The organism is Streptomyces sp. NPDC001157 (genome assembly GCF_053598255.1).
The window spans coordinates 571,716-627,073 of sequence record NZ_JBSFJW010000001.1; the positions used below are offsets into that span (position 1 = coordinate 571,716).

Here is a 55,358-nt window from a genome sequence, read left to right on the forward strand (position 1 = left end):
ACGACGGGGCGTACGCGCTGGCCGGCGGTGTCTCGATGGTCGCGGCGGCGATCGCCCTGCTGCTGCGGCAGCCGGGGCGCAGCAGCTCGGATGTGCCGACTCCGCAGCCGCAGCCCGCAGGTTGACGGCACGCGCGCGTGAGGCGGCCCGCTCCGGGATTGCGGGGGGCCGCCTCAGGCTGAACGGTCCCCTTCGGCAGACGGCGGGTCAGTCAGCGGAGACTGCAGGGCTCAGAGCGCGCGCCTGGTGCATTGAGCCGATGTCCTCTGCTGTCGCGGCGAAGAGCTCGGCCGCGTGGGCAGCGAGCATGCGCTGTTCGCCGGCCTCTGCCAATGGATCATTCCTCAGCGCCTCGACCTGGCGGGCGAACTCCGTTCGGGCCGACAGGCCTTGCGGGGTCAGTGCCGTGCACAGGCAGGGTTGTGTACCAGAGCGAGCCTGCCCTGGTGATCCGATGTCCGCTGATGCGGTCGCGGCAGCTTCGACGTGGGCAGTACCACCGAGAGGCGCTGGAACACCGTCACCAGGTTCAGTTGGCGGGGCCCGTCGGGGATTCCCCGCTCGAACAGCCGCAGCAGACTGCCGGTGAAGCCCGTATGACGGTCCGTCATGTCGTGGAGAGCCAGTCGAGGACCACGACGGACTGCTTGGGCTTCAGATAGCGCAGCCGCCTGAATACGGCGCTGACGGGCAGCCCCGTGCGCACCGCCTCGAAGCCGTCGTCGACCGAGCCGCACAGGGCGAGGAACAGTTCTTTGCGGCCACTGTCGTCATTCACCGACATCTGCATGGCGTGACCCACGTAGTAGTGACAGGACAAAGGAAAGTTGCGCGCCGCAGCCATGACAGGCTCATACGATCTGGTCAGCGCGTTCCAGGGGGAACGCCTGATCGATCCAGGGGGAGTCATGAACAGCGCAGTGGAGCAGGAGTCGGGTCGGAGAGTCACGACTCTCGAACTCTTCTTCGACCTCGTCTTCGTCTTCACCCTCACCCAGCTCACCGTGCTGCTCGCCGGCGACCTCACCTTCGCCACTGCGGGCCGGGTCGCGCTGATCTTCGTGGTGCTGTTCTGGATGTACGGCGCCTATGCGTACCTCACCAACCAGGTCCCGCCGGACCGCCCCTCCCGCCGGCTGCTGCTGATCCTGGGCATGGGCGCGTTCCTGGTGTGCGCCCTCGCCATCCCGCGCGTCTTCGACGACACCGGCGTGGTCTTCGGGCTCGGCTTCCTCGCGGTCGTGATCGTGCACACCGCGCTCTACACGCGCAGCCACGGGCGGGACTCGATCTGGTACGGCGTCCCGAACTCGCTGGCCGCCCTCGCCGTCACCGCGGCCGGTTTCTTCGACGGCCTCGCGGCGGACGGACTGTGGCTGCTCGTCCTCGCCCTCCAGTTCATGACGCCGTTCTTCGCCGAGCACGGGCCGGGCAGGGCCGACGGACGGCGGTCGGCGGCCGCCATGCGCGTCCAGCTGGGCAACCTGGACCCGGCGCACTTCGTGGAGCGCCACGGCCTGCTGCTGATCGTCGCGTTCGGCGAGTCCGTCATCGCGATCGGCACCGGAATCGGCCGACTGCCGCTCACACCTGGCCTGGTCGGTGGCGCGTTCCTCTCGCTGGCCCTCGCGGTCGCGCTGTGGTGGACGTACTTCGTGCGGGACGAGGAGGAGGCCGAGGCGGCGTTCCGGGCCACGCCGGCGCCGAGCCGGTGGCGGCTGGCGATGAACGCGTACTACTACTCCTTCCTGCCGATGCTGCTCGGCATCGCCTACCTGGCCACGGGCGTGAAGAAGACGCTGGGCCATCTCACGGAACACCTGCACACAGGCCCGGCGCTGGCTCTCGCGGGTGGTGTGGCGCTCTTCCTCGCCGGGGACGTGGCGTTCCGCGCGGTCCTGCGCCTGCACCCCCTGCGCTTCCGCGCGACGGCCGCACTCGTCACCCTGGCGACCGCGCTCCTCGGCGTCCGTGCCTCGGCGGTCGCCGAACTCTTCGCCCTGGTCGCGGTGTTGGTGGCCATGCTGGCGGTCGAGGCGCGGTCCGCCCGGCGGCCGGCGGCCGCCGCCGTGTCCTGACCGGCGTACTCCCTTCCGCGCAAAGGGGGTTGAAACGGTCCGCGATTGGCTACCCTGTGCCTGCCACAGAAGTGCTTCGGGGGACACGAATGGCTGACGAACTCTCACCTGCCGAGCCCGCACCTGACGCCCTCCCACCCGACGAGCGGCGCCCCGGCTACGCGATGCGGGTGGCGGACGGGTCGTACGACTGGTACCGCGCCGCGGCGATCAAGGCCCGCCGCTACTTCCGGCTCAGCGAGACCCTGCTGCTGCTCATCTCCGCGGCGATCCCGGTCTCGGCCGTCATCTCACCCGAGAACGCGCAGATGCCCGCGGTGCTCGGCGGGGTCATCGTGGTGATCACCGGCCTGCGTTCGGTCTTCCACTGGCAGGACGACTACCTGCGCTTCAGCGAGGCCCGCGAGGCAGTGGAGGCGGAACGCCGTCTCTACCGCACCGGCGCCGAGCCATATCACGACCCGGACACCCGTGACAGAGTGCTCGCCGCCAGCGTCACCCGCATCGAGCAGCGGGAGATGGGCACTTGGGTACAGCTGGCCAGCCCGCGCACCGACGCCCCGGCGAAGTGACGGTCAGGCCATGAGCACGGTGCGTCGGATCCCCACCTACTTCAGCCACAGCTACCGGCGCGAGGACCGTGACGTCAACGAGTTCTTCTGGCGCACCTTCGACGCGCACCACTTCGGGTTCACCGTCGACCCGCAGTCCGGGCCGCTGTCGACGTGCCACCTGGAGATGGTGATGCGGCGCAGCGCCTGCTTCGTGGCCGTGGTGACCCTGCGCCGACAGCAACACACCTACAAGTGCTCGCCGTTCATCGTCTACGAGTACGGTCTCGCGGTCCGGGCGCGCAAGCCCCGTATCGTCTTCGCCGAGAAGGGGGTGCCCGCGCACCTCTTCCCGGAGGCCACCGAGCGGTTCGTCTTCGACCGGGACGACCTGGACACGTACGACGGCTTCGAGCAGCCGGTGCGCCGACTGCTGCTGCAGTCCCAGGGCTACTCCTCCGTGGGCGACCAGCTCATCGGCGAGGTGGGCCTGGCGCTTCCGGACACGGCCGCCTACCGCACGGCGGTACCGCTGGTGACCCAGGTTCTGCAGAGGTTCGGCTACGCCGTCAGCAGGGTGAACCTCGACTTCCGGGACCCCGGCATCCTTCCCTTCCAGCTGGACCGCTTCGACTTCGTGGTGGTCGACGTGGCCTCCGCGCGGCTCCCCAAGTGGCTCTACCCCTTGCTGTTCGGCCGCTTCATCCCCACCCTCAACCTCCTCCACCACGAAAGGGAGGAGCGGGCGGACCGGCGCGTGCCCGCCATGGTCGTCGGGGAGATCCTGCGCGATGCGACCGAGTCCCAGGATCCCGTCCTGTGGTGGCGAGACCCCGCTGAGCTTGTCGCCGCGCTGGAGCGGCAGCTGGACCGCTTCGACCTGCCCCGTCACCAGTTCCGCACCCTCGACGAGGGCATCGGGTACATCCGCAGCACCGGGAGGGCCCACGGCCGTATCTTCCTGAGCACGGCCGGGCCGGACAACGCGCTGTCGCGGGAGCTCGGGCGCGCCCTGAAGCTGCACAACTTCGACTTCTTCCACTACGTGTACAACAACACGATCCCGAAGGGGTCGAACTGGCAGGTCCGCCTCGAGGAGCAGCTCGCCGCCAGCCAGGTGTTCGTCCCGCTGGTGAGCGAGGCGTATTGGCGCAGCGAGTGGTGCAAGCGGGAGCTGGCGACGGCACGAGAGCTGAGCGACCAAGGGCGCCTGACGATCATCCCCTATTTCCTGGACGGCAGTTCGGGGGAGACGATTCCCGAACAAGGCACGGACATCGCCGACATGACGGAGGCTCAGCAGGTCTCCCAGATCGTGGGTGACATGGACGTCCACTTCGCCGACAGCCCCACTGCGGACGGTTCGGAGGGCTGAGGCATGCGGGAATCCGGTGGCTGGACACCCCGTCCGGTCGACACGGACGCGGCCGAACTCGGCCCGGATCTCCTCGCGTTGGTCGAGCTCCTCGCCGAGAACGCGCACGACCGCTGGGCCCTGCGTCGCATCGCCGAGGGCTGGCGGTACGGGCAGTCACGGGACGACGAGAAGCTCACGCACCCGCTGCTCGTGCCCTACGCCGACCTGCCGGAATCCGAGAAGGAGTACGACAGGGAACTCGCCGTGGAGACCCTCAAGGTGATCCTCGCCCTCGGGCACCGCATCCTGCCGCCGCCCCGCCCGGCCTAGGGTCTGCTCGGCCCGGCGGTCACTTCGCCCGCTCGTGGTACGAGCGTCGCGTGTGCTCCGTGTGCTCCCGCATCAGCTGCGTGGCCCGCTGCTCGTCACGGTCCGAGATCGCGGCGATCAGCTCCCGGTGCTCGATCCAGGACTGCTGTCCGCGCTGCCGGGCGATCGGCGTGTAGTACCAGCGCACCCGGCGGTCGACCTGGGCCGCCAGTTCGGCGAGGACCGCGTTGCCCGCCAGTTCCATGATCTTCGCGTGGAAGCGGGCGTTCATCGTGACGGCGCCGTCCACGTCGTCCGCGGCGACGGCCTTCTCGCCCTCCGTGCAGAGTTCCTCCAGCACCGAGATGCCGCCGCTGCCCGCGTTGGCGGCGGCGAGCCGGGCCGCCTCGGCCTCCAGCAGTGTGCGGACGGTGAGGAGCTGGTCGGCCTCCGCCTCCGTCGGCTCGTGCACGAACGCGCCCTGGGCGGGCCGCAGATCGACCCACCCCTCGGTGTTCAGCCGCTGCAGCGCCTCCCGCACGGGCTGCCGGGACACCCCGAGGTGGCCGGCGAGCTCGCTCTCGACGAGGTGCTGGCCGGGCTGCAGGGCGCGCGTGGTGATCAGTTCGAGGAGCGCCTCGTAGACGCGGTCGCGCAGTGGGCCGGGCCGTTCGAGCTTGGGTACCGCACCCTGCGGCAGTCCTGTCGACAACATCGGTCGGTCCCCCTCCTGAGCAGCGCGGAGCAACTGCAGCCGGAAAGCCAGTATGGATTGTCTTTCGTCTACAGTCTACGGCGCACCGTGGCCAGGGGTACGGGTGGTCGAGTGCGTCACATCGGGCCGTACGCGCAGGTCAGGGACAGCGGACGACCTGTCCGGCGTACGACAGGTTCCCGCCGAAGCCGAACAGCAGCACCGGGTCCCCGCTGGAGACGGCGCCCCGTTCGACGAGCTTGGAGAACGCGAGCGGGATGCTCGCCGCCGAGGTGTTCCCGGACTCGGCGACATCCCGCGCGACGACGGCGTTGACGGCGCCGATCTTCTCGGCGAGGGGCTCGATGATCCGCAGGTTCGCCTGGTGCAGGACGACTGCGGCGAGGTCCTCGGGGGCGAGCCCGGCGCGCTCGCAGGCCCTGCGTGCGATGGGTGGCAGCTGGGTGGTGGCCCAGCGGTAGACGCTCTGCCCCTCCTGTGCGAACCGCGCGGGTGTGCCCTCGATGCGTACCGCGTGCCCCATTTCGGGCACGGAGCCCCACAGCACGGGCCCGATGCCGGGCTCGTCGGCGGCTTCCACGACGGCGGCCCCCGCCCCGTCGCCGACGAGGACGCAGGTGGTTCGGTCGCTCCAGTCGGTCACATCGGACATCTTGTCGGCGCCGATGACCAGCGCACGCATCGAGGCACCCGCCCGGACCGCATGGTCGGCGGTGGCCAGGGCATGGGTGAACCCGGCGCACACGACGTTGACGTCCATCGCGGCGGGCGAGGGGATGCCGAGCCGGGCGGCGACCCGGGCGGCCATGTTGGGCGAGCGGTCCACGGCGGTGGAGGTGGCGACCAGTACGAGGTCGATGTCGCCCGGCGCGAGACCGGCCGCGGCGAGCGCCTTGGCGGCGGCATGGGCGGCGAGCTCGTCGACCGGCTCGTCGGGCCCGGCGATGTGCCGCGTACGGATGCCCACCCGGGACGTGATCCACTCGTCACTGGTGTCGACCAGGCCCGCCAGGTCCTCGTTGGTGAGCACCTTGGCGGGCTGGTAGTGGCCGACGGCGGCGATGCGCGAGCCGTTCATTGGGGTCCCCCTCGTTGCCTTGGGTAGCGGGATCCACCAGTCTGATCAGTGACTCACGGGTACGACGGCAGCCAAGACGACAGGATTCGGGCGCCAGGGTTGTCGGCTTCTGTCAGGCCTTCGGACGCCCGAACACTTCCCGAACAGTCACCCGGTGAACAGCTTGGTCGCCTTCTGTACGAGCTCGTACACCCCGTAGGCGAGCGGTGCCCCGACCCACAGCCAGGCGAAGGCGATCAGCGGGCGCCGGTCAGGCGGACTCTGACTGCTGTCGTTCGACATCGACGGTCTCCTCCCTGGGGGCGGGGATGTGGTGGCGGGCGTTGACGGGCCGGACGAGTTCGTTGGCGACGAAGCCCACGACGAGCAGGCCGATCATGATGATGAAGGAGAGGCTGTAGAGGGACGCGCCGCTCTTGCCGTCGGCCTTCTGGTGGTCGGCGATCCAGTTCACGATCAGCGGTCCGAGGACGCCGGCCGTGGACCAGGCGGTGAGCAACCGGCCGTGGATGGCGCCGACTTGATACGTGCCGAAGAGGTCCTTCAGATAGGCCGGGATGGTCGCGAAACCGCCGCCGTAGAAGGACAGGATCACCATCGCGCACAGGATGAACAGCGGCTTGGAGGAGTCGCCGAACAGGGCGATCAGCGCGTACATCAGCGCACCGAAGCCCAGGTAGACGCGGTAGATGTTCTTGCGTCCGATCAGGTCGGAGGTGGACGACCAGCCGATGCGGCCCGCCATGTTGGCGGCGGAGAGCAGCGCCACGAAACCGGCCGAGGCCGAGACCGACACGGGGGTCGACGTGTTCTTGAAGAAGTCCTGGATCATCGGCGCGGCCTTCTCCAGGATGCCGATGCCGGCGGTCACGTTCATACAGAGCACGACCCACAGACACCAGAACTGCGGGGTGCGGACGGCCGTGTTGGCGGAGACCTGCGGCCCCTGGAACGCACTCGGCGCACCCTCGACCGGCCGCTCGCTGCGCGGCACCCGCACCAGCAGCACGCCGAGCGACATGAAGACGGCGTACGACAGCCCGAGCACGAGGAACGCGAGCGCGATGCCGGAGCTGTCGGTGCCGAAGGACTCCAGCATCTGCGCGGACCACGGTGAGGCGATGAGCGCGCCGCCGCCGAAGCCCATGATCGCGATGCCCGTGGCCATGCCGGGCCTGTCGGGGAACCACTTGATCAGCGTGGAGACGGGCGAGATGTAGCCGATGCCGAGGCCGATGCCGCCGACGAAGCCGTAGCCGAGGACGATCAGCCAGTACTGCTCGGTGGCGGCGCCCAGCGCGGATATCAGGAAGCCGGACGAGAAGCAGACCAGGGCGACGGTCATCGCCCAGCGCGGCCCGTTGCGCTCCACCAGCGTGCCGCCGAACGCGGCCGACAGTCCCAGCATGACGATGGCGAGCTGGAAGGGCAGCGCGCTCTGGGTTCCGCTGAGGCCGAGCGAGGACTCCAGGGGCGGCTTGAAGACACTCCAGGCGTAGGCCTGGCCGATGGAGAGATGGACGGAGAGAGCGGCGGGGGGAACCAGCCAGCGGCTCCAGCCGGCCGGTGCGACAGGGGGACTCATGATCCCGAACGTAAGGGAGCGGCAAGGGAATTGAGAAGGCGGCACGTCGACCGTATGCGATGAACGGTATGCGGGACGCGCCGAACGGTCGGACCGACCGGTATTCCGAACCCTGCGCGAACCCTTGCTGGGTCCATCCCCATACTGTAGACAATATTCAGTCGACAGTGTTCGGCAGAGTTCGACTGTGCGGCACATCTCCGCGGTATTCCCTCGACCGAACGGAGCTCCCTCGTCATGAAAGTCGCAGTTCTCGGCGCCGGTGCGATCGGCGCCTACGTCGGTGCCGCGCTCCATCGCGCCGGCGCCGATGTGCATCTCGTCGCCCGTGGACCGCACTTGGCGGCCATGAGGCAGCACGGAGTACGGGTGCTCAGCCCGCGCGGCGACTTCACCGCGCACGCCCACGCCACCGACGACCCGGCCGAGATCGGCCCGGTCGACTTCGTCTTCCTGGGCCTGAAGGCCAACTCGTACGCGGCGTGCGGGCCGCTGATCGAGCCCCTTCTGCACGACGGCACGGCGGTGATCGCCGCCCAGAACGGCATCCCCTGGTGGTACTTCCACCGGCACGGCGGCCCCCACGACGGCCACCGCATCGAGAGCGTGGACCCGGACGGCGCGGTCAGTGCGGTGCTCGCGCCCGAACGGGCCGTCGGATGTGTCGTCTACGCGGCCACCGAGCTCGAAGGACCCGGCGTCGTACGGCACCTGGAAGGCACCCGGTTCTCCATCGGGGAGCCCGACCGCAGCGTGTCCAAGCGCTGTCTGGCCTTCAGCGAGGCCATGGTCGCCGGTGGCCTGAAGTGCCCGGTCGAGCCGGAGCTGCGGGGCGACATCTGGGTCAAGCTGCTCGGCAACATCTCCTTCAACCCGATCAGCGCGCTGTCCCGCGCCACCATGCGGCAGATGTGTCTGCACGGCGGCACCCGCAAGGTCATCGAGACCATGATGGCCGAGACCCTCGCCGTCGCCGAGGCGCTCGGCTGCGAGGTCGGCGTCTCCATCGAACGCCGGCTGGCCGGCGCCGAACGCGTCGGCGACCACCGCACCTCCACGCTCCAGGACCTGGAGCGCGGCAAGCCGCTCGAACTCGACGTCCTGCTCGCGGCCGTCGTCGAGTTGGCGGAGATCACCGGCGTCGAGGTGCCCACCCTGCGCACCGTGCACGCCATCTCGGACCTGCTCGCCCTGAGGAGCGCCGCATGAAATCTGGGGGCCTCACATGAGGAAACGGCAACCGAAGACCTACACCCGATTGACTCACCCCCTCGTCCGCGACTCCCGTGACGAGCCGTTGCGGCAGGCGAGCTGGGAGGAGGCCCTGGACCGCGCGGCCCGCGGCCTCGAACGAAACCGCGGTGCGTTCGGCATGTTCTCCTGTGCCCGCGCGACCAACGAGATGAACTACGTGGCCCAGAAGTTCGCGCGGGTCGTGATGGGCACCAACAACGTCGACTCCTGCAACCGGACGTGTCACGCCCCCAGCGTGGCCGGTCTGAGCGCCGCGTTCGGCTCGGGCGGCGGCACCTCCTCGTACGAGGAGATCGAGCACACCGACGTGATCGTGATGTGGGGCTCCAACGCCCGCTTCGCACACCCGATCTTCTTCCAGCACGTCCTGAAGGGCATCAGGAACGGCGCCCGGCTGTACGCCGTCGATCCGCGCCGTACGTCGACCGCCGAGTGGGCGGAGAGCTGGCTCGGCCTGAACGTCGGCACCGACATCCCGATGGCGCACGCGATCGGCCGCGAGATCATCCACGCGGGCCTGGCCAACGAGGCGTTCATCGAGCGGGCGACGACCGGCTTCGAGGAATACAAGGCGCTGGTCGAGCCGTGGACGGCGTCCCTCGCCGAGAAGGTGACGGGCGTACCGGCGCGTGCCATAAGGGAGTTGGCGCACGCCTACGCCCGCGCGGAGCGCGCCCAGCTGTGCTGGACCCTCGGCATCACGGAGCACCACAACGGCACCGACAACGTCCGGGCACTGATCAACCTCTCCCTGCTGACCGGTCAAGTGGGGCGCTACGGCGCCGGGTTGCAGCCCCTGCGCGGCCAGAACAACGTGCAGGGCGGCGGCGACATGGGCGCGATCCCGAACCGCCTGCCCGGCTTCCAGGACATCCTCGACCCGGACTCCCGGCTGAGGTTCGAGTCGGCCTGGGACACCGTCATCCAGCCGCACTACGGGCTGAACCTGACGGAGATGTTCGAGGCGATGGAGGAGGGCTCCCTCAGGGCCGTCTACTGCATCGGCGAGAACCCCGCACAGTCGGAGGCCGACAGCGAGCAGGCCGTACGCCGGATGCGGCAGCTCGACTTCCTCGTCGTCCAGGACATCTTCCTCACCAGGACCGCCGAGCTGGCGGACGTCGTCCTGCCCGCCACCGCCGGCTGGGCGGAGACCGACGGCACAACGACCAACAGCGAGCGGCGGGTTCAGCGCGTGCGCCGGGCGGTCACCCCGCCCGGCGAGGCGCGCGAGGACATCGTCATCATCTGCGAGCTGGCGACGCGCCTCGGCCACGACTGGAAGTACGCCGACGCCGAGGCCGTCTGGAACGAGCTGCGCTCGGTCTCTCCGGACCACTACGGGATGACGTACGAACGCCTGGAGGAGCACCAGGGCATCCAGTGGCCGTGCCCGAGCACCGAGGAGGTCGAACCGACCTATCTGCACGGCCGGTTGTGGGACAAGGACCCGGACCGGCGCGGGATGCCGGCGCCCTTCGGGATCGTCCAGCACGATCCGCCCGTGGACCTCACCGACGAGGACTACCCGATCCGGCTGACGACCGGGCGGCGCCTCGACTCGTACAACACCGGTGTCCAGAGCGGCGGTTTCGCCTCCCCGCTCCGGCGCGGAGAGTACATCGAGCTGTGCCCGGAGGACGCCGAGCGCTACGGGGTCGTGGTCGGCGAGGAGGTCCAGGTGTCCTCGCGACGGGGGTCGGTCGTGGCGCCGGTATGGGTCGACATGGCCCTTCGCCCCGGGCTCGCCTTCATGACCATGCACTTTCCCGACGAGGTGGACACCAACCAGCTGACGATCGAGGCGAACTGCCCGATCGCGGGGACGGCGGAGTTCAAGGCGTCGGCGATCCGGATCGAGAAGCTCCCCGTCGCGACCATCGTGAGGTGACCTGGTGGATCTGCACTTCGGCGACAGCAAGCCGACGGACGACGAACGGGCCGCCGTGGACGCCCTGTTGGGCCCTCCCGAGTCCTCCTGGGAGGGGGCCGACCGCTCCGACGCCGACCTGCGGTGGGCCCGCGGCGGCCGCGCGGCCCGGGAACGACGCGACCTGCTGCTGCCGGGGCTGCACGCGATCAACGACCGGGTCGGCTGGATCAGCGAGGGCGCCCTCGACCACCTGTGCCGGCGGCTGACCGTCCCGCCCGCGGAGGCGTACGGCGTCGCCACCTTCTACGCCATGTTCTCGGTGCGGCCCCGCCCCGCCACCGTGCTGCACGTGTGCACGGACCTGGCCTGCGCTGCCGCCGGGGCGCCCGAGCTGTGCGCCGGGATCGAGGCGCGGCTGGGCCCGGACAGCGGGGTGAGCGTCGAGCGCAGCCCCTGCCTCGGCCTGTGCGAGCGGGCCCCGGCGGCCCTCGCGATCAAGGCGGGGGACCCGGTGCGTACGGCGGTGTCGGCGCCCGCGACGGTCGAGGCGGCCGTACTCGCCGCGAGCGCACCCGACTCGGCGCCGGAGGAACCGCCGGCGGCGATGGCGGTGCCCCAAGCCGGACAGGACGGGCTTGTCCTGCTTGGGCGGGTCGGCGTGGTCGACCCGGAAAGTCTCGACGACTACCGGGCCCACGGCGGCTACACCGCCCTGCGCCGGGCCTTCGCGCTCGGCCCCGCCGGAGTCATCCGCGAGGTCACCGACTCCGGCCTGGTCGGGCGCGGCGGCGCCGCCTTCCCCACCGGCCGCAAATGGCAGGCCACGGCGTCGCAGCCCGACCACCCGCACTACCTCGTCTGCAACGCCGACGAATCGGAGCCTGGCACCTTCAAGGACCGCGTGCTCATGGAAGGGGACCCGTACGCGCTGGTCGAGGCGATGACCATCGCCGGGTACGCGACCGGCGCGCACCAGGGGTACGTGTATCTGCGCGGCGAGTACCCGCGGGCCCTGCGCCGACTGGAGCACGCGATCGCGCAGGCACGCGCGCGTGGCTTCCTCGGCGACGACGTCCTCGGCCAGGGCTACGCCTTCGACATCGAGATCCGGCGCGGTGCCGGCGCCTACATCTGCGGCGAGGAGACGGCCCTGTTCAACTCCATCGAGGGCTACCGCGGCGAGCCGCGCTCGAAGCCGCCCTTCCCGGTGGAGAAGGGCCTGTTCGGCAAGCCCACGGTCGAGAACAACGTGGAGACGCTGGTCAACGTCCTGCCGATCCTGACCATGGGCGCCCCGGCCTACGCGGCGATCGGCACCGGGAGGTCCACCGGGCCGAAGCTGTTCTGCGTCTCGGGCAGCGTGAACCGGCCGGGCATCTACGAGCTGCCGTTCGGGGCGACACTCGGCGACCTGCTCATCCGGGCCGGGGTGCGGGAGCGGCTGCGGGCGGTGCTCCTCGGCGGCGCGGCGGGCGGCTTCGTACGGCCGGACGAACTGGACATCCCGCTCACCTTCGAAGGCACCCGCGAGGCGGGCACCACGCTCGGCTCCGGTGTCGTCATGGCCTTCGACGACACCGTCCCGCTGCCTCGGCTGCTGCTGCGCATCGCCGAGTTCTTCCGCGACGAGTCGTGCGGCCAGTGCGTGCCCTGCCGGGTCGGAACCGTGCGCCAGGAGGAGGCGCTGCACCGGATCGCCGAGCGCACGGGCGCTGCGGCCGCCGACGACATCGCCCTGCTCAGGGAGGTCGGCCGCGCCATGCGGGACGCCTCGATCTGCGGCCTGGGACAGACCGCGTGGAACGCCGTGGAATCCGCCATCGACCGTCTGGGGGCGTACCAATGACCGTGACACCGCTGGGGATACCGCGCCGGCTGCTGGAGTTCACCCTCGACGGGGAGCCGGTGCGCGCTCCCGAGGGTTCGACGATCCTCGACGCCTGCCGGGCGATGGGGAAGGACATCCCGACCCTGTGCCAGGGGGACACGCTGCGACCCAAGAACGCGTGCCGCGTCTGCATGGTCGAGGTGGAGGGATCCAGGACCCTGGTCCCGGCCTGCTCCCGCAGGGCCGAGCCCGGCATGGAGATCCGCACCGACACGGAGCGCGCCCGGCACAGCCGCAAGGTCGTCCTCGAACTCCTCGCCTCCTCGGTCGACTTGTCGACGACTCCACAGGTTGCTGAATGGATCAAGGAGTACGAGGCGAAGCCGGACCGGTTCGGCCCGGACGCGGCCCGCCTGAACGAGGAACCCAAGGTCGACAACGCTCTGTACGTACGCGACTACGACAAGTGCATCCTCTGCTACAAGTGCGTGGACGCCTGCGGCGACCAGTGGCAGAACACCTTCGCGATCTCGGTCTCCGGCCGGGGCTTCGACGCCCGGATCGCCGTGGAACATGATGCGCCGCTCACCGACTCCGCGTGCGTGTACTGCGGCAACTGCATCGAGGTGTGCCCGACGGGGGCGCTGTCGTTCAAGTCGGAGTTCGACATGCGCGCGGCGGGTACGTGGAACGAGTCGGTACAGACGGAGACGACCACCGTGTGCGCGTACTGCGGAGTGGGCTGCAACCTCACTCTCCACGTGCAGGACAATGAAATCGTGAAGGTCACCTCACCGCACGACAACCCGGTGACCCACGGCAACCTCTGCATCAAGGGCCGCTTCGGCTACCAGCACGTACAGAACCGGGACTGAGACACGACATGGGACGAGTCACGGAACGACGCAAGGTGATCCGCATCCGCGACGGGGTGGTCTCGTCCCGTCCGGACACGCTCGTCGCCGAGGAACCGCTGGAGATCAGGCTGAACGGCAAGCCGCTCGCGATCACCATGCGCACCCCGGGCGACGACTTCGCGCTGGCCGCGGGGTTCCTGGTCAGCGAGGGCGTGCTGGCGGAACAGGCCGACCTGCAGAACATCGTGTACTGCGCGGGAGCCACGGTCGACGGCTCGAACACGTACAACGTGGTGGACGTGCGGACGGCGCCCGGCGTCAAGATCCCCGACATCACGCTTGAGCGGAACGTGTACACCACCTCGTCCTGCGGGCTGTGCGGCAAGGCGAGCCTCGACGCGGTCCGTACGACGGCCCGCTGGCCGATCGCCGACACTCCCCCGGTCCGCGTCGGGCCCGAGCTGCTCGCGAGCCTCCCCGACCGGCTGCGCGCGGCCCAGCGGGTATTCGACCGGACCGGGGGTCTGCACGCGGCGGCCCTGTTCACGGAGGACGGCGAGCTGCTGGACATACGGGAGGACGTGGGCCGGCACAACGCGGTCGACAAGCTGGTGGGCCGCGCCCTGCAGAGCGGCGACCTGCCGCTGTCCCGCACGATCCTGCTGGTCTCGGGGCGTGCCTCCTTCGAACTGGCGCAGAAGGCGGTCATGGCGGGGATCCCGGTCCTGGCGGCGGTCTCGGCGCCCTCGTCCCTCGCCGTCGACCTGGCCGCGGAGACCGGCCTGACCCTGGTGGGCTTCCTGCGGGGCAGCTCCATGAACGTGTACGCGGGCGAGGACCGCATCGCTCTGCGGACCGCGGCCGCCCAGGGGTGACCGGCTCTCCGCGACACGGCGGCGGGGCCCCGGCCGGCGGGGAGCGCCCCCTGCGCCGCAGGGGCCCCGCCTCAGCTGCTCCCGCCGCCCTGCGGGATCAGCCCGCCACGAACCGCACGTCGGCCGCCGTCACCACGGTCCCCAGCCGGGGGAAGTCCAGCCGCACCGACGCCTCGTGCTCGGCGGCCGTGAGCGCGGCCATGGCGTCCTCGACGAAGACCAGGTCGTAGCCGAGGTCTCCGGCGGCGCGGGCGGTGGACTCGACGCCGAGGTTGGTGGCGATCCCGCCGAAGACGAGCGTGTTGACTCCCCGGCCACGCAGCAGATCGTCCAGTCCCGTGCCCTGGAAGCCGCCGATGGTCCGCTTCACGACCTCCAGGTCTCCTTCTCGGGCCAGACCGGCCACCAGCCCGCTGCCGGGCGGCTGTTCGGCGACGCCGGGGCGTTCGACCCGGACGAGGACGACGGCCGCGCCCGCCGAACGGAACGCGGTCGCCAACTCCTCGGCGGCGGACAGGACTTCGGTGCCCTTGCGGGGCTCCAGGGGCAGCGCGACGATCCGGTCCATGAGATCGACGAGGACGAGGGCGCTGCGCGCGGGATCGAGGGCGAGGGATACGGCCATGACGGAACGTTATCCGCCGTCAGCTCTCCGTACCGGAAATCCGGATCAACAGACCTATGAACCGGTCGCGTTCGGCCGCGGAGAGCGGCGCGAGCAGCTCGTCGTTGGCCGCGCGCGCCGCCCTCTCGCAGCGCTTGAGCAGCCGGGCGCCGTCCCCGGTGAGCGACACCGCGTTCTTGCGCCGGTCCTTGGGGTCCGGTTCGCGTAGGACGAGGCCGGCGGACTGCAGGTCGTTGAGGACGCCGACCAGGTCCTTGGGGTCGAGTTGCACGCTGCGACCGAGGTCGGCCTGGGCGACGGGGCCGAGGTCACGTACGGCGGAGAGCACCACGTGGTGCCACATCTTCAGGCCCTCCGCGGCCAGCGCCTCGGCGACCAGCGCGCGGCCGCGCGCGGCTGCACGGCCGAGCAGCCAGCTGGGGAGGGAGCGGATCTCGGCGAGGGGGGCTTCGGGCATGCGACCAGCCTAGCGAAAAAGTCATTGGACTTCCCAATGAAGTTCGGCTTATCGTTGGGATTCCCAACGGATTGGTTGGGAGCCCCAACGTCCCCTGGAGGTGCGATGCGCCGCGTCCGCTACGAGTCCACCGGCGGCCCTTTGTTTCTGGAGGAAGCCCCGGTCCCCGAGCCCGGCCCCGGTGAACTCCTCGTCCGCTGCGAGGCCGTGGGCGTCACGCTCCCCGTCGTCCGCAAGGTCACCGAGGCCGCCGAGCCGATTCCGCTGGGCGGGGAGATCGCGGGCGAGGTCGTGTCCGTCGGTGACGGAGTCACCCGGTTCCGCGTCGGTGAGCGCGTGACGGGGCTGTGCTTCGGACACGGGTACGCCGACTTCGCCTGCCTGCACGAAGCCATGGCCTCCCCCGTACCGGACGGCGCGTCCGCCGTCGACGCGGTCGCCCTCGTCCGCAGTGGGCTCGTCGCACTCGGCGCCCTGGAGGCCGCCCGCCCCGAACCGGGCGAGACGGCGCTGGTCACGGCCGCCGCGAGCGGAGTCGGCCACCTGGCCGTGCAGTTGACGAAGGCGCGGGGCGCGGCCCGGGTGGTGGGTGCCGTGTCCGATGCCGGGAAGGCGGACTTCGTGCGCTCCCTCGGCGCGGACGACGTCGTCGCGTACGGCGACGACGGCTGGGGAGATCCCGTCGACTACGCCTTGGACGCCGTCGGCGGCGAACTGCTCACCCCGGCCGTCACCGCGCTCGCTCCGGGCGGCCGGCTGGTGGCGTACAGCTCGGGTGGCGGGACGATCCAGGCGTACGACCTGCTCGTCGGCGCCAAGTCCGTGATCGGTTTCCAGATGGCGCGCATCGCCCGCGGGAAGCCGGAGCTGTACGAGCGTTGGCGGCAGGAGCTGTGGCAACTGTTCGGGGCGGGCACGCTGAAGCCTGCCGTGCACGGGGAGTTCGCGCTGGAGGACGCGGCGAAGGCGCATGCGGTGATCGAGTCGCGGAGCAATCTGGGCAAGGTGGTTCTGCGCCCCTGAAGTCCGCGATGGCGCGCCGCCGCGATCCGTCGAGTAGCTGCACGGTTCTTGTGAGGCTCCGGAGACCGCAACTAGCCTCTGTGGTACGGACATTGGACGTGGGATGTCCAGATGTCCAGACCTCTGAAGGGCAGGTTCGCACCATGCCGTCACGTCTTCGCGCACGTCTGAGAACCGTGTTCGCAGCGGTCGTCGTCACCGCCGCACTGGCCGTGTCGCCGAGCCCCGCGCATGCCCAACCCCGCGCCGCGACATCCGAGTTCGAACAGCAGGTCATCTTCAAGGCCTCCCAGGACCCCGGCTACTCCTGCTTCCGCATACCGGCGATCGTGAAGTCCGCCGACGGCACACTGCTGGCCTTCGCCGAGGGCCGCATCCGCAACTGCGGGGACGCCGGCGACATCGACATCGTCCTCAAACGCTCCACGGACGGCGGCCGCACCTGGGGCCCGCTCCAGGTCGTCAACGACGGCGGCGGCGACACGCACGGCAATCCGGCGCCGGTCGTGGACCGCGCCACGGGCCGCGTCCTGCTGGCCGAGACGTACAACACGGGCCGCACGGACAGCTCCAGTTGCACGGTGCCCTGCGACCGGACCCCGCATCTGCAGTACAGCGACGACGACGGGCTGTCCTGGTCCGAGCCCCGTGACCTGAGTTCCGAGATCCTGCCCGCGGACTGGAACTCCTGGTACGCCACCGGGCCCGTGCACGGCATCCAGCTCACCCGTGGCGGGCATGCCGGGCGGCTGGTCTTCGGCGTCAACACCGAGACATGGAACGGCAGTCGGGTCAGCGCCAACCACGCGGCGCTGGTCGTCAGCGACGACGGCGGCGACCACTGGCGGGTCGGCGCCACCGACTCCTGGCCGATCGCCGACGACGGCACCTTCCGGCAGAAGCCCTCCGAGCTCACGCTCACCGAGCGCACCGACGGTTCGGTCCTGGTCAGCGGCCGCGAGCAGGACGGCACCGACCTCGGCCACCGCACCCAGACGGTCAGCCGCGACGGCGGCGACAGCTTCACCGCCCCGTTCCGCGACCTGCCCGACCTGTACACGCCCCAGGTGCAGGGCTCGATGCTGCGCCTGGGCGACCGCATCCTGCTGGCCTGCCCCGGCGACCCCGACCGCCGCCGGACCATGATGATCCGCTCCTCCTACGACGGCGGACGCACCTGGGACAGCGTGGACCGCGGCACGGTGGTCACCACGGACTGGTCGGGCTACTCCGACATGGTGCGCGCCGACCGCGACACGGTGGGGCTGATGTACGAGGGCGGCGCCGTCGACGCCCGCGACGAGATCCGCTTCGCCCGGTTCACCGAGGACTGGCTGAAGCCGCGCCGCGGCCCGGACCCCACCACCGTCGACCGGGCTCCGTACGCGAGGCCCGCGGCCGTGCTCGGCGGTGCCGAGGAGACGGACGGCGTGTTCGGTGGGGCGCTGGAGTTCGACGGTGTCGACGACGCCGTACGCCTGCCGTACAGCGACCGACTCCCGCTCGGGACAAAGGACTTCACGGCCTCGCTGTGGTTCCGCTACACCGCCACGACCGGTGAGCAGCCGCTGCTGTGGATGGGCGGGATCGGCACCACGCAGCCCCAGGTCTGGCTGCGCGGCGAGCCCGCGAGCAACCGCATCCAGGGGCTGATCACCGTACGGGGCGGCGCGTCGGCCCCGCAGTCGGCGTCCGTCCGCACGAACGGCGCGTACAACGACGGGCAGTGGCACCATCTGGCGCTGCGGCGCGATGGGGGTACCTCCCGCGCGAGCGAAGCCGAGCGTGGGGGAGGGCAGCTGACGCTGTTCATCGACGGTACGCAGCTCAGCACCGCCGACGCGCCCGGTTCGGTCAGCCGCAACTCGCCGTTCGGTGTGCACATCGGGCAGCGCATGGACAGCCGGGCCTTCTTCACCGGAGCGATCGACGACGTCCATGTGTGGGACCGGGCGCTGAGCGACGAGGAACTCGCCGCCCCCGACACCTCCCTGAAGGACACCGTGCTGTGGCTGCCCATGGACCATGTGAGCAACAGCCACTAACGTCCCGTGGGTGCCCGACGACGTACGAGCACGACAGCGGACGGGAACCGGCTTCGGCCTGCTGCTGGCCCTGGTTCTCGGGGCCGTGCTGCTCACCGCCCTCCCGGACCACGGTCGACGGGAGGGCGGTGCCTGTACACCGCACACGGTCACCTCGTGGTCGGCCGCCGACCGTCTCACACGTGAGTTCGCGCGGTACGGCGACGACGCGACCCGTACCGACGACTGGACCGGCGGCGACGGCACCCACTCGGTGCGGCTGCCGGACGGGCGGGTGCTGTGGCTGTTCTCGGACACCTATCTCGGCCAGGTGCACCGCCCGCCCAACCCGGTCGGCGAGTCGTCCGCCTGGCGGGACACGACGGCCCCGCTGGTGCGCAACTCGGCCGTGGTGATGGACGGGGGAGGCCACCTGCAGAGCACGCTCCCCGCCCCCCTCTTCCCCGACCCGGCCCAGAACCAGTGGCGCTGGCCCGTCGCGGCGCGGGTCGAACCGCGCGCTCCCGGTTCCTCCGAGAAGGTCGTCCGGGTGCTGCTGTGGGTGCGGGCGGCCGGGCAGCCCCCGTGGATCTACGGGGTGCCCACCGCGACCGAGGTCGCCACGCTCTCCCTGCCGGATCTGCGGGTCGAGTCGGTGGTGAAGGTGCTCGACCAGAGCCTGGTGCCCGATCCGTCGCGTCGGATCCTGTTCGGTACGACGCTGGTGGAGAAGGGCGGTTGGACGTACGTCTTCGGCGGCGACGACGGGCAGGCCGCGTCCCGGCCGGCCTCGTCGGCGTATGTGGCGCGGGTGCCGGAGGGACGGCTCGGGGACGCGGCCGCCTGGCGCTACTGGGACGGTTCGGGGTGGGGTGTGCGGCCGCGTCCGGTGAGCGGGGCGAAGGTGGGCAGCGCGTTCTCGGTGGTGCGGGTGCGCGGGACGTATGTGCTGTTCACGATGGCCGCGGGGACGGCGGGGCTGACCACCGTGACCTCGTACTGGGCGTGCTCCCCCGTCGGGCCGTGGCACGGCCCGACGAGGAACTTCAGCCCCTCGCTGCCGACGGCGGGCGTCGCCGCGTACAACCCGCAGGTGCATCCCGAGCTGAGCGGCGACGGGCGGCTGGTGCTGAGCTACGACGTCAACTGGCTGGAGACGAGCGGCGCTTCGGCGAGCATCAACGCGAACGTGACCCTGTACCGACCGCGGTTCGTGACGGTGCGGCTGGCTCGGGGGCGGTGACCTCGCCCGCGTCCGCCACGGGGTCGTGCGAGCGGCGCTTGGCGATCACCGCGCACACCATCAGCTGCATCTGGTGGAAGAGCATCAGCGGCAGCACGGCCAGCGAGGCGTGCGCGCCGAACAGGACGCTCGCCATGGGCAGTCCGGAGGCGAGCGACTTCTTGGAGCCCGCGAACTGGATGGCGATCCGGTCCTCGCGGTTGAAGCGGAGCGCCTTGCCGCCGTACCAGGTCAGGGCCAGCATCACGGCGAGCAGGACGGCCTCGACGACCAGCAGGCCGCCCAGCCGGAGCGGGCTCACCTGGTGCCAGATGCCCTGGACCATGCCCTCGCTGAACGCGGTGTAGACGACGAGGAGTATCGAGCCGCGGTCGACGAGGCCGAGGACCTTCTTGTGCCGGGCGACGAACCCGCCGATCCAGCGGCGCAGCAGCTGCCCGGTAAGGAACGGCACCAGCAGCTGGAGCACGATCTGGACGAGCGAGTCGGCCGAGAACCCGCCGGCGCTGCTGCCCAGCAGGGCCGCCGCGAGGAGCGGGGTGATCACGATGCCGACGAGGGAGGAGAAGGAGCCCGCGCAGATCGCCGCCGGAACGTTTCCCCGGGCGATCGACGTGAAGGCGATCGACGACTGGATGGTGGACGGGACGAGCGTGAGGAAGAGCAGCCCTTGGTAGAGCGGGTGGGTCAGGAAGACCGGGACGAGACCCCGGGCGGCCAGGCCCAGCAGCGGGAAGATCACGAACGTACAGGCGAGGACCGTGCCGTGCAGCCGCCAGTGCTTGAGCCCGTCCAGCGCCTCACGGGTGGAGAGACGGGCGCCGTACAGGAAGAAGAGGAAGGCGATCGCAGCCGTGGAGGCGCCCGAGGCCACGTCGGCCCCCGCCCCGCGCGCCGGGAGAAGAGCCGCGAGGCCCACCGTCCCGAGCAGCAGCAGGATGTACGGGTCGATCGGCATCCAACTCGGCCATCGCAGGCGTTTCACGGTGCTCCACTTGCTTCTTGCGGTCGGGTGGTCCGGGGCCGGAGGGCCCCCGTTCATCGTCCTCCTCCGGAGGTCGATCGGGAATCCGTCATACCGCTCTGACTGTCATCGCGATCCACGATAAGCGGCTACCGTTGTTCCCATGTACGACCCCTCCCACCTGCGGACCTTCCTCGCGGTCGCCCAGACGTTGAGCTTCACGCAGGCCGCCCGGCGGCTGGGGTTGCGCCAGTCCACCGTCAGCCAGCACGTGCGGCGGCTGGAGGACGCCACCGGGCGCCAGCTGTTCTCCCGGGACACCCACTCCGTGGAGCTGACGGAGGACGGCGAGGCGATGCTCGGCTTCGCGCGGCGGATCCTGGAGGTGCAGGAGCAGGCATCGGCGTTCTTCACGGGCACGCGGCTGCGCGGCCGGCTGCGCTTCGGCGCCTCGGAGGACTTCGTGCTGACCCGGCTGCCGGAGATCCTGGAGGGCTTCCGGCACGAGCATCCGGAGATCGATCTGGAACTGACGGTCGAGCTGTCGGGCACCCTGCACGAGCAGCTGGCCGCCGGGAAGCTGGACCTGGTGCTGGCCAAGCGGCGCCCGGAGGATCCGCGCGGCGAGCTGGTCTGGCACGACGAACTGGTGTGGATCGGTGCGGAGCGGCTGCGCCTGGACGCGGACCGGCCGGTGCCGCTGATCGTCTTCCCGCCGCCGGGCATCACGCGCGCGCTCGCCTTCGAGTCCCTGGAGCGGCAGGGCCGGCCGTGGCGCATCGCCTGCACGAGCGGCAGCCTGAGCGCCCTGATCGCGGCGGCCCGGGCGGGCCTCGGCGTCATGGCGCACTCCCGGGGCCTGGTCCCGCCGGGCCTGGTCCGCGTTCCCGACCGCTTCGGCCTCCCCGAACTCGGCCGCGTCGACTTCGTCCTGGACCACGGCACCCGCCGCACCTCCGCCCAGAGCGCGGCGGACGCCCTGGCGGCGACGATCCTGGCGGGCGGGGTGCGGATGCAGCGGCGCTGAGCGCTCCGCGGGACGTGCCGCGACATGCCGTCGCTCGTCTGCGGCGCCGTCGTGGCTGGTCGCGCCCGCGTGGCAGAGCCGCATATGGGTACGGCCCCGCGCCCCTTCGGGGCGCTGCGGAACCGCAGCGGAATGCGCCCGACCTGCTCAGGGCCTGGTCAGCGGGTCGGGAGCGGGTAGGTGAGCTGTTTTATGCGGCGCAGGAAGACCGTCGTCTCCACGTGCTGGACGCCCTCCAGGTGGCCCAGCGGACCGCTGAGGTAGGCGTACAGGCCGGCGGTGCTTTCGGCCAACGCGGTCGCGATGATGTTGCAGGGGCCCGTGGCCGCGGAGGCATGGGCGATCTGGGGGTGGCCGGCGAGGGCCTCGCCGACGGAGTGCAGGGCGGCCGGGGCGGCGGTGATCCACAGGATCGCGGCCACCGGGTGGCCGACCAGCTCCGGGTCGCTCTCCGAGTCGACGTACACGGCCCCCGAGGCGAACAGTGCGGCGAGGCGGCGCTTGACCGCGGACTCGGACAGGCCGGTGGCGCGCTGCAGTTCCGGGTAGGTGGCCCGGCCGTCCCGCTCCAGCGCGGCCAGCAGCGGTTCGTCCTGCGCGGTGAGGCGGGCGGGGCCGGCCGCCGGCTCGACCCGGGGGCGCAGGGCGTCCGTCTCCTCGGCGGTGAGCACCCCGAACTTGGTGATCCAGCCCTGCGGGCCGCCGTAGAACCGGTGCAGCAACTGGTGGGCGCGGATCTCCACCACGCTGGGGGTGCGCGGGAGTTTGCCGAGGAGCAGGTCGTCGTGGTCGCCGGAGCTGCGCGGTCGGGTCAGGCAGAGGACCTCGGTCCCGCCCGAGACGAGCGCGACCCAGCTGGTGTCGGACCGCTTCGCCAGCGCTTCCCCGATGGCCAGGGCACTGTCCGGCGCGCAGCGCACCCGCAGCATCCACTGGTCCCGGCCGAGCCGGTCCGCGTCCCGCATCACCACGATCCGCAGCCCGCCCTCGGCGCACAGCCGACGGTAACGGCGGGCGACGGTCTGGTCGGAGACCCCGAGCACCGCCGCGATCCTGCTGAAGGGAGCCCGGCCGTCGACCTCCAGCGCCGACAGCAGGCGCAGGTCGAGCTCGTCGAACCCGGGTGCCAGCCGTGCGTGGGAATTCGTCTCCATACCACCCTCTGGTGTCGGATTTCAGCGCCTGGACAACTACAGCCACCGCGATCGTCCGGCCTGCCCCATCGTACGGATTCCTACGCATCCATCGCACAAGGAGTTGAGGACATGCGTACATGGGGGCCGCTCACGGCGGTGTGCCTGAGCACGTTCATGTTGTTGCTGGACGTGACCATCGCGGTGGTCGCGCTGCCGGACATGGCGGGTTCGCTGCACGCCTCGCTGAGCGATCTGCAGTGGGTGATGGACGGGTACGCGCTGGCGCTGGCCGCGCTGCTGCTCGGCACGGGCGCCGCGGCCGACATCCTGGGCCGGCGGAGGGTGCACGTCGTGGGCGTGGTGGTGTTCGCGACGGCCTCGCTGCTGTGCGGCCTGGCGGGCGGGCCGGGGATGCTGATCGCCTCGCGCGCACTGCAGGGTCTCGGCGGGGCCGCGATGCTCGCGACCACGCTGCCGCTGCTGGGCTCCGTCTATCAGGGCAGGCGGCGGTCGGTGGCGCTCGGCGTGTGGGGCGCGGTCAGCGGGGCGGCGGCCGCGGTGGGGCCGGTGCTCGGCGGGGTGCTGACGGACGGACCGGGCTGGCGGTGGATCTTCTACGTCAATCTGCCGGTGAGCGTGGTCGCGGTGTGGCTGACGCTGAGGTTCGTGCCGGAGTCGCACGGTTCGCGTGACCGGCGCATCGACTGGGCGGGCACCCTGACGTTCGCGGCCTTCGCGGGCGGGCTGACCTACGGGGCGGTGCGGGCCGGGGAGCACGGCTGGGGCGATGCGGGCACCCTCGTGACGTTCGCGGCGGCCGTGGTGGCCCTGCTGCTGTTCGTCACGGTGGAGCGGCGCGGCGCCGACCCGCTGCTGGATCCGCGGCTGTTCCTGAACCCCCGGTTCTCGGTCGTGATGGTGGGCGCGCTCGCCTTCAACGCGGGGGCGTTCGGCCTCATGGCGTACGACTCGATATGGATGCAGTCGCTGCTCGGGATGAGCCCGGTGCGCGGGGGGCTGGTCTTCCTGTGGATGTCGCTGGCGGCGTTCGTGGTCGCGGCGGCCGGCGGGCGGCTGCTGCACGGGGTGCCGGCGCGGATCACCGTCGGCGGCGGGCTGCTGCTGGTCGGCTCGGGGCAGTTCTGCACGACGGGCCTGGACGCGGGGTCGACGGCGTCCGTGCTGGCGCCGGGGCTGGTGCTGATCGGTGTCGGTACGGGGCTGGTGGCGCCCGGCATCGCGGGCGCGGCGCTGGCGGCCGTACCGCCGGAGCGGGCCGGGATGGCGGGCGGAGCGGTCAACACCTTCCGGCAGCTCGGCCTCGCGCTGGGCATCGCCGTGTACGGCTCTGTGCTGACGTCGCGCATGCAAAGCACGCTGCCGCACGACGCGGCCCACGCGCTGGCGGGCGGAGCGGCCGGTGCCCTGCGCGGAGGTTTCCCGGAGCATGCGCTGCGGTCGGCGTTCGCCTCGGGGCTCAACGCGGCGGCGGTGGTGGCGGGACTGACCGCGACGGCCGCCGGAGCGCTGGTGATCGTCCTGGTCAGGACCGTGCGGCCGAACCGGACGGAAGTAACGGAATCCTCCGCTCCGGCGCTGGAAGGGGAGAGGACGGCACCGCTCGAACAGGGCCGCTGACGGGCGCCGGGGGCGGTTGCCAGGTCGTACAGATTCGGTGGAGATTACGGGACCGAAACTTACTCAACCGTCAGTTTTCTGTCCGACCCTTCCGGATGTGAGCGCATTTTCCGGCCGTGACCAGCGTGTACCTGAGCACCGCTCGGATTCGGCCCCCCTCCCGCCCTGTCGCCGTCTGGGGTAGCTTTCACGCCCTGTGCGGAGTAGCACTAAATCGGGCGCTGAGGAGCGGGGAGCGGGTTTGCGCGAGTTCACCAACCCTCCGTTGACGTTGTCACCGCCGGTGGGCGGCCTGGCCGACGTCGTCTTCGAGCGTGCCCAGGAAGACCCGCTGCACATCAGCCTCGGCCGCAAGGACGACCAGCAGCAGTGGCGTGATGTGACGGCGGCGGAGTTCCGGGACGAGGTGCTGGCCCTGGCCAAGGGGCTGCTGGCCCGCGGAATCCGCTTCGGCGACCGCGTCGCGATCATGTCCCGTACCCGCTACGAGTGGACGCTGTTCGACTTCGCGCTGTGGACGATCGGCGCCCAGGTGGTGCCGATCTACCCCACGTCCTCGGCCGAGCAGTGCTTCTGGATGCTCTACGACGCCGAGTGCTCGGCGGCGATCGTGGAGCACGAGGACCACGCGATGACGATCGCCAGCGTCATCGACCGGCTGCCGCAGCTGCACCAGCTGTGGCAGCTCGACCTCGGCGCCGTGCAGGAGCTGTACGACGCGGGCGCGTACATCGACGACGAGGTGGTGCACCGGCACCGCCAGGCGGTCACCCCCGACTCGACCGCGACGATCATCTACACCTCGGGCACCACGGGCCGCCCCAAGGGCTGTGTCATCCCGCACGGCAGCTTCATGTACGAGGCGGACACGGTCGCCGAACGCTGGGATCCGGTCTTCCACTCCAAGAAGGGCGACGAGGCGTCGACCCTGTTGTTCCTGCCGCTCGCACACGTCTTCGGGCGGATGGTGGAGGTCGCCGCGATCCGCGGCGGGGTGCGCTTCGGCCACCAGCCGCAGCTGAACGCCGCCGCCCTGCTGCCGGACCTGCAGGCATTCAAGCCGACGTTCATCCTCGGGGTGCCGTACATCTTCGAGAAGGTCTTCAACGCCTCGCGCCGCAAGGCCGAGAAGGAAGGCAAGGCCGGGCCGTTCGAGAAAGCCGTCGAGATCGCCGTGAAGTACGCGGATGCCGTCGAGGCGAAGGCCTGGGGCATCGGACCCGGGCCCTCGGCCGGTCTGCGCGTGCAGCACCAGCTGTTCGACAAGCTCGTCTACTCCAAGGTGCGGGCCGCGATGGGCGGCCGCATCCGCAACGCCATCACGGGCGGCTCCGCCATGGACCGGCGGCTCGGCCTGTTCTTCGCGGGCGCGGGCGTGCAGATCTACGAGGGTTACGGCCTCACGGAGTCGACGGCGGCCGCGACCGCCAACCCGCCCGGGCGCACCCGCTACGGCACCGTCGGACAGCCCATCCCGGGCATGACCGTGCACATCGCGGACGACGGCGAGATCTGGCTGCACGGCCCCAATGTCTTCCAGGGCTACCTCAACAACCAGAAGGCCACCGACGAGACCCTGCACGACGGCTGGCTCGCCACCGGTGACCTGGGCTCCCTCGACGAGGACGGCTACCTCACGATCACCGGCCGCAAGAAGGAGATCCTGGTGACCTCCGGCGGCAAGAGCGTCTCCCCCGGGCTGTTGGAGGAGCGGGTGCGCGACCATCCGCTGGTCAACCAGTGCATCGTGGTCGGCAACGACCGGCCGTACATCGCCGCCCTGGTCACCCTCGACCAGGAGGCCGTCGAGCACTGGCTGACCATGCGCGGAAAACCGCAGATGTCGCCGGCCGAGCTGGTGCGGGACGCCGACCTGGAGGCGGAGGTGCGGCGCTCGGTCGTAGCCGCCAACACCCTCGTCTCACAGGCCGAGTCGATCCGCACCTTCCGGATACTGGCCCAGCCGTTCACCGAGGAACACGGTCTGCTGACCCCGTCCCTGAAGCTGAAGCGGAAGGCCATCGAGAACGCCTACGCCAACGAGGTCGAGGCGCTCTACCGGGCCTGAGCCGGTCCCTGACGCTCTGTCAACTGCTGGCGCTCCGTCAACTGATGTCGATCCGGAAGAGCTTGTCCGATCCGTCGGGCTGGTTGCCGTTGTTGTCGCAGTTGGTGGTCGACAGCCACAGCTGGTCGGCGCCCGGCACCTTGGTCACGGTCCGCAGACGGCCGTACGTTCCCACGTAGTAGGCGGTCGGAGTGCCGACGCTCTCGTTGTCCCCGTTGATCGGGATCCGCCACAGCCGCTCGCCGCGCAGGGACGCCATGTAGACGACGTTGCGGACGATCGCGATACCGCTCGGCGAGGCCTCGGAGACGTTCCAGGTGGCCTTCGGGTTGGTCATCCCGGCCGTGCTGCAGGTGCCCTCGCAGATCGGCCAGCCGTAGTTGGCGCCCGGCTTGATGAGGTTGAGTTCGTCCTTGGAGCTGTTGCCGAACTCCGCCTCCCACAGACGGCCGTTGCGGTCGAAGGCCAGGCCCTGCGGGTTGCGGTGGCCGAGGCTGTAGACGTAGTTGCCGAACGGGTTGCCGGGGGCCGGCTTCCCGTCCGTCGTCATGCGCAGGATCTTGCCGTTGAGGGAGTTCTTGTCCTGCGCCAGGTCGGGTGTCTGGGCCTCGCCGGTGGAGACGTAGAGATAGCCGTCGGGGCCGAAGGCGAGACGGCCGCCGTTGTGGTAGCGGTTCTTCTTGATGCCCTGGAGCAGGACCTTGTAGTCGCTGAGCCCGGTGCCGTCGTAGGTCATGCGGACCACGCGGTTGCCCTCGGACGCGGTGTGCATGAAGTAGACGTAGTGGTCGGTCTCCCACTTGGGGTCGACGGCGACACCGAGGAGACCGCCCTCGCCGTTGGTGGTCACGGCGTTCGGCACGGTGCCGACCTGGGTCCTCGCGCCTGCCTTGGTGACCTTCCAGACGCGGAAGTCGTCCCGCTCGGTGACCAGTGCGGTCTGGCCGTCGGGCATCCAGTAGGTGCCCCAGGGGATCGTCCAGCCCGTCGACAGCGTGGAGACGGAGCTCGGGACGCCGCCGTCGGTGGCGCAGGCCTTGGTCGTGAAGGTGACGGTGTTGCTCGGCTCGGAGGTGTTGCCGGCCGCGTCGCGGGCGACGACGTTCAGCGCGTACGGGCTGTTGCAGGCGAGCCCGGTCAGCGTGGTCGACGTACCGCTCACGACCGTCTTGTAGACCGTGGTGTCGCTGCGCACGTCGTATGCGACGACCGCCTTGTCGTCGGTCGAGGCGCCCCAGGTCAGTCGGGCACTGTTCGCGGTGACGTCGGAGGCGCCGAGCGTGCCCGGTCTCGTCGGCGGGGTGGTGTCGGAGCTGGGTTTGGTGGTGCAGTCGACGACCGGGCTGGCGGAGGACGTGTTGCCGGCTGCGTCCCGGGCGATGACGGTGAGGTTGTAGGTCGTGTTCGGGGTGAGTCCGGTGAGTGTCTTGCCGGTCGAGCTGCCGGGTGCCTCGCTGAGCTTGTTGCCGTGCTCGTAGATGTCGTACGCCGTGACGCCGACGTTGTCAGTGGAGGCGCCCCAGGAGAGCGTGAGGGCGTCCTCGCCGATGTCGGAGCAGCTGGGCTGTCCGGGACGGGTGGGGGCCTGGGTGTCGGACGCCGTACCGATGGTGATGCGGTCGAGGTTGGGGCCGCCGTTGGCGGTGGTCGCGGTGGCGCGGATCTTGTGGGTGCCCGCGGCCAGCGGGACGTCGACGGTCTTGGTGGCCCAGGTGTTCCAGTCGGCGGTGGCCGGGAAGGACACGGCGGAGGCGACGACGGTGCCATCCACGGAGAGGTCCATCGGGCGGTCGGTGGCGGTCCCGTTGGCGTACCGCAGCGTGACGGAGGCGGTGCCCGCGGAGGCCGCGCTGACCGTGAACTCCACGGACGAGCCCTTGACGTTGGTGTAGTCGACGAAGCCGGTGCCCGTGTATCCGGTGTGGTTGGTGGCCACCGTGCCCTGTGAGATGGCCGCGTCCTCGGCCTGGTAGTCGGTGGCGGCCTGGGCGGTGCTCGCCGTGAGGCCGACGAGCGGTGCGGCGAGGGCCACGGAGAGGGCCCAGGCGAGAGCTCTGTCGCGTTTCATGACTGTCCCCTCAGTTGGCTGTTGACCGGGTTCACACGGATCAGCCGTGCTTCGCCCGGCCGCAGCGTCGCGCTGTACGAGTCCGCGATCACGCCCTTGTGCGAGCCGGACCAGAGGTCCGTGACATCGCCTGAGCCGGTGAAGCCCACCTGTGACCAGTTCACACTGACCGTGGAGTTGCCGGACGTACCGGTGTTGAACAACGCGACCACATAGGCGCCGCTGTTTTCGTGTTTGCTCCAGACCTGCTTGACACCACTGTTCACAACCCGTTTCGCCGCCGCTCCGTCCTGGTCGACACCGATCAGCCGGTCGTTGGTGAGCATCGCCTTGTCGACGGAATCCAGGTGGGTGAGGTCGGTGCCGAGCAGCAGCGGCGAGGCGGCCATCGCCCACAGAGTGAAGTGCGAGCGCCGCTGGTCTGCCGTCAGGCCCGCCTGGTCGCCGTTGCCGACCTCCAGGGAGTCCAGGTCGTTCCAGCCGCCGGGCCCCGCGTACGGCTGCCAGGAGGCGGCGGTGTTGAAGCGGGCGGAGACGTGGGACCAGTCGGTGAGCGGGTAGCCGCTGCCGTGGGAGCCCGGGCCGCAGTAGCACTCGACGTCGCCCTGGGTGCGCCAGCTGTTGGCGAGCCCCCGCCAGGTGGCGGCATCGGCGATCGGAAGGTTGTTGGAGAGCGCGAAGTTGATGGGCCGTCCGCTCGCCCGCAGTGCCTTGTCCCAGGCCCGCACGTCGGCGATGTCCTGGCTGCCCACGCCATCGATCTTGAGGTAGTCGACTCCCCAGGAGGCGAACTGCTTCGCCCACGAGTTCACGAACTCCTGCGCGCCCGGCTTCGAGTAGTCGATGTAGTACATGTTCTTGCAGTTGTAGTTCTTCTCGGTCTTCGAGGTGTCCGCGATGTCCTTCGCGTGGTACGAGGTCCCCTCGATCGGCGTGTTCTTCGTGACGGCGTTCTTCGCGATGCCGGGTGTCACGTAGAAGCCGAACTTCAGGCCCCTGGAGTGGATGTAGTCGGCCAGCACCTTGATGCCGCCGGGGAATTTGGCCGGGTCGACGGCCCACCGCCCGTAGTTGTCGACGGCGAAGCCGTTGTCGTCGCACTTCTGCCAGAAGTCGTCCAGGTTGACGTACACGAAGCCGTGGTCCTTCAGACCGCTCGACACCAGCGCGTCCGCCTGGGCCTTGATCTTCGCCTCGGTGGGCAGGCGGCGCACGAAGCTCCAGCTGCTCCAGCCCATGGCGGGGCGGAGGGACTGCCCGTTGTCCGACATGGGGGTGAAGGCCGCCGGTGTGGCGTACGACGTGCCGATCCACGCCTCGTCGATCCGCAGCCGCTGGTAGCGGGTGGTGTCGGTGGAGGCGGCCCAGGTGGTGTCGACCTCCAGACGGACGTAGCGGGCGCCGGCCCCCGTGAGGTCAATTCCCTGCATTCCACGGCGGCTTGGCAACTGCCCGGTCTTGACCGCGCTCCCCCAGGTCGTGCCGTCGTTGCTCAGGTACACCTTGTAGTCCTTGATCCGCGCCGACTGCTCGGTGTCCGAGCGGGCGTAGGCGACAGAGTCCTCGCGCTGGTTGAGGCCGATGTACTGGACCTTCTTGGCCGAGCCGAGGTCGAAGGTGAGGCTGACCGGGAGCGTCTTGTCGTTGTCCCAGTAGGTCAGGTAGTCGCCGTCGCCCGCGGCCGTACCGGCATGGCCGCTCGCGGAGGCGCTCGCGGTCACCTTGACGCCGGTGAGGATGCCCTGACGGCCGGCGGTGGTGACCTTGAAGACGGTGTCGTACGGGTCCCAGTCGTCGAGGCCGGTCAGGGTCAGCACACCGCCCGACTGCGACCACGAAACCGCCTTCCCGGTACGGAGGTTGGTGACGGAGGCGATGCGGTAGCCGTTGTCGCGGATGCGCAGGGTGCTGGTGCTGGGCGGGGTCAGGACGTGGACGTACTGTCGGTTCGGGTCGTCCTTGGCGACGGTGGTGACGCCGTGCGCGCCGTCGTTCCAGAAGCCGGGCTTGAGGCCGCCGTACATGTAGCCGCCGCCCTCGGTACCGTGCAGGGATTCCCAGATGGGGTCGAGGTAGGAGTCGGCGAAGTTGTTGAAGGCGGCCTGGTTGGCCGGGAACCTGCCGTTGACCTGGGCGGTCTCGGCCATCAGGGCCTTGACGGACGAGCCCGCGTTGGTGATCAGACGGCCGAGGGTGAGCTTCTTGTCGACGGTCGGGTCGGAGCCGTCGTACCACCAGGCGCCGGTCGACGGCAGCTTGAAGTCGGCCTCGGTCAGGCGGGGTTGGGCGGTGTAGATCGCCTGCGGGTAGTCGTACGACGGGGTCATGCCCGTCTTCTGCTCATTGCTGATCATGTCCATGATCGGCGTGTCTTCGTTGTTGTTGCTGAGCGTGTAGTTCGGGCGCTTCTGGTAGATCTGCCGGTAGAGGTCGTGGCTCTCCCAGTACACGTTGTCGTTGTCGATCCAGAAGCCGCCGAGGCCGGGATAGCGGTCCATGACCTCGAAGAAGTTGTCGTAGCTGAACTGCCCGAAGCCGTCACGGGTGGTCAGGTCGACGTTCTTGCCCTTGTAGGCGGAGTAGGCGGCCGAGTCGAGCCACTCGTGGCCGCCCTCGTCGTGCCACTTGGGGTCGTCGGTCATGTACAGGATGACCTTCATGCCCTTGGCCTTGGCAGCGGTGATCAGCTCGCCGAGGAAGTCCCGCTTGGTGGAGCAGGATCCGGGGATCTTCGACGGCCAGGGGCGGGCGTAGCCGAGGCGGCTGTGGAAGGTGGCGAGGACGAGGTACTGGGTGTGCAGTTTCTTCGCCTCGTTCACCCAGTAGTCCGGTGTCCAGCCGCCGCTCGTGACGTCCTTCTCCCAGGCGGTGCAGTTGGTGTGGGCGGGTGCGGTGCGCAGGCCCCAGTGCAGGAAGAGGCCGCCGACGGAGTTGCGGAGGAAGTCCTGGCGGGGGTTCTCCAGGTCGAGGGGCCGCACGGCGTTCGCGCAGTTCTCGGTGGACCCGCTGCTCGACACTCGCAGCGTCACGCCGGTCAGGCAGTACCCGTCGACGTCTTGGAACCCCATGTCGTACGGCGAGTTGGAGCCGCGCCCGGCGGTGAAGCCGGTGAAACGGATGTCGCTCGCCGCGTTGGCGATGACCGCCGGGCGGCCGTCGTTCGCGGCGAACTTCACCGAGCTGTCGGTGAAGTGGACGTTGTCGGCGTTGTGCAGGTACCAGCCGTACGCCGGGCGCGTGCCGATGGCCTTCGGGTTGTAGTCCCCCGGGTCGTTGCTCGGCACGCCGGTGGACATGGTGCCGTTGCCGCCGGGCACGGTGATGTTGACGTTGTTGAAGGTGACGCCGTTGATGCGGTGGCCGGTCTCGCCCCACAGGGTCGGGCTGAAGGACGGGCTGTTGCCGGTGGCCGTGATGTTGTCGTACGTGATGTCGCTGATCGATCCGACGCCGGGATGGTTGCCGCAGCGCTTCCGCGTGCCGATCTTCTGCATGATCGGCGAGTGGACGTTCGTCATGGTGATGTCGCGGTAGTGGACGTCGGAGATCTTCGCGCCGTCCATCGACACCATGCCGAGGCCCGACTTGTCGGCGCCGTCGATCCGGATCTTCTCGAACCGGTAGTCCGAGAAGTCTCCGCAGGTCTCGGAGCCGAACATCAGGGCGTTGCAACAACGGGCGGACAGGGAGGAGTCGTTGACGCGGACGTGGCCGTTGGGGAGCTTGGCGCCGAGGGCGTAGTCACTCTTGAAGACGAGCACGTCGTCGTTGGCCCTGATGTCGGCGTTCGTCACGGTGACGTTCGTCGTGGAGATGATGTTCCAACCGTCGCGGTCGCTCGCGGTGTCGATGGTCAGGTGGTCCGAGACGACGTTCTTGCAGCCGTTGATCAGCGCGGCGAAGTGGCCGCCGCGGCGCAGGGTGAGACCGTCGCCGATGCGCAGTCCGTCGCAGCGCGTCAGCGAGATGATCTTGTCGGCCTCGCCGGACTTCGGGTTGCCGGTGATCAGGTTGCCCATGCCGTCGATGACGCCCTGGCCGACGAAGCCGATGTCGGTCAGCTTGTCGCCGTAGATCATCGCGTCGTGGAAGTGACTGTGCCCGTAGTCCTGGTAGGCGTCGTTCGGGTTGGGCTCGGCCTTGTCGTAGGTGTCGGCGCCGGAGCCCCGGATCGTGGCGCCCTTGTCGAGCTGGAGCGTCACATGGCTCTTCATGTGGATGGTGTTCTGGGACTTGTAGGCGCCGGCGGGGAAGCGGACGATGCCGCCACCGTCGGCCGAACTCGCCGCCGTGATGGCCTTGTTGATGGCCGGGGCGTCGTTGGCGGAGCCGTCCGCCTTGGCTCCGTAGTCACGGACGTCGTAGACGGTGGCGGTGCGTGGGGTGTGGCGCGGGGCCGCGAGCGCGGCGGGGTGGGCGAGCCCGAGGACGACGGCGATGACGAAGAACACGATCGCCGCCGCCCCCGTCCGCTGTGCGGTGGGCGGTCTCATATGACGGTCCCTCAGACGAGTTGGTAGCCGCGGAGATTGGTGAGCAGCAGGTAGGTGTCCTGCAGGGATCCGGAGGTGTCGCCGAGGGAGCGGTAGATGCCCCACTTCGGGCGCACACGGTCGGCCAGGAAGGTGTCGACGCCGGTCTTCGACGCGTCGACGACGGTCGAGCCGCCGGACTTGAGGATCCACCGGACCGAGCCGGCCGAGCCGTTGCCGACCTTGATCTGGAAGTCGACGTCGGTCCATTTGTCGTGCAGCGGGTCCAGGTCGGTGCGGCCGACCAGGATGTCGTCGATGGCGAGCTTGAGCTCGATGGTCTGCTTGCCGTTCACCCGGCGCAGGGACTGCACGACGATCGGCGAGGTGCCGTTGCCCGGCTGCTTCATCTGCATGATGTGGGTGAAGGTGGTCGTGGCCTTCAGCGAGCTCGGGATGTACATCGAGTACGTGAGCCGCCAGGTCTGGCCCTGCGTCCACTTGAGGTAGTTGCTTCCGCTGCCGTTGCGCAGGCCCGTGACCTCCTGGCGCTGGCGGTCCGTCGAGGTGTCGCGGTCGACGGTGTGCATGTTGAAGCGCCAGTTGTCGCCGGTGGCGTAGATGTGCGGATGACCGGCGGGGTGCGAGTCGGCGCGGTCGTCCTCGACCGTCTCGAAGGCACCGAGGCCGTCGCCGCTCGCGGACGGAGCCCACTTCTGCTGCCAGGAGGCGGCGTGGGCGGTGGTGGCCGGCAGGCCGACCGCGGCCCCGGCCGCGCCCCCGAGGGCGGCTCCCAGGAGAACCCGCCTGGACGTGCTCATGACACTAATCACCTCGCAGTTCTTCGTTCATGATCAGGAAGGCACCCAGGCCGTGGAAGTCGTTGGTGGCCCGGGTGCGGGCGATGTAGTACGCGTAGTCGCCGACGTTGGTGCCGATGGAGATGTCGGCGAGGTCGGTACGGCCGTCCGGGCCCGTCGAGAGCTTGGCGAGGACACCCTGGTAGCCCCGGCGGGCGATGTCCGCGTAGTGCGGGTCGAGGTAGTGCTGCCGGACTCCTCGCGAGAGGGCGAAGGTGAACATGCTGGAGCAGGACGTCTCGGTCCAGTTGCCGCTCCGGCCGCCCTTGTCGATCACCTGGTACCAGCGTCCGGTCGCCGGATCCTGGTACTTCTCCAGAGCGGCCGCCAAGTTCCGGAAGATGTCCATGAGTTGGGCCCGGCGCGGATGGTTCGCGGGCAGCGCGTCCAGCACGTTGACGATCGCCATGGAGTACCAGCCGACCGCGCGGCACCAGTGCTCGGGGGCGAGCCCGGTCTGCGGGTCGGCCCAGCTCGCACTCTTCGACTCGTCGTAGGCGTGCCTGAGCAGACCGTTCGCCACCTGCAGATGGCTGCCGTACACGTACAGCTGCTTGGCCGCCTCGTCGTCGGTGTACGCGCTGTCGCCGAACTCCTTGCCGTACTCGACGAGGAACGGGTTCACCATGTAGACACCGTCCGACCAGAGCTGGTGGGCGCGACTGGAGGAGTCCGCGTGCCAGAAGCCGCCGTCGGCGGTGCGCGGGTAGGTGCTCAGGCGGTCGAGGATCTTCTTGGCCGCCCTGCGGTAGCGGTCCTGGCCCGTCTCGTGGTGCAGGATCACCAGCAGCCGGCCGGCCTGCATGCTGTCCAGGCTGTTGAAGGACTGGTTGATGGAGCCGTCGCTCTTCACGAACCGGTCGACGTAGTTCCTGATGTACGTCAGGTAGCGGGCGTCGTGGGTACGCCGGTACGTGAGGTACTGGCCGTAGAGGTAGAGGCCGACCGGATAGGACCAGCCGCCGATGGTGCTCGGGGTGTAGCGGGCCATGGTGGAGTCGACGACGGCCACGGACCAGTCGGGGGCCGCCCTGGGACGGTGAACGGGCGCGGACAGGGCCGCAGTTGGCGGGGGTGCGGCGGCCGGCAGGGTGACCAGGCCGGCGGTGACGAGGGCGAGGGTCGCCAGTGCCGTCCGCAGACGTCCGGGGCTCATGTTCCTCCCTTTCGGTAGGCGTACGCGAGGTCGTCGCGCGGCCCCTGCACGAGATCGCGTACGAGGTGGTGGTCGGGGGCGTGCCGGCAGGCGGGGTCGGTGCGGCCGGCATCGCCGGTGAGCGCGTGGGCCTGGCAGCGGCAGCCGCCGTGGTCGGTGGTGCGCAGGGCGCAGCCGCGGCAGGGTTCGGGCATCCAGGACTCGCCGCGGTAGGCGTTGAAGGCCTTCGACTCCCGCCAGATCCAGGCCAGCCGCTGCTCGCGCAGGTTCGGCGGGTCGAGGTCCGGCAGGGCCGCCGCGGCCGGGCAGGGCAGGACCGTGCCGTCCGGGGCGACGGTGAGCGAGACCGCGCCCCAGCCGCCCATGCAGGGTTTCGCGGTGGCGTCCATCCAGTCCGGGGCGACCCACACCAACTCCACTGTCGGGCCGAGGAGTTGGCGCCAGTGGGCGACCGAGGCGCGGGCCTGTTCGACCTGTTCGCGGGTGGGCAGCAGGGCCGCGCGGTTGCGCAGGGCCCAGCCATGGAACTGCGTGTGGGCGAGTTCGATGCGGTCGGCGCCCCACGCCAGGCCGAGGGCGATCAGGTCGTCGAGGGCGTCGAGATTGGCGCGGTGGAGCACGATGTTGAGGCCGAAGGGGAGACCGGAGGCACGGATCAGCCGGGCGGCCCGCTCCTTCGCCGCGAACGAGCGGGCGCCCGCGATCCGCTCGGAGGCCCCCGGGTCGGCGTGCTGCACCGAGAGCTGGACGCTGCGCAGCCCGGCCTCGACGAGTTCCGCCGTGCGCCGCTCGCTCAGGCCGACGCCGCTGGTGACCAGCTGGGTGTAGAGGCCGGCGGCGTCGGCGACTGCGACGATTCGGGGCAGATCGCGTCGGAGCAGCGGTTCGCCGCCGGACAGATGTGTCTGCACGACGCCCAGGTCGGCGGCCTGACGGAACACGTCAGACCACTGCCCGGCGTCCAACTCCCTTGACCGACCGATCAGTTCGATGGGGTTGGAGCAGTATCCGCAGCGCAGCGGACAGGCGTGGGTGAGTTCGGCGAGCAGCGCCCAGGGGGCGGCCACGGTCATGCGAGCCAGCCCTCCTTTCGCAACGCGGCGAGGAAGTCGGGTACTTCGTCGGCCACGGGCGCGGCGGGGTAGTGTCCGCCCAGCTCGGCGACGATGTCGTCCACCGCGCGCGTGCCGTCGCAGAGGCGGAGGACGGGGCCCGCGCTGCCGCGCAGCACGACCACCCGCTCGGGGAGCAGCAGCAGATCGGTGTCCCGCACGCGGTCGTGGCGCAGGACGACACCGCGGGAGAGTTCCGGACGCCAGGTCATGGCACGCCCCCGTCTGCCGCGCCCGCCCCGGCCACCGCGTCCAGCAGCGACCACAGCACTTCGCACTTGAACTCCAGTGCGGCGAGCGCGCGTTGCTGCTGCTCGCGGGTGCGGGCGAGGTCGAGGACCAGGGTGAGGGCCTCGGCTCCGTCGCGGCCACCCTGGCCGATGCGGGTGCGGAAGTAGGCGAGGCCGTCGGGGTCGATCCAGGGGTAGTGGCGCTCGAAGGCGGCGATGCGGGTGCGCATGAGGTCGGGCGCCGACAGCTCGGTCAGCGAGGCGGCGATCGCGTCCAGGGCCGGGTGCAGGCGGCAGAAGTTGACGTACGCGTCGACTGCGAAGCGGACGCCGGGCAGCACCCGGGAGCCTTCCCACAGTTCGTCGCGGTGCAGGCCGGCCGCCTCGCCGAGGCGCAGCCAGCGTTCGATCCCACCCTCCCCCTCGGCCGTGCCGTCGTGGTCCTGGATGCGGCGCAGCCAGGACCTGCGCAGCTCGGGCCGGTCCAGCTCGGCGAGGATCAGGGCGTCCTTGACGGGGATGTGGCGCTGGTAGTGGAAGCGGTTGGCTATCCAGCGGCGCAGCTCGGCCGGGGTCAGTTCACCGCGGTGCATTCGCAGGTTGAAGGGGTGGCGGTCGTGGTAGCGCTCCGCGGCGACGGCGCGCAGCCGCTCGGTGAACTCGGCGGTTCCCCAGGCGTTGGCGCCGTCGACACGGACGGTTGTCGCGGTCACGGTGCGGTGGCCGTACGGCCGGTCAGCGGTCGCCGAGGGCGTAGGCGGTCACTTCGAGCGCGGTCTCGACCACCTCATAGTCAGGCCTTTGCCAGACGTTTTCATCCGATGTCTTCCGCCCTTCCGGGAGGGGCTGTTCCGTGCGGAGGGCGCGAGGAAGCGTCTCGTTCATGTGGTCGTACCTGCTTTCCTGAGGGGTGGGGGGCTGGGGAGGCCCAGACAGGTGCAAGGTGTTCACATGCATGCACCGAGTTCATGAACTCGTTCGGTGGCGCGATCCAGAGTTGCGGGGAGGAAGGGTCGGCGTCAATGGTCCGGACCGAAGACGTCGGATGCATTTCCGGACAATCCCCGGTTCCCTCAACTGACTCGTCGGTCAGTTCGCATGGATTCTCCCGTCAGGAATGCATGACCGCCGGTGATCGTTGACGATGGGAGTACCACCTGACGACAACCGTAAGGATCAAGAGCTCGTGAGCAGCAAGGTCCCCCCGATCATCCTCAACAACGGCGTCGAGATGCCCCAGCTGGGCTTCGGCGTCTGGCAGGTGCCGGACGACGAGGCGGAGCGGGCAGTCGCCACCGCGCTGGAGGCCGGGTACCGCAGCATCGACACAGCGGCGATCTACGGCAACGAAGAGGGCACCGGCAAGGCGATCGCCGCCTCCGGCGTCCCCCGCGAGGACATCTTCCTCACCACCAAGCTCTGGAACAGCGACCACGGCTACGACTCCACGCTGCGCGCCTTCGACGCGTCGCTGGACAAGCTCGGCGTGGAGTACGTCGACCTGTACCTGATCCACTGGCCGACGCCGGCCCGGGACAAGTACGTCGACACGTACAAGGCGTTCGAGAAGCTGCACGCCGACGGCCGCATCCGCGCGATCGGCGTCTCCAACTTCGAGCCCGACCACCTTCAGCGGCTGATCGACGAGACGTCGGTCATCCCGGCGGTCGACCAGATCGAGCTGCACCCGCACCTGCAGCAGCACGCGGCCCGCGAGTACCACGCGGAGCAGGGCATCGCCACGGAGGCCTGGTCGCCGCTCGGCCAGGGCAAGGGCCTGCTGGAGGTCCCGGCGATCGTCGCCATCGCCCAGAAGCACGGCCGCACCCCGGCCCAGGTCGTGCTGCGCTGGCACCTGCAGCTCGGCAACGTCGTGATCCCCAAGTCCGTGACGCCGTCCCGGATCAAGGAGAACATCGAGGTCTTCGACTTCAGCCTGGACACCGAGGACCTCGCGGCGATCAGCGCGCTCAACGAGGACCGGCGCCTCGGTCCGGACCCGGCGACGTTCAACGTGGCCTGACGGCTGCCGCGGTACACAGGTCGGCCCCCGCCGAGCGGCGGGGGCCGACCTGTGTCCGAAGCCGACGCCTCGGCCAACTCCCGTACGGAACCCGTCAGTTGCCGCGCACGTCCGCGTAGACGACCTCGAACTCCTCCAGCGAGGTCACGGTCACGTGCGCCTTGGCCGCGCCCTCATGCCGGGCCGCCGCCTGGGGCCCGCGGGACGCAACGAGGGAGCCGCGGTCCGTGAACGTGGTGCCCACTCGGCCGCGTCCGCGCTCCCGGTCGACGAGCAGAACCGCCCTGGCCAGCCCGGACAGCGTCTCGAGCCTGGGCACCACCGAGGCGCGGAAGGTCTCGGTGAGCAGGTCCGCGTCCATCGGGTCGAACTCCAACCTGGTGATCCGCAGTCCGCCGCCCGCCTCCGGCGGCCGCACCTGGTGGACGACCACCGCCTCGTAGTTCTCGACCGCGGTCGTCGCCGCGAACGGCTCCAGCAGCGCACCGCGCCGCTCGCGCATGACCTCGTCGCTGTTGCGCCGGGCCTCCTCGGACTCCCACCAGCTCGCGGCCAGCAGCTTGCCGACCTCCCGGTCCACGAAGATGCCTGCCCCGCGATAGCCCGGGCGCTCCTCCAGCAGTTCCCGCCCCTGCGAGTTCAGGGCCCTGATGGCCGTGTCGACCTTCGCGGGATCCCCCGTCGCGTACACCGTGCGAACGAACATGACGCCTCGCCTCCCAGAAGTCGGGCGCATATCTGGATATTCCCTCTCCAGTCTTCTCCTCCGGGCAAACCGCTGCAATCAGGTCCGGAAACACCGCCGTGGCATGGAAGTCCAGACCAAGGGGTTGACGGGGACACGCAAAGAGGGCCACCTTGTACGGCACCCAAGTAAGGAAACTTTCCTAACAGAAGGGTCCCCCACAGTGCGCATACGAACACTGACCCTCGCCGCGGCCTCCGGGGCCGCACTGCTCGCCGCCGGAGTACTCCCCGCGAACGCCTCCGGTACGGCAGGCCCGGCGTCCACCCAGGAGGGCTCGGTCAGCGCGTCCGACCTGCTCGCCAAAGTGACGTCGTGTCAGCAGATCTCCCACGGCAAGTACAAGACGGACGACGAGACGTCGGCCACGATCCCGGTCTGCGGCAAGAACGGTGCGGTCTTCTGGAAGGCCGACATGGACATCGACTGCGACGGCCAGCGCACCTCGAAGTGCAACGAGAACACCGACCCCTGGTACCAGGACGACACGGCGTTCCACCAGTCCAACGGCAAACCCCTCAAAGCCGATTCACTGCCTTACGTGGTCGTGCCCAGCTCCAGCAGCATCTGGAACTACTCCGGCTCCGGCATCAAGGGCGGCGGCGTGGTCGCCGTGATCTACAACAACAAGGTCGAGTACGCCGTCGTCGGCGACACCGGTCCCACGAAGATCATCGGTGAGGCCTCGTACGCCACCGCCCAGGCCCTCGGCATCGACTCCAACCCCGAGACCGGCGGCACCGACTCCGGGGTGACCTACATCCTCTTCAAGAACTCGCAGGTGTCCCCCATCGAGAGCCACAGCGCGGCGGTCTCGCTGGGGGATCAGCTGGCGAAGAAGTTCTTGCAGAACAACTAGGACACGGGCCGGGCAGGCTTCAAGGCAGTCCGACCGGCCTTCCGCGACGGCCGGTCGGACTGCCCCTCACATGGCATGGGCAGCCGTGTGCACCGTGTGTGCCGCCAGCACGAACACGTCCGGGCGGTGGTGGACGCTCGCCTTGTCGTCGGGGTCGAGGAGCTGGTCGAGGGTGGCGCGGTCGGTGGCGTCGAGGTGGTCGCCGAGGCCGTCACGCAGACGAGAGAGGGAGGCGGCGACATAGGCGCGGGCGCGGTCCTTGGCCGGGGCGGGCAGGTCGAGCAGGAAGGTGCGGGTGCCGGTGGGCCTGAGGCCTGCGGCGGCCATCAGGGCCGGCCAGTCCTCGGTCTCGGCGACCGCGCCGGGCAGGCTCGACCGCATCTCGGCGAACCACTCCTCCTCCAGCACGTCGAGACGGGCCTGCAGACCGGGGCGGCCGATCCCGATGTCGCGCGGCAGGAACCGCGCCGGCAGACCGCCCTCCATGAGCGCGAGGGTGCCGCCGGGCGCGAGCCGCGCGGCGAAGGCGGCCAGGGCGGCCCGCTGGTCACCGATGTGGTGCAGGCTGCGGCTGGCCCACAGCAGATCGGCCGGGTAGTCCAACTCGTCCAGCACGCCGGGCAGTTCACCGGTGAGCGTACCGAAGCGATCGCCCACCCCCAGCCGGTCGGCCCGGGCACGGGCCCGCTCCAGCAGCGGCGCCGAACCGTCGACCGCGACGACCCGGGCGCCCGGGAAGGCCTCGGCGAGCAGACAGGCGACCACACCGGGCCCGCTGCCCGCGTCGACGATCAGCCCCGGTTCGGTCTGCTTGTCGCTCAGCCAGGTCATGGCCCGCTCGTACAGGGACGTGAACAGCTCCGCCTGCGACTCCAGCAGCGGGGCCATCTCGGCCCAGTCGATGTCGGTGTGGTCGTGGTGGTGACCGTGACCGTGCTCTCGGTGTTCGTGGTGGTGTCCTTGCGCCATGGAGGTCAGCCTCTCGTCCGGGTGCGACCCAGCGTGCTCCGACGCACCGCATGACGGCCAGCACAGTTGCCGTAACGGCAAAAGTCGGCGGCAAAAATGAGGTGCACGGTGCCTGACGGGTCATCGACGATGGCCCGATGAATGATGACCTGGTGGACGGCTTCCTCGCGGACGGGTTCGTGAAGATCGAGGGGGCGTTTCCGCCACGCGTCGCGGAGAGCTGCACCCGGCTACTGTGGAAGGAGACGGGGTACGACCCCCAGGACCCCGCCACCTGGAAGGACCCGGTGGTCTGGGTGGGCGGAATGGCACAGGGACCGTTCGCGGCTGCCGCCAACTCGCCTGTTCTGCATGAAGCGTTCGACCTGCTGGTGGGCGAGCGGCGCTGGATGCCGCGCTACTCCCTCGGCAGCTTCCCGCTCCGGTTTCCGCACGAGAAGGAACCCGACGACGCCGGCTGGCACATCGAGGGCAGCTATCTCCCGGAGGGCGCCACCCTGTGGCACACCAACCTCCGCTCACGGGAGCGCGCCCTGCTGATGCTGTTCCTGTTCAGTGAGGTCACCGAGGCCGACGCCCCGACCCGCATCAGGGTCGGCTCGCACCTCGACGTACCCTCGGTGCTGGAGCCGTACGGCGACGAGGGCGCCTCCTTCATGGAGCTCGGCCCGAAGGTCGCGGCGGCCTCCGCCGACCGTCCCCTCGCCTACGCCACCGGCCGCCCCGGCGACGTCTATCTCTGCCATCCCTTCCTGGTGCACGCGGCCCAGCCCCACCACGGCACCCGCCCCCGCTTCATGGCGCAGCCGCCGCTGATGCCGGCCGTCCCCTACGAGCTGGAACGGCCGGACGGCGACTACTCGGCGGTGGAGTACGCGATCCGCCGGGGCCTGACCAAAGAGGCCTGACCCCAGCGGACCTGCTTTCAGGGGCGCAGGCGCAACCTACAACGGCGGGTACGCATTCTGCATGAGCTGCTGGAACTCCGCCGAGAACCAGTGCCCCGACAGCGGAGCGTTGGGCAGGGCACCCGACATGTTGTTGTTGTTCCGCGGGTTACCCGTGTATGTCGGATCGCACATGCGGTCGAAGCCCTTGCTCTCGTCGTTCGGAATGGCGGAGCTGGACCCGTCCGACTCCCCCGGAGGCTTCATCCACACATACGCGTCGATCCCGGCCGCCGGGTTCGCCTGCGGACGCTCGCCGAGACCGGCCCCGGCCTGGTTGCACCAGTTGCCGACGTGGATACGGCGGTCGTAGCGCCCGCCGTCGACATACGCGTCCACACTGGTCTTCGGACCGGGACCGGCCGGCCGGGCGGTCCCGCCCCACCCGTTCCTGGACGTGTCGATCAGCATGCCGATGCCGGAGTTGAAGCCGACGGAGACCAGTTCGTTGCGAAAGGCCTGCGCGTACGACAGCTCGTCCACGTACCGGTTCCAGTCGACCCACTTGGACTGGCGCACGGACGTGCCGTTCACCGTGTCGTCGATGGTGAAGTTGTTCTCCTTGAGGGCGCTGTAGTTCGCCGTGTTGGTGATGAAGCCCTGCACGTCGTCGACGGTCGCGCCCTCGCTGGTCGCCGCCTGCTTGAGCACGTTCGCGGAGGGGGCGAAGTTGTCGTCCCAGCCGAGCCAGCCGTGGTGGCCGGCGTCGATGTAGTTGTAGACGTTGGGGATCGCGCCGAGCTTGGCGAGCGCGTAGCCGACGCCCTTCACGTAGTTGCCGTTGGCGAGCATGGTGTCGCAGTTGGCGGTGGCGGTGGCCCGGCTGCCGGTGTTGGTGACCAGGTTGGGCAGCGAGTCGAGCTCGACGGTGGTGACGATCCGCAGCGAGCTGTACTTGCTGTCGGCGAGGATCGCCGCGATCGGGTCGATGAACTGCGTCTTGTACTTGTCGATCTCCGTCGGGCCGAGTTCGCCGTTGGAGGCGAGCGCCGAGCAGTCACGTCCGGGCAGGTCGTAGATCACCAGCTGGACGACCTCCTCGCCGCTGCCCTTCTGCGCGAGGGCCGCGTCGAGGTGGGCGCGCAGGCCCATCCCGCCGCCCACGCCGTTGATGGCGGCGATGCGGTCGAGCCAGACGCCGGTGGGCTGGTTGGAGACCCGGCTGCCGCCCGGCTCGGCTGCGGCATGCGCGGACCACTCGGGGTTCACGTACACCTTGGCGCCGGCGTACGGGTTGTCGACGCGACCGCTCGGGTCGGTGCCGCCGCCTCCGCCACCTCCCCCGCTGCCGTCGTCGACGTTGCAGGTCACGCCGTCGAGCGTGAATGAGGTCGGCACCGCGTTGGTGCCGCTGTAGGAGCCCTGGAAGCCGAAGCTGACCGAACTGCCGGTCGCCAACTGGCCGTTGTAGGTCTCGTTGGCGGCGGTGACGGCGGTCCCGCTCTGGGTGAGCTTGGTGTTCCAGGAGTTGGTGACCTTCTGGTTGCCTGCGTACGACCACTTCACCGCCCAACTGCTCTTGGCGGCACTGTTGTTGGTGACCGTGACGGCGGCGGTGAAGCCGGAGCCCCAGTCGTTCTGGATCTTGTAGTCGACGGTGCAGGGGACGGAGGCCGCCGAGACGTCGCCGGGGACGACGGCCGTCGCGGTCCCGGCAGTCCCGGCGACCAGCGCCAGGGCGGCGAGCATCGCTGTTCTGGTACGGCTCATGAGTGCGGGTTTCCTTCTCCGATGCGGTGATTACGGGTTGATGGCGCGCAGGTGATCGCGCAGCCCGATGCCGTACGACGTGGGGGTCCCGTCGTAGTTGGAGATCAGGGAGGGACCGGAGGAGCAGTCCCAGGTGTTCCAGGTCCAGCCGAGGTAGGACAGGCCCCGGTCGTCGAGCCACTTCATGACCCGGTCGACGAACGAGTGCGAGCAGGTGTTCTCGCCGATCTCCCCGGCCACCAGCGGCACTTGGGCCGCGACCGGGGCGAGGGTGGAGTTCCAGCAGCTCTCGTTCGCGCAGGTGTTGAAGTTGTAGACGTGGTAGGCGGCGACGAGATTGCCCGTGGGGTCGGTGGGCTTGTACGTCAGCCACTGGCCGAGGTCGTTCGAGTACGCCAGACCGCCGGCCATGACGACGTTCTTGGCTCCGGTGCCGCGCACGGCGTCGACGAGGTCCTGCATCCCGGCGACCTGGTAGCCGATGCCGGGGCAGGTGCCGCCGTCCTTCCAGCACTGCCACGCCTGGGTCGAAGTGGAGGTCGCCCGGTCCGGATACGGCTCGTTGAACAGGTCGAACACGACCGCCGGGTCGGCCTTGAAGGCGCTGGCCACCGACGACCAGAACGAGGGTGCGTACTGCATGTCGGGCATCGGCTTCTGGCAGGTGGCGTGCACGTCGGAGCAGCCTGCCGAGTTGCCCGTGTACTGGCCGTAGGTCCAGTGCAGGTCGAGGATCGGCGTCATGCCGTGCGCCTCCACCTTGGCCACCAGGTCCTTGACGGCCGCGATGTAGTCGGCACCCGCGTACTCGGGTTTGATGTTGGAAACGCCCAGCCAGCACTCCTCGTTGAGGGGGATGCGGACGGCGTTCGCCTTCCAGTCGGCGATCGCCTTGAGGGCGGCGTCGTCGACCGGTCCGTCCCAGACGCCGCGGCCCTGCACGCACATGAACTCGCCGCCGGAACGGTTGACGCCGAGCAGCCGGCGGTTCCTGCCGTCCGCGTCCACGAGCTTGTTCCCGGAGACGTGCAGGGCAGGTGCGGTGCCACTGGCGGGCGGCTCGGTCGGCGTCGGGGACGGCTCCGAGTCGACGTTGCAGGTCGTCCCGTTGAGCTTGAAGGACGTCGGTACGGCGTTCGTCCCCGACCAGGAGGCGAGGAACCCTGCGCTGACGCTCGCGCCGGTGGCCAGCGAGCCGTTGTAGCTCTCGTTGGCCGCGGTCACCGTCGTACCGGACTGGGACCACTTGGCGTTCCAGCCCTGGCTGACCTTCTGGCCGCCTGCGAAGTCGAAGCTGACGCTCCAACTGCTCATGGCCGCCGTGTTGTTGGTGATCTTCACGGCGCCCTGGAAGCCGGTGTCCCACTGGCTGGTGACGGAGTACTCCACCGAGCAGGCGGGGGTGGCTCCCCGTGCCGTGACGACCGGTGCGACCGCCGTGCCCACCAGGGCCACGGCGGCGGCAACAAGTAAAAGACCTGAACGCGGGGGGTGTCGCATGAGCGACTCCTTGCAGTTCGGGCGCGCCGTGACGGACGCGTCGACTGATGGAATCGCTCCCACTGGTGCCCATGAAGCTAGCGCCAAGCGACGGCAAAGGACAGGGGAGTCACAGACTTTCCTGACTTTCCCTCAACTGAAAAGCACCTGAAAGCCGTCGAATCTTTTCGACTCTTCAAGCACCTTGACCCCCCTCGCACCCATCCCCACTATGGGAGCGCTCCCACTGGTTCAAGGCTTGTTGCTCCTCCCCTCCCCCACTCTTTTCCGAGCCGCAAGGAGGAACCAGCACATGCAACCCAGAAGGAGACGCAGAGCTGCCCGGCGATGGTGGACCGCCGCGGTGGCGGCCCTCGCTCTTCCGCTCACCATGCTCGGCACCGGCACGACTCCCGCTCATGCGGCGGCACTTCAGTGCAGCGTCGACTACAAGACGAACGACTGGGGCTCCGGCTTCACCGCGGACCTGACCCTCACCAACCGCGGCACGGACGCCATCGACGGCTGGACCCTGACGTACGCCTACAGCGGCGACCAGAAACTCAGCAACGGCTGGAACGGCACCTGGTCCCAGTCCGGCCAGTCGGTGACCGTGAGGGACGCCGGGTACAACGCGAAGATCGCCGCGGGCGCCGCGGTCTCCACCGGCGCGCAGTTCACCTACAGCGGCACCAACACCGCCCCCACGAGCTTCGCGATCAACGGCACCACCTGCGCCGGCGCGCACCAGCCGCCGGCCACCGTGCTGACCAGCCCCACCGCGGGCGCGGTCTACACACAGGGCGACGCGGTCCCGCTCGCGGCCACCGCCGCCGCGGCCGACAACGCGACGATCAGCAAGGTCGAGTTCTACGACGACACGACCCTGCTGGGCACGGACACCAGCGCGCCCTACACGCTCTCGGCCTCTGGTTTGACCGTGGGCAGTCATTCGCTGGTGGCGAAGGCGTACGACAGCCTGGGCGCGTCCGCGGAGTCGACGCCCGTCGGCATCACGGTCGCCTCGGGTCCCGCCGTGGTGGCCTCGCCGACCCAACTGGGCGTCCAGCAGGGCAAGACGGGCACGTACGCGGTGAAGCTGTCCACACAGCCCTCGGCGAACGTGACCGTGACGACGGCCCGCGCGAGCGGCAACTCCGGGCTGTCGGTGACGGGCGGCGCCTCGCTCACCTTCACACCGTCCAACTGGAGCACGGCCCAGACGGTGACCATCACGGCCGACTCCTCCGGGACCGGCGCGGCCTCCTTCGAGTCGACGGCGACGGGCTTCACCAAGGCGGCGGTCACCGTCACCGAGCTGGCGGCCTCGAAGGCGTACGACGCCCGCTTCCTGGACCTCTACGGGAAGATCACCAACCCGGCGAACGGCTACTTCTCACCCGAGGGCATCCCCTACCACTCGGTCGAGACGCTGATCGTGGAGGCCCCGGACCAGGGCCATGAGACCACGTCGGAGGCCTACAGCTACCTTCTCTGGCTGCAGGCGATGTACGGCAAGGTCACCGGTGACTGGTCCAAGTTCAACGGCGCCTGGGCTCTCATGGAGAAGTACATGATCCCCACCCACGCCGACCAGCCGACCAGTTCCTTCTACAACGCCTCGAAGCCGGCGACGTACGCGCCGGAGCTGGACACCCCGAACGAGTACCCGGCGAAGCTCGACACGTCGGTCTCGGTCGGCTCCGATCCGATCGCGGGCGAGCTGAAGAGCGCGTACGGCACGGACGACGTGTACGGCATGCACTGGCTGCAGGACGTCGACAACGTCTACGGGTACGGCAACACGCCGGGCGGCACCTGCGAGGGCGGTCCGACGGCGAAGGGCCCGTCGTACATCAACACCTTCCAGCGCGGCCCGCAGGAGTCGGTGTGGGAGACGGTGCCGCAGCCGACCTGCGACGCCTTCAAGTACGGCGGTACGAACGGTTACCTGGACCTCTTCACCGGCGACTCGTCGTACGCGAAACAGTGGAAGTTCACCGACGCTCCGGACGCCGACGCGCGTGCCGTGCAGGCCGCGTACTGGGCCGATGTGTGGGCCAAGCAGCAGGGCAAGGGCAGCGACGTCTCCGCGACGGTCGGCAAGGCCGCGAAGATGGGCGACTATCTGCGCTACGCGATGTACGACAAGTACTTCAAGAAGATCGGCAACTGTGTCGGTCCGTCCACCTGCCCGGCCGGCACCGGCAAGGACGCCTCCGCCTATCTGCTGTCCTGGTACTACGCCTGGGGCGGCGCCACGGACACCAACGCGGGCTGGGCCTGGCGCATCGGCTCCAGCCATGTGCACGGCGGCTACCAGAACCCGCTCGCCGCGTACGCGCTGAGCTCGTACGCCGATCTGAAGCCGAAGTCGGCGACGGGCACGACCGACTGGTCCAAGTCGCTGCAGCGGCAGCTGGAGTTCTACCAGTGGCTGCAGTCGTCCGAGGGCGCCATCGCGGGCGGTGCGACCAACAGCTGGGCCGGGCGCTACGCCACCCCGCCGTCCGGTACGTCGACCTTCTACGGCATGTACTACGACTGGCAGCCCGTCTACCACGACCCGCCGTCCAACCAGTGGTTCGGCTTCCAGGCGTGGTCGATGGAGCGGGTCGCCGAGTACTACCAGCAGACGGGGAACGCGCAGGCCAAGGCGATCCTCGACAAGTGGGTCAAGTGGGCGCTGTCCCAGACCACGATCAACCCGGACGGCACCTATCGGATCCCCGCGACTCTGCAGTGGTCGGGGCAGCCCGACACCTGGAACGCGTCAAGTCCCGGTTCCAACAGCGGACTTCACGTCACCGTCGCCGACTACACCAATGACGTCGGGGTGGCCGCCGCGTATGCCAAGGTCCTGACGTACTACGCCGCCAAGTCCGGTGACGCGACAGCCAAGTCGACGGCGAAGGCGCTGCTGGACGGTATGTGGAACAACTACCAGGACGGGCTTGGTGTCGCCGTGCCGGAGACCCGGGCCGACTACAACCGCTTCGGTGACAGTGTGTATGTGCCGAGCGGGTGGAGCGGGAAGATGCCGAACGGCGATGCGGTCAACTCGTCTTCGACGTTCTCCTCGCTGCGGTCGTTCTACAAGAACGACCCTGCCTGGTCGAAGATCCAGGCGTATCTGGCGGGTGGGGCGGCGCCGTCGTTCACGTATCACCGGTTCTGGGCTCAGGCGGACATTGCCTTGGCCATGGGCTCGTACGCGGAGCTTCTCGAATAGCCCTGCGAGGCGCTCCGCGGGTTGGGCGGTTGTTGGGCTGCGGGCCCGCTGTGGTTGGTCACGCACACGCGGCGGTAGCCGCAAATCCAGCACAGCCCCGCGCCCCTATCGGGCGCTCCCGCACCGCCCGGCTCCTCGGAAGCGCTTGAAGGCTCTGCGTACGTAGGTCTCGACACGTGACGTCGGGGCCAACCGCCGGGCGGCCCCCACCCGCACTGGGGGCCGCCCGGCACTCTCGCTGCATCAACGACGACGCCCACCAGTGGGGCTGGACGGACGGGGCGATCACCGGTGACCCGCGTGTCTACGGACGGGTGTACGTCTCCACCAACGGCCGGGGTGTCGTCTACGGCGACACCTCCGACACGACCGGAGGCGGCGGCACCGGCGGTGGTGGCGGCACGGACCCGACGCCGACCGGTGCCTGCTCGGTCACCTACAAGGTCACCAACCAGTGGTCGGGCGGCTTCCAGGCCCACGTACAGCTCACCAATACGGGTGCGAGTGCCTGGGGGGGGCTGGTCACTCGGCTGGACCTTCGCGGACGGACAGAGGGTCACACAGCTGTGGAACGCCGACTACACCCGGTCGGGCGCGGTGGTGACGGCGAAGAACCTGAGCTGGAACGGCACGGTGGCGGCCTGTTCGTCCGTGGGCTTCGGCTTCATGGGGAGCTGGTCGGGGGCGAACACGAACCGGCCTCGTTGAAGTTGGGCGACCGGACCTGCACGGTCGCCTGACTGGGCCGAACGGTTGCCGGGAGTGATCCTCGAGTTGCGGAGCGCAGAGGGCCACCTGAATCTGATTGAACCTGATCAAGGAAGGTCCGGTCCCACATGCCCGTCGAAAGGACAGTGATGTCGCAGCGCACACGCAAATCGACCCGCTCTCGCGTCGCGGCGGTCCTCGCCGCTCCCGTAATCGCCCTGGCTTTCATGGCGCCGAGCGCCTCAGCGGCCCCGGCGCCCGCCAAGTGCGAAGGAACCATCCACATCTCCCTTCTGGGCCACCAGACATGCGTCTCCTCCAAGGGCGACAACGGCGACCACCATGACGTGCTCTCGGGCCTTCTGGGCGTCGTGACCGGCCTCCTGGGCGGCCTGTTGGGTGGCGTCGTGGGCGGCTGAGGCCGACCCGGTGAGGTGAGGCGGTCGCCCGCGATCGGTGGGCGACCGCCTCCGTGTCACGGGGTGTGGACCGAAGGTCTCGGCGCCGTCGCCGTCCCGTCACTGATGAAGAAGCTCGGGTGCGGAGGCTGGTTGCAGGCGGTGTTCTGCCAGGGTCGTGATCCTCGTGCTCGTCTCGTACGGCGTGGAGTAGATGCGCAGAGCCGTGTCGTCGGCCGTCGGCCGGACGGCCTCCTCGCGCCAGCAGGTCCCGCACGCTGGCACCGTATCCGGCGTCCCAGATCGCACGATCTCCGTAGCCCGAACGGCCCAGGCCACCGCAAGCTCAGAAGTCTGCTATCACACGATCGAGTTAAGCTGCCCCCGTACGCGCCCCGGTAGTTGGCAACCCTTGCCGTGCCGTCCGCCGTCTTCATCGCGACCTCGGCCTTGCCGTCACCGTCGTAGTCGTACACCTGGAACTGCGTGTAGTGCGCGCCGAAGCGGATGGTGCGGCCGAGGTCGATGCGCCACAGGCGGGGGCCGTCGAGTTCGATGCCGTCGAGGAACGTGTCACCCGTGTAGCCGGACTGGGAGTTGTCCTTGGCGTTCGTCGGCTGCCGCTTGAGGACGAAGTCGAGCCTGCCGTCACCGTCCAGGTCGCCGACGGAGGCGTCGTTCGCCGTGTAGGTGTACGAGACCCGTCGGGGGTGGTGCCGCTGCCGGTGGAGTGGTGGGCACGTCCTTGTGGCCCGTGCGGAACTCGGTGCCCAGCCAGCGCCTGACGACGCCCTCGTCGAGCTTCTCGACCATGGCCGGGTGCTGCATATGACCGGACCTCCAGATGAGGACGGACGGGTCTGTCCCCTCAGTCGCCGTCACTTTCCGCCAAGCTGCCGTACTTTTCTGCCAGTTGGGCCGACGTGCGGGCGATGCGTTCGCGCAGTTCGGGCGGCTGGAGCACCTCGATGTCCGTGCCCATGCGGAGGAACTCGCCATGAGCGTGCTCGACCGACTCGATGGGGACCGTGGCGACGGTCCAGCCGTCCGCGTCCGTACGGCCGTCGACCCCCCTCGGCAGTCGCACGCCCGGTGCCAGCCGGACGACTGCCTCGCCGCGGTACAGCCGGTCGTGGAAGTCGCGCTGGTACGCCGTCCAGTAGGAGGCCAGGTCGAAGTCGTCGGGGCGGGTGAACTCCTCGTCGGAGGCGGCTAGTTGGAGGATCTGGTCGACGCGGAAGGTGCGCGGGCCCGGGCCCGCGACGACGTACCAGCGGCCGGCCTTCAGGACCAGTCCGTACGGCTCCAGGCGGCGCTCCACGTCGGTGGGTTCGGCCCAGCGGCGGTACAGGACGTTCAGGACACGGCTGTTCCACACCGCGTCGGCCACGGCCGGCAGATACGGCGCCTCCTCGGCGTCCGCGTACCAGCCGGGGGCGTCGAGGTGGAAGCGGCCGCTGATCCGGTCGGCGTGCGCGCGCAGCTCCGGCGGCAGGGCGGCCCGGACCTTGAGCTGGGCGGCGGCGAGCACCGACCCCAGGCCCAGCTCCGCGGCCGGGCCGGGCGCACCGGCGAGGAAGAGGGCCTCGGCCTCGTCGGCGGTGAGGCCGGTCAGGCGGGTGCGGTAGCCGTCGAGCAGACGGTAGCCGCCGGCGTGGCCCGCGTCGCCGTACAGCGGCACGCCCGCCGCGCCCAGCGCCTCGACATCCCGGTAGACCGTGCGGACCGAGACCTCCAGCTCCTCGGCGAGCTGGGCGGCGGTCATCCGGCCCCGGGTCTGGAGCAGGAGCAGGATCGAGACGAGTCGACTGGACTTCACTGACACAGGATGTCAGTGAAGTCGGCCTAGCGTCCTGTCCATGCCCTTCACGGAGAAATTCCTGACCGTGCCGCCACCCGTCGAGGTGGCGGGACGGCTGGTCAAGCGCTACCACGTCACGGCCGACCCGGCCGGCATCGCACCCGACGTGGAGAAGGCGGCGTACGCGATCCTGCCGGAGCTGCTGCCGGAGCCGGACGGCACTCCGCCCGCGACCTTCGTCGTCGTTCACAGGGGAAACGACGACGGGGCCTACATCAACGCCTACAGCTGGGTGTGGGACAACGTCCTGCACTACGCGAACGCCGCCGCGAGTCAGCCTGTCGTCGGCTGCCCCGATCACGACCCGACCCATTTCGTCAGGCCCGGACTCCCCTGGATCGGCTGCGTCTTCGAGCTGCCGCCGATCCAGCACGAACGGGACGCCTGGGTACGGCACATGCTCGTGCCCGAAGTCCCGGACCTCGACGCCTACTTGGCCGACTCCCTGCCCGCAGGAACCACTGGAGAGCGCTCATGAGCAGCCCGCACGACTTCGACTTCTTCACCGGCGAGTGGCAGGTCGCGAACCGTCGCCGCACCGACTTCCTCGACCCGGACAGCGACTGGGTGGAGTTCCCGGCCACCCACTGGTGCCGGCCGCTGTTCGACGGGGCCGCGAACATCGACGAGATCGACATGCCGTACCTCGGCGCGAAGGGGCTGACCCTGCGCCTGTTCGACGTGGAACGCAGGGAATGGTCGCTGAACTGGTCCTCCAGCCGGAGCGGCAAGCTCTTCCCGCCCGTGATCGGCCGCTTCGAAGGCGATCGCGGCGAGTTCTACGGCGACGACACGCACGACGGCAAGGACGTACGGGTGCGGTTCGTGTGGGCGGACGTGTCCCCCACATCCGCCCACTGGGAGCAGGCGTTCTCCGTCGACGGCGGGGTGACATGGGTGACGAACTGGACGATGGACTTCAGTCGGCCGTCGGCTTCTTGAACGCCCGGAGGCTGAACTCCGGGTCGGCGCGCGGTCGTTCCTGGTCGGGCAGCGACTGAAGGCGTGCGACGAAGCGTTCGGTGAGCGGATCGCCGGGCGGCAGCCGGGTGAACCAGCCGCGCCGCAGATCGGCGGCGGTGCGGAGGGGGCTGCGGCCCTGACCGCGGCCCGGGAAGCGGGCCTCACCCGCCGGGTGGAGGCGTTGCGCGGCGGCGTACGACTCCACGAGCGGGGCGGCGTCCGGGGCCGGGCGGCGCGGGCGCGGGGCGAGGACGGCGTCGATGTCGCTGCCGACGTCGTGGGCGGCGGCCTTGTCGACGGTGGTGACGTACACACCGCCGGGCTTCAGGACGCGGGCGCACTCGGCGACGACGGCGCGGACGTCCTCGGGTTCGTCGAACAGATGCAGCAGCCAGACGCTGGTGACGGCGTCGAACGTCCTGTCGGGGAACGGCAGCCGGCGGCCGTCGGCCAGGAGGACAGAGCCGGGCAGGCGCATGGCGGCCATCCGGGCCATGCCGTACGTCAGGTCGGCGCCCGTCACCCGGGTGGCGGGCCGCGCGGCCGCGAGACGCCGGGTGACGATCCCGGTGCCGCAGCCCACGTCGAGGAGCCGCTCGGTGGCCGCCGGGAGCAGGCCCAGCACGGCGTCGGCGGCGGCCGCGGCCCTCGGCTCGCCGCCGCGGCTGGCGTCGTACGCGTCGGCTTCCTTGTCGTAGTCGAGCACGCGGGTCAGTGCGCCCCGTGGGCCTGTGCGAGGTCCTCGACCCTCTGCGCGAGGCCGAAGTCGAGCTCGGTGACCTTGCCGCCGACGCTGTGGGTGTTCACCGACAGGGAGACGGTGTTGTAGCCGAGGGTGAGGTCGGAGTGGTGGTCGAGCTCGTCCTGGACCTGGGCGATGTGGATGACCATCGCGGTGGCCGCGAAGTGCGAGCCGAGCCGGTAGGAGCGGGTGAGCCGGTCGCCGTCGACCGCCCAGCCCGGCAGCTCGGCCAGTCGGTCCTCGATCTCCTTCAGCGACAGGGGTTCGACGGGCATGGGCTCGCTCCTTCCTCGGCACCGGGTGCTTCTTCAGCGTGCCACAGCCGCTGACTGCGGTCCTGGTCAGAAGGGTTCCCGGGGGCGGGCCGGGGAACCCTCCGGACGGTTGGGGAACGGCTGCTCCCTCACCGCTCGTGCAGACGCTCCGCCGCCAGATCGTCCGCGATCGCGACGATCGTGCGCCTGCCCTCGACCCGCTCGACCCACTCGTGCGGCAGGCCGACGTCTCCGTGCACGGCGCCGAGGAGGTTGCCGCAGATGGAGCCGGTGGAGTCGCTGTCGCCCGAGTGGTTGACGGACAGCAGCAGGGCCTCTTTGACGTCCAGCTCGACGAGGGCGCAGTAGACGCCCATCGCGAGAGCCTGCTCGGCGACCCAGCCCGCGCCGAGGGACTGGAGCTTCTCCGCGGTGGGCCGCCCCTGGGCGGCGAGGTCGAGGGCTCCCTCCAGGGCGGCCGTCGTCTCCTCGTGACCGGGGTGGCGGGCCAGCAGCCGAAGCGTGCGCAGCACCGCACCCTCCAGGGAGTCCCCCTCCACCACGTACGCCACGATCGCGGCCAGCGCGCCCGCCGCGTAGTAGCCGGTGGGGTGGCCATGGGTGATCTGGGCGCCTCGGGCGGCCATGGCGAAGGCCCCGTCGGCGGAGTTGATCAGGCCGAAGGGGGCCGAGCGCATCACGGTGCCGCAGCCCTTGGAGTCGGGGTTGACCTGGCCCGGCTTGCCGTCGAGCGCGAGCCACGGGTCGGGGGTGTACGCCTGGGCGATCCCGGTCAGACAGGCGTTGCCCGGCGCGCGGCGGGCGTACAGCCAGGCCTCGCCGATGAGGCCGCACGCTTCGGACACCTCGGGGCCCGGCTTGTTCTGGGTCCCCAGCCAGTACTGGTACGCCCGGCGCAGTAGGACGGTCCAGCTGCCGTCGCTCCCGTTCGCCCGCTCCCGTGCCTGGGCCTGCACCAGAGCCTCGGCGGTGAACAGGGTCATCTGTGTGTCGTCACTGATCAGGCCCATCGCGCCGTGCGCGCCCGGCACGAACCCGGTCAACCCGCGTTCGCCGTGGACCGTACGAATGCGGTCCAGGGACAGGAACTCGATCGGGTAGCCGAGGGCATCCCCGATCGCCCCGCCCAGCAGACAGCCCCGCACTCTGGCCCGGTACACCGCGGCGGTCTCCAAGGTCGGCTTCAACGGCGGCCAGGTCATAAGGTGCGCTCCTCGACTACGGTCGTACGTATGACCATTGTCGTGACGGGAACCAGCACCTCGGCCACCGCCCCCACCGACAAGGGCGTCGGTCCCCTCCTGCGGTCCTGGCGGGAGCGCCGCCGGGTGAGTCAGCTGGAGCTGGCGCTGCGGGCCGACTCCTCGGCGCGGCACATCAGCTTCATCGAGACGGGCCGTTCGCGGCCCAGCGAGGAGATGGTGCTCCGGCTCGCCGAGCACCTCGACGTCCCGGTGCGGGAGCGCAACTCCCTGCTGTTGGCGGCCGGTTACGCCCCGCACTACCCGGAGACCCCGCTCGACTCGCCCGGGCTGGACGCCCTGCGTCAGGGCATGGAACGCCTCATCCAGTGCTACGAGCCCTACCCGGCGTTCGTCGTCGACTCGGTGTACGACGTGGTCGCGGCCAACCGGGGCATGACGATGTTCCTGGAGGGCGTAGCGCCGGCGCTGCTCGAACCCCCTCTCAACGCCATGCGGTTGACGCTGCACCCCGAGGGCCTCGCACCGCGCATCCGCAATCTCCCGGAGTGGCGGGGACATCTGCTCGCGCAGATGGAACGGGAGATCGCCCTGCACCGCTCCGAGCAGCTGCGGGCGCTGTACGAGGAGGTGGCGGCCTACCCGGTGGCGCAGCCGGAGCACGGCCACGACGACGAACCGCCGGAGCCCGTCCCCTACTTCGCGCTCCCGATGCAGATCGAGCACGAGGGCCGCACACTGTCCTTCGTCTCCTCCATCTCCACGTTCAACACCCCCATGGA

The 55,358-nt window shown here is 69.8% G+C and carries 51 protein-coding genes and 2 pseudogenes (2 of these 53 cut by a window edge); 25 read left to right on the plus strand and 28 right to left on the minus strand.

Translation table 11 applies throughout. The features are described from left to right. Positions 1-125, plus strand: the 3' portion of a protein-coding gene (locus ACWDAG_RS02460; protein ID WP_450693707.1) for an OFA family MFS transporter. It extends 1,267 nt beyond the left edge of the window; the window shows 125 of its 1,392 coding nt (coding positions 1,268-1,392); the start codon falls outside the window, past its left edge; it ends in the stop codon at positions 123-125. A 273-nt stretch (positions 126-398) separates the two neighbouring features. Here ACWDAG_RS02460 and ACWDAG_RS02465 read toward each other — a convergent pair whose 3' ends face one another. Together ACWDAG_RS02465 and ACWDAG_RS02470 are read right to left on the minus strand one after the other, a co-directional pair. Further along, positions 399-611 (minus strand): hypothetical protein, encoded by a 213-nt coding sequence (locus ACWDAG_RS02465; RefSeq protein ID WP_450693708.1) that lies wholly within the window; start codon positions 609-611, stop codon positions 399-401. Next, a complete protein-coding gene (locus ACWDAG_RS02470) occupies positions 608-778 on the minus strand; it encodes a hypothetical protein (RefSeq protein WP_450693709.1) in 171 nt (56 codons plus the stop codon). The genes ACWDAG_RS02465 and ACWDAG_RS02470 overlap by 4 nt, the downstream gene beginning before the upstream one ends. Positions 779-908: 130 nt before the next feature. Between ACWDAG_RS02470 and ACWDAG_RS02475 the strand changes: the two genes are divergently transcribed. The 4 genes from ACWDAG_RS02475 (at position 909) to ACWDAG_RS02490 (ending at position 4,316) form a co-directional block, all read left to right on the plus strand. Then, on the plus strand, positions 909-2,078 hold the full coding sequence (locus ACWDAG_RS02475) for a low temperature requirement protein A (protein WP_450693710.1): 1,170 nt from the start codon (positions 909-911) through the stop codon (positions 2,076-2,078). An 89-nt stretch (positions 2,079-2,167) separates the two neighbouring features. Further along, positions 2,168-2,650, plus strand: coding sequence for a DUF4231 domain-containing protein (locus ACWDAG_RS02480; protein ID WP_450693711.1), 483 nt, complete (start codon positions 2,168-2,170; stop codon positions 2,648-2,650). Between the two features lie 10 nt (positions 2,651-2,660). After that, positions 2,661-4,004 (plus strand): toll/interleukin-1 receptor domain-containing protein, encoded by a 1,344-nt coding sequence (locus tag ACWDAG_RS02485; protein WP_450693712.1) that lies wholly within the window; start codon positions 2,661-2,663, stop codon positions 4,002-4,004. Between the two features lie 3 nt (positions 4,005-4,007). Beyond that, positions 4,008-4,316 (plus strand): RyR domain-containing protein, encoded by a 309-nt coding sequence (locus ACWDAG_RS02490; RefSeq protein ID WP_450693713.1) that lies wholly within the window; start codon positions 4,008-4,010, stop codon positions 4,314-4,316. Positions 4,317-4,335: 19 nt separating this feature from the next. On the opposite strand, the gene ACWDAG_RS02495 is transcribed toward ACWDAG_RS02490, so the two are convergent. From ACWDAG_RS02495 to ACWDAG_RS02510, 4 genes are all read right to left on the minus strand, one after another. Next, positions 4,336-5,010: a GntR family transcriptional regulator gene (locus ACWDAG_RS02495; protein WP_450693714.1), complete on the minus strand. Its 675-nt coding sequence runs from the start codon at positions 5,008-5,010 to the stop codon at positions 4,336-4,338. A gap of 139 nt (positions 5,011-5,149) precedes the next feature. Then, on the minus strand, positions 5,150-6,088 hold the full coding sequence (locus ACWDAG_RS02500) for a beta-ketoacyl-ACP synthase III (RefSeq protein WP_450693715.1): 939 nt from the start codon (positions 6,086-6,088) through the stop codon (positions 5,150-5,152). Between the two features lie 147 nt (positions 6,089-6,235). After that, entirely contained in the window at positions 6,236-6,370 is a 135-nt protein-coding gene (locus ACWDAG_RS02505; protein ID WP_266962832.1) for an MFS transporter small subunit, read from the minus strand. After that, the gene (locus ACWDAG_RS02510; RefSeq protein WP_450693716.1) at positions 6,339-7,673 is read right to left on the minus strand and encodes an OFA family MFS transporter; all 1,335 of its coding nucleotides are present in this window, start codon (positions 7,671-7,673) and stop codon (positions 6,339-6,341) included. The genes ACWDAG_RS02505 and ACWDAG_RS02510 overlap by 32 nt, the downstream gene beginning before the upstream one ends. A 237-nt stretch (positions 7,674-7,910) precedes the next feature. On the opposite strand from ACWDAG_RS02510, the gene ACWDAG_RS02515 reads away from it, so the two are divergent. Genes ACWDAG_RS02515 through fdhD form a run of 5 tightly spaced genes read left to right on the plus strand, consistent with a single transcriptional unit; the run spans position 7,911 to position 14,360 of the window. Further along, positions 7,911-8,882: a 2-dehydropantoate 2-reductase gene (locus ACWDAG_RS02515; RefSeq protein WP_450693717.1), complete on the plus strand. Its 972-nt coding sequence runs from the start codon at positions 7,911-7,913 to the stop codon at positions 8,880-8,882. Between the two features lie 16 nt (positions 8,883-8,898). Continuing rightward, positions 8,899-10,818 (plus strand): molybdopterin oxidoreductase family protein, encoded by a 1,920-nt coding sequence (locus ACWDAG_RS02520; RefSeq protein WP_450693718.1) that lies wholly within the window; start codon positions 8,899-8,901, stop codon positions 10,816-10,818. A gap of 4 nt (positions 10,819-10,822) precedes the next feature. Next, positions 10,823-12,646, plus strand: a complete 1,824-nt coding sequence (locus ACWDAG_RS02525; RefSeq protein ID WP_450693719.1) for an NAD(P)H-dependent oxidoreductase subunit E — start codon at positions 10,823-10,825, stop codon at positions 12,644-12,646. Then, complete coding sequence (locus ACWDAG_RS02530) at positions 12,643-13,503, plus strand: 2Fe-2S iron-sulfur cluster-binding protein (RefSeq protein WP_450693720.1); 861 nt, start codon at positions 12,643-12,645, stop codon at positions 13,501-13,503. The genes ACWDAG_RS02525 and ACWDAG_RS02530 overlap by 4 nt, the downstream gene beginning before the upstream one ends. Positions 13,504-13,511: 8 nt before the next feature. Next, positions 13,512-14,360 (plus strand): formate dehydrogenase accessory sulfurtransferase FdhD, encoded by an 849-nt coding sequence (gene fdhD, locus ACWDAG_RS02535; RefSeq protein WP_450693721.1) that lies wholly within the window; start codon positions 13,512-13,514, stop codon positions 14,358-14,360. 97 nt (positions 14,361-14,457) lie between these two features. Here fdhD and ACWDAG_RS02540 read toward each other — a convergent pair whose 3' ends face one another. Together ACWDAG_RS02540 and ACWDAG_RS02545 are read right to left on the minus strand one after the other, a co-directional pair. Then, a complete protein-coding gene (locus tag ACWDAG_RS02540; protein WP_450693722.1) occupies positions 14,458-14,985 on the minus strand; it encodes an isochorismatase family protein in 528 nt (175 codons plus the stop codon). 19 nt (positions 14,986-15,004) lie between these two features. Next, positions 15,005-15,442, minus strand: coding sequence for a MarR family winged helix-turn-helix transcriptional regulator (locus tag ACWDAG_RS02545; protein ID WP_450693723.1), 438 nt, complete (start codon positions 15,440-15,442; stop codon positions 15,005-15,007). A gap of 105 nt (positions 15,443-15,547) precedes the next feature. On the opposite strand from ACWDAG_RS02545, the gene ACWDAG_RS02550 reads away from it, so the two are divergent. From ACWDAG_RS02550 to ACWDAG_RS02560, 3 genes are all read left to right on the plus strand, one after another. Beyond that, on the plus strand, positions 15,548-16,465 hold the full coding sequence (locus ACWDAG_RS02550; RefSeq protein ID WP_450693724.1) for a quinone oxidoreductase family protein: 918 nt from the start codon (positions 15,548-15,550) through the stop codon (positions 16,463-16,465). A 143-nt stretch (positions 16,466-16,608) separates the two neighbouring features. Beyond that, on the plus strand, positions 16,609-18,510 hold the full coding sequence (locus ACWDAG_RS02555) for an exo-alpha-sialidase (protein ID WP_450693725.1): 1,902 nt from the start codon (positions 16,609-16,611) through the stop codon (positions 18,508-18,510). A gap of 10 nt (positions 18,511-18,520) precedes the next feature. Then, a complete protein-coding gene (locus ACWDAG_RS02560) occupies positions 18,521-19,732 on the plus strand; it encodes a DUF4185 domain-containing protein (protein WP_450693726.1) in 1,212 nt (403 codons plus the stop codon). Here the strand turns inward: ACWDAG_RS02560 and ACWDAG_RS02565 are convergent. Beyond that, a complete protein-coding gene (locus tag ACWDAG_RS02565; protein ID WP_450693944.1) occupies positions 19,668-20,690 on the minus strand; it encodes a bile acid:sodium symporter family protein in 1,023 nt (340 codons plus the stop codon). The two genes, ACWDAG_RS02560 and ACWDAG_RS02565, sit on opposite strands and share 65 nt — an antisense overlap. A 169-nt stretch (positions 20,691-20,859) precedes the next feature. Between ACWDAG_RS02565 and ACWDAG_RS02570 the strand changes: the two genes are divergently transcribed. After that, on the plus strand, positions 20,860-21,723 hold the full coding sequence (locus ACWDAG_RS02570; RefSeq protein ID WP_450693727.1) for a LysR substrate-binding domain-containing protein: 864 nt from the start codon (positions 20,860-20,862) through the stop codon (positions 21,721-21,723). A 158-nt stretch (positions 21,724-21,881) separates the two neighbouring features. On the opposite strand, the gene ACWDAG_RS02575 is transcribed toward ACWDAG_RS02570, so the two are convergent. Next, on the minus strand, positions 21,882-22,877 hold the full coding sequence (locus tag ACWDAG_RS02575) for an Lrp/AsnC family transcriptional regulator (protein WP_450693728.1): 996 nt from the start codon (positions 22,875-22,877) through the stop codon (positions 21,882-21,884). 111 nt (positions 22,878-22,988) lie between these two features. Here ACWDAG_RS02575 and ACWDAG_RS02580 point away from each other — a divergent pair, with 111 nt between their 5' ends. After that, positions 22,989-24,497 (plus strand): MFS transporter, encoded by a 1,509-nt coding sequence (locus ACWDAG_RS02580; RefSeq protein ID WP_450693729.1) that lies wholly within the window; start codon positions 22,989-22,991, stop codon positions 24,495-24,497. A gap of 241 nt (positions 24,498-24,738) precedes the next feature. After that, complete coding sequence (locus ACWDAG_RS02585; RefSeq protein WP_450693730.1) at positions 24,739-26,565, plus strand: AMP-dependent synthetase/ligase; 1,827 nt, start codon at positions 24,739-24,741, stop codon at positions 26,563-26,565. Between the two features lie 37 nt (positions 26,566-26,602). Here ACWDAG_RS02585 and ACWDAG_RS02590 read toward each other — a convergent pair whose 3' ends face one another. The 8 genes from ACWDAG_RS02590 to pqqA are packed head-to-tail and all read right to left on the minus strand — an operon-like array spanning position 26,603 to position 37,348. Continuing rightward, on the minus strand, positions 26,603-28,633 hold the full coding sequence (locus ACWDAG_RS02590; RefSeq protein ID WP_450693731.1) for a PQQ-dependent sugar dehydrogenase: 2,031 nt from the start codon (positions 28,631-28,633) through the stop codon (positions 26,603-26,605). Beyond that, positions 28,630-33,126 carry a glycosyl hydrolase family 28 protein gene (locus tag ACWDAG_RS02595; RefSeq protein WP_450693732.1) on the minus strand — a complete coding sequence of 1,499 codons (4,497 nt, stop codon included), beginning with the start codon at positions 33,124-33,126 and terminating at the stop codon, positions 28,630-28,632. The genes ACWDAG_RS02590 and ACWDAG_RS02595 overlap by 4 nt, the downstream gene beginning before the upstream one ends. 11 nt (positions 33,127-33,137) lie before the next feature. Then, complete coding sequence (locus ACWDAG_RS02600) at positions 33,138-33,926, minus strand: Tat pathway signal sequence domain protein (RefSeq protein ID WP_450693733.1); 789 nt, start codon at positions 33,924-33,926, stop codon at positions 33,138-33,140. Between the two features lie 4 nt (positions 33,927-33,930). After that, positions 33,931-35,121: a glycoside hydrolase family 88/105 protein gene (locus ACWDAG_RS02605; RefSeq protein WP_450693734.1), complete on the minus strand. Its 1,191-nt coding sequence runs from the start codon at positions 35,119-35,121 to the stop codon at positions 33,931-33,933. Beyond that, positions 35,118-36,194, minus strand: coding sequence for a pyrroloquinoline quinone biosynthesis protein PqqE (gene pqqE, locus ACWDAG_RS02610; RefSeq protein WP_450693735.1), 1,077 nt, complete (start codon positions 36,192-36,194; stop codon positions 35,118-35,120). The genes ACWDAG_RS02605 and pqqE overlap by 4 nt, the downstream gene beginning before the upstream one ends. Further along, the gene (gene pqqD, locus ACWDAG_RS02615; protein WP_450693736.1) at positions 36,191-36,445 is read right to left on the minus strand and encodes a pyrroloquinoline quinone biosynthesis peptide chaperone PqqD; all 255 of its coding nucleotides are present in this window, start codon (positions 36,443-36,445) and stop codon (positions 36,191-36,193) included. The genes pqqE and pqqD overlap by 4 nt, the downstream gene beginning before the upstream one ends. Next, positions 36,442-37,176: a pyrroloquinoline-quinone synthase PqqC gene (gene pqqC / locus ACWDAG_RS02620; RefSeq protein WP_450693737.1), complete on the minus strand. Its 735-nt coding sequence runs from the start codon at positions 37,174-37,176 to the stop codon at positions 36,442-36,444. Before pqqC ends, pqqD begins: the two co-directional genes overlap by 4 nt. A 22-nt stretch (positions 37,177-37,198) precedes the next feature. After that, positions 37,199-37,348 (minus strand): pyrroloquinoline quinone precursor peptide PqqA, encoded by a 150-nt coding sequence (gene pqqA, locus ACWDAG_RS02625; protein WP_450693738.1) that lies wholly within the window; start codon positions 37,346-37,348, stop codon positions 37,199-37,201. A gap of 301 nt (positions 37,349-37,649) precedes the next feature. On the opposite strand from pqqA, the gene ACWDAG_RS02630 reads away from it, so the two are divergent. Then, a complete protein-coding gene (locus ACWDAG_RS02630) occupies positions 37,650-38,486 on the plus strand; it encodes an aldo/keto reductase (protein ID WP_450693739.1) in 837 nt (278 codons plus the stop codon). Between the two features lie 94 nt (positions 38,487-38,580). Here the strand turns inward: ACWDAG_RS02630 and ACWDAG_RS02635 are convergent, their stop codons facing one another. Continuing rightward, positions 38,581-39,192: a hypothetical protein gene (locus ACWDAG_RS02635; protein WP_450693740.1), complete on the minus strand. Its 612-nt coding sequence runs from the start codon at positions 39,190-39,192 to the stop codon at positions 38,581-38,583. A gap of 202 nt (positions 39,193-39,394) precedes the next feature. Here ACWDAG_RS02635 and ACWDAG_RS02640 point away from each other — a divergent pair, with 202 nt between their 5' ends. After that, complete coding sequence (locus ACWDAG_RS02640) at positions 39,395-40,090, plus strand: glycoside hydrolase family 75 protein (protein ID WP_450693741.1); 696 nt, start codon at positions 39,395-39,397, stop codon at positions 40,088-40,090. Positions 40,091-40,156: 66 nt separating this feature from the next. On the opposite strand, the gene ACWDAG_RS02645 is transcribed toward ACWDAG_RS02640, so the two are convergent. Further along, positions 40,157-41,059 carry a class I SAM-dependent methyltransferase gene (locus ACWDAG_RS02645; RefSeq protein ID WP_450693742.1) on the minus strand — a complete coding sequence of 301 codons (903 nt, stop codon included), beginning with the start codon at positions 41,057-41,059 and terminating at the stop codon, positions 40,157-40,159. Between the two features lie 137 nt (positions 41,060-41,196). On the opposite strand from ACWDAG_RS02645, the gene ACWDAG_RS02650 reads away from it, so the two are divergent. After that, positions 41,197-41,967, plus strand: coding sequence for a phytanoyl-CoA dioxygenase family protein (locus ACWDAG_RS02650; RefSeq protein ID WP_450693743.1), 771 nt, complete (start codon positions 41,197-41,199; stop codon positions 41,965-41,967). Positions 41,968-42,003: 36 nt separating this feature from the next. Here the strand turns inward: ACWDAG_RS02650 and ACWDAG_RS02655 are convergent, their stop codons facing one another. Together ACWDAG_RS02655 and ACWDAG_RS02660 are read right to left on the minus strand one after the other, a co-directional pair. Then, positions 42,004-43,716: a glycoside hydrolase family 6 protein gene (locus tag ACWDAG_RS02655; protein ID WP_450693744.1), complete on the minus strand. Its 1,713-nt coding sequence runs from the start codon at positions 43,714-43,716 to the stop codon at positions 42,004-42,006. A gap of 30 nt (positions 43,717-43,746) precedes the next feature. Further along, positions 43,747-45,216: a cellulase family glycosylhydrolase gene (locus tag ACWDAG_RS02660; RefSeq protein ID WP_450693745.1), complete on the minus strand. Its 1,470-nt coding sequence runs from the start codon at positions 45,214-45,216 to the stop codon at positions 43,747-43,749. A 292-nt stretch (positions 45,217-45,508) separates the two neighbouring features. Between ACWDAG_RS02660 and ACWDAG_RS02665 the strand changes: the two genes are divergently transcribed. The 3 genes and pseudogenes from ACWDAG_RS02665 to ACWDAG_RS02675 all read left to right on the plus strand — a co-directional run bounded on the left by ACWDAG_RS02665 (position 45,509) and on the right by ACWDAG_RS02675 (position 49,554). Further along, positions 45,509-48,427 (plus strand): glycoside hydrolase family 48 protein, encoded by a 2,919-nt coding sequence (locus ACWDAG_RS02665; protein WP_450693746.1) that lies wholly within the window; start codon positions 45,509-45,511, stop codon positions 48,425-48,427. A 242-nt stretch (positions 48,428-48,669) separates the two neighbouring features. Further along, positions 48,670-49,167, plus strand: a pseudogene (locus ACWDAG_RS02670) (cellulose-binding domain-containing protein); the annotation flags it as partial. Between the two features lie 117 nt (positions 49,168-49,284). Next, the gene (locus tag ACWDAG_RS02675) at positions 49,285-49,554 is read left to right on the plus strand and encodes a hypothetical protein (protein WP_450693747.1); all 270 of its coding nucleotides are present in this window, start codon (positions 49,285-49,287) and stop codon (positions 49,552-49,554) included. Between the two features lie 99 nt (positions 49,555-49,653). Here ACWDAG_RS02675 and ACWDAG_RS02680 read toward each other — a convergent pair whose 3' ends face one another. The 3 genes and pseudogenes from ACWDAG_RS02680 to ACWDAG_RS02690 all read right to left on the minus strand — a co-directional run bounded on the left by ACWDAG_RS02680 (position 49,654) and on the right by ACWDAG_RS02690 (position 51,352). Beyond that, positions 49,654-49,872, minus strand: a complete 219-nt coding sequence (locus ACWDAG_RS02680) for a rhamnogalacturonan lyase family protein (RefSeq protein WP_450693945.1) — start codon at positions 49,870-49,872, stop codon at positions 49,654-49,656. A 77-nt stretch (positions 49,873-49,949) separates the two neighbouring features. Then, positions 49,950-50,298: pseudogene (locus tag ACWDAG_RS02685) on the minus strand (rhamnogalacturonan lyase family protein); the annotation flags it as partial. Positions 50,299-50,401: 103 nt separating this feature from the next. Further along, positions 50,402-51,352, minus strand: a complete 951-nt coding sequence (locus ACWDAG_RS02690; protein ID WP_450693748.1) for a helix-turn-helix transcriptional regulator — start codon at positions 51,350-51,352, stop codon at positions 50,402-50,404. A gap of 40 nt (positions 51,353-51,392) precedes the next feature. Here ACWDAG_RS02690 and ACWDAG_RS02695 point away from each other — a divergent pair, with 40 nt between their 5' ends. Continuing rightward, the gene (locus ACWDAG_RS02695; RefSeq protein WP_450693749.1) at positions 51,393-51,872 is read left to right on the plus strand and encodes a hypothetical protein; all 480 of its coding nucleotides are present in this window, start codon (positions 51,393-51,395) and stop codon (positions 51,870-51,872) included. Further along, positions 51,869-52,336 (plus strand): hypothetical protein, encoded by a 468-nt coding sequence (locus tag ACWDAG_RS02700; protein WP_450693750.1) that lies wholly within the window; start codon positions 51,869-51,871, stop codon positions 52,334-52,336. The genes ACWDAG_RS02695 and ACWDAG_RS02700 overlap by 4 nt, the downstream gene beginning before the upstream one ends. On the opposite strand, the gene ACWDAG_RS02705 is transcribed toward ACWDAG_RS02700, so the two are convergent. The 3 genes from ACWDAG_RS02705 to ACWDAG_RS02715 form a co-directional block, all read right to left on the minus strand. Beyond that, the gene (locus ACWDAG_RS02705; protein ID WP_450693751.1) at positions 52,314-53,063 is read right to left on the minus strand and encodes a class I SAM-dependent methyltransferase; all 750 of its coding nucleotides are present in this window, start codon (positions 53,061-53,063) and stop codon (positions 52,314-52,316) included. The genes ACWDAG_RS02700 and ACWDAG_RS02705 overlap by 23 nt on opposite strands. Positions 53,064-53,068: 5 nt before the next feature. Beyond that, positions 53,069-53,374: a 4a-hydroxytetrahydrobiopterin dehydratase gene (locus ACWDAG_RS02710; RefSeq protein ID WP_450693752.1), complete on the minus strand. Its 306-nt coding sequence runs from the start codon at positions 53,372-53,374 to the stop codon at positions 53,069-53,071. 128 nt (positions 53,375-53,502) lie between these two features. Continuing rightward, positions 53,503-54,576, minus strand: a complete 1,074-nt coding sequence (locus ACWDAG_RS02715) for an ADP-ribosylglycohydrolase family protein (protein WP_450693753.1) — start codon at positions 54,574-54,576, stop codon at positions 53,503-53,505. A gap of 30 nt (positions 54,577-54,606) precedes the next feature. Here ACWDAG_RS02715 and ACWDAG_RS02720 point away from each other — a divergent pair, with 30 nt between their 5' ends. Then, on the plus strand, positions 54,607-55,358 hold the 5' portion of the coding sequence (locus ACWDAG_RS02720) for a helix-turn-helix domain-containing protein (protein ID WP_450693754.1). 85 nt of this gene lie beyond the right edge of the window; only the first 752 of its 837 coding nucleotides appear in the window; it begins with the start codon at positions 54,607-54,609; its stop codon lies beyond the right edge, outside the window.

Excerpts from the sequence above, each read along its gene's own strand:
- ACWDAG_RS02715 (WP_450693753.1), bottom strand. The coding sequence starts at position 54,576 with ATGACCTGGCCGCCGTTGAAGCCGACCTTGGAGACCGCCGCGGTGTAC.
- ACWDAG_RS02665 (WP_450693746.1), top strand. The coding sequence starts at position 45,509 with ATGCAACCCAGAAGGAGACGCAGAGCTGCCCGGCGATGGTGGACCGCC.
- ACWDAG_RS02660 (WP_450693745.1), bottom strand. The coding sequence starts at position 45,216 with ATGCGACACCCCCCGCGTTCAGGTCTTTTACTTGTTGCCGCCGCCGTG.
- ACWDAG_RS02540 (WP_450693722.1), bottom strand. The coding sequence starts at position 14,985 with ATGGCCGTATCCCTCGCCCTCGATCCCGCGCGCAGCGCCCTCGTCCTC.
- ACWDAG_RS02595 (WP_450693732.1), bottom strand. The coding sequence starts at position 33,126 with ATGAGACCGCCCACCGCACAGCGGACGGGGGCGGCGGCGATCGTGTTC.
- pqqD (WP_450693736.1), bottom strand. The coding sequence starts at position 36,445 with ATGACCTGGCGTCCGGAACTCTCCCGCGGTGTCGTCCTGCGCCACGAC.
- fdhD (WP_450693721.1), top strand. The coding sequence starts at position 13,512 with ATGGGACGAGTCACGGAACGACGCAAGGTGATCCGCATCCGCGACGGG.
- ACWDAG_RS02510 (WP_450693716.1), bottom strand. The coding sequence starts at position 7,673 with ATGAGTCCCCCTGTCGCACCGGCCGGCTGGAGCCGCTGGCTGGTTCCC.
- ACWDAG_RS02475 (WP_450693710.1), top strand. The coding sequence starts at position 909 with ATGAACAGCGCAGTGGAGCAGGAGTCGGGTCGGAGAGTCACGACTCTC.
- ACWDAG_RS02530 (WP_450693720.1), top strand. The coding sequence starts at position 12,643 with ATGACCGTGACACCGCTGGGGATACCGCGCCGGCTGCTGGAGTTCACC.
- ACWDAG_RS02565 (WP_450693944.1), bottom strand. The coding sequence starts at position 20,690 with ATGCCGATCGACCCGTACATCCTGCTGCTGCTCGGGACGGTGGGCCTC.
- ACWDAG_RS02590 (WP_450693731.1), bottom strand. The coding sequence starts at position 28,633 with ATGAAACGCGACAGAGCTCTCGCCTGGGCCCTCTCCGTGGCCCTCGCC.
- pqqE (WP_450693735.1), bottom strand. The coding sequence starts at position 36,194 with ATGACCGTGGCCGCCCCCTGGGCGCTGCTCGCCGAACTCACCCACGCC.
- ACWDAG_RS02515 (WP_450693717.1), top strand. The coding sequence starts at position 7,911 with ATGAAAGTCGCAGTTCTCGGCGCCGGTGCGATCGGCGCCTACGTCGGT.
- ACWDAG_RS02635 (WP_450693740.1), bottom strand. The coding sequence starts at position 39,192 with ATGTTCGTTCGCACGGTGTACGCGACGGGGGATCCCGCGAAGGTCGAC.
- ACWDAG_RS02710 (WP_450693752.1), bottom strand. The coding sequence starts at position 53,374 with ATGCCCGTCGAACCCCTGTCGCTGAAGGAGATCGAGGACCGACTGGCC.
- ACWDAG_RS02700 (WP_450693750.1), top strand. The coding sequence starts at position 51,869 with ATGAGCAGCCCGCACGACTTCGACTTCTTCACCGGCGAGTGGCAGGTC.
- ACWDAG_RS02655 (WP_450693744.1), bottom strand. The coding sequence starts at position 43,716 with ATGAGCCGTACCAGAACAGCGATGCTCGCCGCCCTGGCGCTGGTCGCC.
- pqqA (WP_450693738.1), bottom strand. The coding sequence starts at position 37,348 with ATGAACGAGACGCTTCCTCGCGCCCTCCGCACGGAACAGCCCCTCCCG.
- ACWDAG_RS02520 (WP_450693718.1), top strand. The coding sequence starts at position 8,899 with ATGAGGAAACGGCAACCGAAGACCTACACCCGATTGACTCACCCCCTC.
- ACWDAG_RS02490 (WP_450693713.1), top strand. The coding sequence starts at position 4,008 with ATGCGGGAATCCGGTGGCTGGACACCCCGTCCGGTCGACACGGACGCG.
- ACWDAG_RS02650 (WP_450693743.1), top strand. The coding sequence starts at position 41,197 with ATGAATGATGACCTGGTGGACGGCTTCCTCGCGGACGGGTTCGTGAAG.
- ACWDAG_RS02600 (WP_450693733.1), bottom strand. The coding sequence starts at position 33,926 with ATGAGCACGTCCAGGCGGGTTCTCCTGGGAGCCGCCCTCGGGGGCGCG.
- ACWDAG_RS02555 (WP_450693725.1), top strand. The coding sequence starts at position 16,609 with ATGCCGTCACGTCTTCGCGCACGTCTGAGAACCGTGTTCGCAGCGGTC.
- ACWDAG_RS02465 (WP_450693708.1), bottom strand. The coding sequence starts at position 611 with ATGACGGACCGTCATACGGGCTTCACCGGCAGTCTGCTGCGGCTGTTC.
- ACWDAG_RS02645 (WP_450693742.1), bottom strand. The coding sequence starts at position 41,059 with ATGGCGCAAGGACACCACCACGAACACCGAGAGCACGGTCACGGTCAC.
- ACWDAG_RS02480 (WP_450693711.1), top strand. The coding sequence starts at position 2,168 with ATGGCTGACGAACTCTCACCTGCCGAGCCCGCACCTGACGCCCTCCCA.
- ACWDAG_RS02605 (WP_450693734.1), bottom strand. The coding sequence starts at position 35,121 with ATGAGCCCCGGACGTCTGCGGACGGCACTGGCGACCCTCGCCCTCGTC.
- ACWDAG_RS02575 (WP_450693728.1), bottom strand. The coding sequence starts at position 22,877 with ATGGAGACGAATTCCCACGCACGGCTGGCACCCGGGTTCGACGAGCTC.
- ACWDAG_RS02695 (WP_450693749.1), top strand. The coding sequence starts at position 51,393 with ATGCCCTTCACGGAGAAATTCCTGACCGTGCCGCCACCCGTCGAGGTG.
- ACWDAG_RS02580 (WP_450693729.1), top strand. The coding sequence starts at position 22,989 with ATGCGTACATGGGGGCCGCTCACGGCGGTGTGCCTGAGCACGTTCATG.
- ACWDAG_RS02550 (WP_450693724.1), top strand. The coding sequence starts at position 15,548 with ATGCGCCGCGTCCGCTACGAGTCCACCGGCGGCCCTTTGTTTCTGGAG.
- ACWDAG_RS02545 (WP_450693723.1), bottom strand. The coding sequence starts at position 15,442 with ATGCCCGAAGCCCCCCTCGCCGAGATCCGCTCCCTCCCCAGCTGGCTG.
- ACWDAG_RS02505 (WP_266962832.1), bottom strand. The coding sequence starts at position 6,370 with ATGTCGAACGACAGCAGTCAGAGTCCGCCTGACCGGCGCCCGCTGATC.
- ACWDAG_RS02495 (WP_450693714.1), bottom strand. The coding sequence starts at position 5,010 with ATGTTGTCGACAGGACTGCCGCAGGGTGCGGTACCCAAGCTCGAACGG.
- ACWDAG_RS02675 (WP_450693747.1), top strand. The coding sequence starts at position 49,285 with ATGTCGCAGCGCACACGCAAATCGACCCGCTCTCGCGTCGCGGCGGTC.
- ACWDAG_RS02500 (WP_450693715.1), bottom strand. The coding sequence starts at position 6,088 with ATGAACGGCTCGCGCATCGCCGCCGTCGGCCACTACCAGCCCGCCAAG.
- ACWDAG_RS02485 (WP_450693712.1), top strand. The coding sequence starts at position 2,661 with ATGAGCACGGTGCGTCGGATCCCCACCTACTTCAGCCACAGCTACCGG.
- ACWDAG_RS02570 (WP_450693727.1), top strand. The coding sequence starts at position 20,860 with ATGTACGACCCCTCCCACCTGCGGACCTTCCTCGCGGTCGCCCAGACG.